At 61.0% G+C, this 57671-nt stretch carries 51 protein-coding genes and 3 pseudogenes (2 of these 54 only partly in view); 26 read left to right on the top strand and 28 right to left on the bottom strand.

Annotated features, from left to right (window positions below; all coding sequences use genetic code 11):
- Window positions 1-104, bottom strand: partial view of a hypothetical protein gene (locus N5E02_RS00255; RefSeq protein ID WP_065178596.1) — the beginning only. It extends 664 nt beyond the left edge of the window; 104 of the gene's 768 nt are visible here — the first part of the coding sequence; the start codon lies at window positions 102-104; its stop codon lies off the left edge, out of view.
- 131 nt (window positions 105-235) lie between these two features.
- Between N5E02_RS00255 and N5E02_RS00260 the strand changes: the two genes are divergently transcribed.
- Genes N5E02_RS00260 through N5E02_RS00270 form a run of 3 tightly spaced genes read left to right on the top strand, consistent with a single transcriptional unit; the run spans window position 236 to window position 2236 of the window.
- Window positions 236-859, top strand: coding sequence for a sigma-70 family RNA polymerase sigma factor (locus N5E02_RS00260; RefSeq protein WP_049414756.1), 624 nt, complete (start codon window positions 236-238; stop codon window positions 857-859).
- A complete protein-coding gene (locus tag N5E02_RS00265; RefSeq protein WP_188238609.1) occupies window positions 856-1530 on the top strand; it encodes a ChrR family anti-sigma-E factor in 675 nt (224 codons plus the stop codon). Before N5E02_RS00260 ends, N5E02_RS00265 begins: the two co-directional genes overlap by 4 nt.
- Before the next feature lie 13 nt (window positions 1531-1543).
- Window positions 1544-2236, top strand: a complete 693-nt coding sequence (locus N5E02_RS00270; protein WP_188238608.1) for an oxidoreductase — start codon at window positions 1544-1546, stop codon at window positions 2234-2236.
- A gap of 2 nt (window positions 2237-2238) precedes the next feature.
- On the opposite strand, the gene N5E02_RS00275 is transcribed toward N5E02_RS00270, so the two are convergent.
- From N5E02_RS00275 to N5E02_RS00290, 4 genes are all read right to left on the bottom strand, one after another.
- A complete protein-coding gene (locus N5E02_RS00275; protein ID WP_139727079.1) occupies window positions 2239-4638 on the bottom strand; it encodes a hybrid sensor histidine kinase/response regulator in 2400 nt (799 codons plus the stop codon).
- Window positions 4631-5098: a response regulator gene (locus N5E02_RS00280; protein WP_005416517.1), complete on the bottom strand. Its 468-nt coding sequence runs from the start codon at window positions 5096-5098 to the stop codon at window positions 4631-4633. The genes N5E02_RS00275 and N5E02_RS00280 overlap by 8 nt, the downstream gene beginning before the upstream one ends.
- Window positions 5095-7335: an ATP-binding protein gene (locus N5E02_RS00285; RefSeq protein ID WP_065184856.1), complete on the bottom strand. Its 2241-nt coding sequence runs from the start codon at window positions 7333-7335 to the stop codon at window positions 5095-5097. The genes N5E02_RS00280 and N5E02_RS00285 overlap by 4 nt, the downstream gene beginning before the upstream one ends.
- Window positions 7336-7450: 115 nt before the next feature.
- The gene (locus N5E02_RS00290; protein WP_176556917.1) at window positions 7451-8038 is read right to left on the bottom strand and encodes a biliverdin-producing heme oxygenase; all 588 of its coding nucleotides are present in this window, start codon (window positions 8036-8038) and stop codon (window positions 7451-7453) included.
- Window positions 8039-8165: 127 nt separating this feature from the next.
- Between N5E02_RS00290 and N5E02_RS00295 the strand changes: the two genes are divergently transcribed.
- Window positions 8166-8459, top strand: coding sequence for a hypothetical protein (locus N5E02_RS00295; RefSeq protein ID WP_065178588.1), 294 nt, complete (start codon window positions 8166-8168; stop codon window positions 8457-8459).
- A 16-nt stretch (window positions 8460-8475) separates the two neighbouring features.
- Here the strand turns inward: N5E02_RS00295 and N5E02_RS00300 are convergent, their stop codons facing one another.
- Together N5E02_RS00300 and N5E02_RS00305 are read right to left on the bottom strand one after the other, a co-directional pair.
- Window positions 8476-8961, bottom strand: coding sequence for a TspO/MBR family protein (locus tag N5E02_RS00300; protein WP_065184851.1), 486 nt, complete (start codon window positions 8959-8961; stop codon window positions 8476-8478).
- 73 nt (window positions 8962-9034) lie between these two features.
- Window positions 9035-11230, bottom strand: coding sequence for a hypothetical protein (locus N5E02_RS00305; protein ID WP_188238607.1), 2196 nt, complete (start codon window positions 11228-11230; stop codon window positions 9035-9037).
- A 133-nt stretch (window positions 11231-11363) separates the two neighbouring features.
- On the opposite strand from N5E02_RS00305, the gene N5E02_RS00310 reads away from it, so the two are divergent.
- Complete coding sequence (locus N5E02_RS00310) at window positions 11364-11843, top strand: GNAT family N-acetyltransferase (RefSeq protein WP_065184847.1); 480 nt, start codon at window positions 11364-11366, stop codon at window positions 11841-11843.
- Between the two features lie 71 nt (window positions 11844-11914).
- The gene (locus N5E02_RS00315; RefSeq protein WP_053496645.1) at window positions 11915-12235 is read left to right on the top strand and encodes a hypothetical protein; all 321 of its coding nucleotides are present in this window, start codon (window positions 11915-11917) and stop codon (window positions 12233-12235) included.
- A 212-nt stretch (window positions 12236-12447) separates the two neighbouring features.
- Here N5E02_RS00315 and N5E02_RS00320 read toward each other — a convergent pair whose 3' ends face one another.
- Entirely contained in the window at window positions 12448-12897 is a 450-nt protein-coding gene (locus N5E02_RS00320) for a DUF3693 domain-containing protein (protein ID WP_279945674.1), read from the bottom strand.
- 137 nt (window positions 12898-13034) lie between these two features.
- Here N5E02_RS00320 and N5E02_RS00325 point away from each other — a divergent pair, with 137 nt between their 5' ends.
- The 10 genes from N5E02_RS00325 (at window position 13035) to N5E02_RS00370 (ending at window position 19377) form a co-directional block, all read left to right on the top strand.
- Complete coding sequence (locus N5E02_RS00325) at window positions 13035-13199, top strand: hypothetical protein (protein WP_176698763.1); 165 nt, start codon at window positions 13035-13037, stop codon at window positions 13197-13199.
- Window positions 13196-13357 carry a hypothetical protein gene (locus N5E02_RS00330; protein WP_176698764.1) on the top strand — a complete coding sequence of 54 codons (162 nt, stop codon included), beginning with the start codon at window positions 13196-13198 and terminating at the stop codon, window positions 13355-13357. The genes N5E02_RS00325 and N5E02_RS00330 overlap by 4 nt, the downstream gene beginning before the upstream one ends.
- Before the next feature lie 262 nt (window positions 13358-13619).
- Window positions 13620-14498, top strand: coding sequence for an inovirus-type Gp2 protein (locus N5E02_RS00335; protein ID WP_279945706.1), 879 nt, complete (start codon window positions 13620-13622; stop codon window positions 14496-14498).
- The gene (locus tag N5E02_RS00340) at window positions 14495-14785 is read left to right on the top strand and encodes a single-stranded DNA-binding protein (RefSeq protein ID WP_279945675.1); all 291 of its coding nucleotides are present in this window, start codon (window positions 14495-14497) and stop codon (window positions 14783-14785) included. The genes N5E02_RS00335 and N5E02_RS00340 overlap by 4 nt, the downstream gene beginning before the upstream one ends.
- Window positions 14786-15026: 241 nt before the next feature.
- Complete coding sequence (locus N5E02_RS00345) at window positions 15027-15266, top strand: hypothetical protein (RefSeq protein WP_279945676.1); 240 nt, start codon at window positions 15027-15029, stop codon at window positions 15264-15266.
- A 529-nt stretch (window positions 15267-15795) separates the two neighbouring features.
- Window positions 15796-16800, top strand: a complete 1005-nt coding sequence (locus N5E02_RS00350; RefSeq protein WP_279945677.1) for a virulence factor TspB C-terminal domain-related protein — start codon at window positions 15796-15798, stop codon at window positions 16798-16800.
- Entirely contained in the window at window positions 16800-17120 is a 321-nt protein-coding gene (locus N5E02_RS00355; protein ID WP_279945678.1) for a DUF2523 family protein, read from the top strand. Before N5E02_RS00350 ends, N5E02_RS00355 begins: the two co-directional genes overlap by 1 nt.
- Complete coding sequence (locus N5E02_RS00360; RefSeq protein ID WP_279945679.1) at window positions 17117-18304, top strand: zonular occludens toxin domain-containing protein; 1188 nt, start codon at window positions 17117-17119, stop codon at window positions 18302-18304. Before N5E02_RS00355 ends, N5E02_RS00360 begins: the two co-directional genes overlap by 4 nt.
- Window positions 18301-18942 (top strand): TraX family protein, encoded by a 642-nt coding sequence (locus tag N5E02_RS00365; protein WP_279945680.1) that lies wholly within the window; start codon window positions 18301-18303, stop codon window positions 18940-18942. Before N5E02_RS00360 ends, N5E02_RS00365 begins: the two co-directional genes overlap by 4 nt.
- 9 nt (window positions 18943-18951) lie before the next feature.
- Window positions 18952-19377 carry a hypothetical protein gene (locus tag N5E02_RS00370; protein ID WP_279945681.1) on the top strand — a complete coding sequence of 142 codons (426 nt, stop codon included), beginning with the start codon at window positions 18952-18954 and terminating at the stop codon, window positions 19375-19377.
- Between the two features lie 36 nt (window positions 19378-19413).
- On the opposite strand, the gene N5E02_RS00375 is transcribed toward N5E02_RS00370, so the two are convergent.
- Window positions 19414-19842: a DUF3653 domain-containing protein gene (locus N5E02_RS00375; protein ID WP_345782197.1), complete on the bottom strand. Its 429-nt coding sequence runs from the start codon at window positions 19840-19842 to the stop codon at window positions 19414-19416.
- A gap of 258 nt (window positions 19843-20100) precedes the next feature.
- Here N5E02_RS00375 and N5E02_RS00380 point away from each other — a divergent pair, with 258 nt between their 5' ends.
- Genes N5E02_RS00380 through N5E02_RS00395 form a run of 4 tightly spaced genes read left to right on the top strand, consistent with a single transcriptional unit; the run spans window position 20101 to window position 25551 of the window.
- Window positions 20101-21213: a site-specific integrase gene (locus N5E02_RS00380; protein WP_279945683.1), complete on the top strand. Its 1113-nt coding sequence runs from the start codon at window positions 20101-20103 to the stop codon at window positions 21211-21213.
- A 27-nt stretch (window positions 21214-21240) separates the two neighbouring features.
- On the top strand, window positions 21241-22749 hold the full coding sequence (locus tag N5E02_RS00385) for a site-specific integrase (RefSeq protein WP_279945707.1): 1509 nt from the start codon (window positions 21241-21243) through the stop codon (window positions 22747-22749).
- Window positions 22746-25082, top strand: a complete 2337-nt coding sequence (locus N5E02_RS00390) for a hypothetical protein (protein WP_279945684.1) — start codon at window positions 22746-22748, stop codon at window positions 25080-25082. The genes N5E02_RS00385 and N5E02_RS00390 overlap by 4 nt, the downstream gene beginning before the upstream one ends.
- Entirely contained in the window at window positions 25072-25551 is a 480-nt protein-coding gene (locus N5E02_RS00395) for a hypothetical protein (RefSeq protein ID WP_279945685.1), read from the top strand. The genes N5E02_RS00390 and N5E02_RS00395 overlap by 11 nt, the downstream gene beginning before the upstream one ends.
- A 47-nt stretch (window positions 25552-25598) precedes the next feature.
- Here the strand turns inward: N5E02_RS00395 and N5E02_RS00400 are convergent, their stop codons facing one another.
- From N5E02_RS00400 to N5E02_RS00425, 6 genes and pseudogenes are all read right to left on the bottom strand, one after another.
- The gene (locus tag N5E02_RS00400; RefSeq protein ID WP_279945686.1) at window positions 25599-28874 is read right to left on the bottom strand and encodes a DEAD/DEAH box helicase family protein; all 3276 of its coding nucleotides are present in this window, start codon (window positions 28872-28874) and stop codon (window positions 25599-25601) included.
- A 58-nt stretch (window positions 28875-28932) separates the two neighbouring features.
- Window positions 28933-29327: pseudogene (locus tag N5E02_RS00405) on the bottom strand (transposase); the annotation flags it as partial.
- Between the two features lie 50 nt (window positions 29328-29377).
- Window positions 29378-29547: pseudogene (locus N5E02_RS00410) on the bottom strand (Tn3 family transposase); the annotation flags it as partial.
- Between the two features lie 40 nt (window positions 29548-29587).
- Window positions 29588-29812 (bottom strand): hypothetical protein, encoded by a 225-nt coding sequence (locus N5E02_RS00415; RefSeq protein ID WP_279945687.1) that lies wholly within the window; start codon window positions 29810-29812, stop codon window positions 29588-29590.
- A gap of 29 nt (window positions 29813-29841) precedes the next feature.
- Window positions 29842-33846, bottom strand: coding sequence for an RHS repeat-associated core domain-containing protein (locus N5E02_RS00420; RefSeq protein WP_279945688.1), 4005 nt, complete (start codon window positions 33844-33846; stop codon window positions 29842-29844).
- 22 nt (window positions 33847-33868) lie between these two features.
- A complete protein-coding gene (locus N5E02_RS00425) occupies window positions 33869-36517 on the bottom strand; it encodes a sugar-binding protein (protein ID WP_279945689.1) in 2649 nt (882 codons plus the stop codon).
- Window positions 36518-36810: 293 nt separating this feature from the next.
- On the opposite strand from N5E02_RS00425, the pseudogene N5E02_RS00430 reads away from it, so the two are divergent.
- A pseudogene (locus tag N5E02_RS00430) lies at window positions 36811-37186 on the top strand (DNA-binding protein); the annotation flags it as partial.
- Between the two features lie 388 nt (window positions 37187-37574).
- On the opposite strand, the gene N5E02_RS00435 reads toward N5E02_RS00430, so the two are convergent.
- The 5 genes from N5E02_RS00435 to N5E02_RS00455 form a co-directional block, all read right to left on the bottom strand.
- Entirely contained in the window at window positions 37575-37799 is a 225-nt protein-coding gene (locus N5E02_RS00435) for a helix-turn-helix transcriptional regulator (protein ID WP_279945690.1), read from the bottom strand.
- A gap of 1510 nt (window positions 37800-39309) precedes the next feature.
- Window positions 39310-41772 carry an AAA family ATPase gene (locus tag N5E02_RS00440; protein WP_279945691.1) on the bottom strand — a complete coding sequence of 821 codons (2463 nt, stop codon included), beginning with the start codon at window positions 41770-41772 and terminating at the stop codon, window positions 39310-39312.
- Complete coding sequence (locus N5E02_RS00445) at window positions 41769-42356, bottom strand: hypothetical protein (protein WP_279945692.1); 588 nt, start codon at window positions 42354-42356, stop codon at window positions 41769-41771. Before N5E02_RS00445 ends, N5E02_RS00440 begins: the two co-directional genes overlap by 4 nt.
- Entirely contained in the window at window positions 42353-44056 is a 1704-nt protein-coding gene (locus N5E02_RS00450; RefSeq protein ID WP_279945693.1) for an SIR2 family protein, read from the bottom strand. Before N5E02_RS00450 ends, N5E02_RS00445 begins: the two co-directional genes overlap by 4 nt.
- Window positions 44057-44302: 246 nt before the next feature.
- The gene (locus N5E02_RS00455) at window positions 44303-44788 is read right to left on the bottom strand and encodes a hypothetical protein (RefSeq protein WP_279945694.1); all 486 of its coding nucleotides are present in this window, start codon (window positions 44786-44788) and stop codon (window positions 44303-44305) included.
- A gap of 417 nt (window positions 44789-45205) precedes the next feature.
- Between N5E02_RS00455 and N5E02_RS00460 the strand changes: the two genes are divergently transcribed.
- Window positions 45206-45763, top strand: a complete 558-nt coding sequence (locus tag N5E02_RS00460) for a hypothetical protein (RefSeq protein ID WP_188238605.1) — start codon at window positions 45206-45208, stop codon at window positions 45761-45763.
- A 346-nt stretch (window positions 45764-46109) separates the two neighbouring features.
- Window positions 46110-46841 carry a hypothetical protein gene (locus tag N5E02_RS00465; RefSeq protein WP_188238604.1) on the top strand — a complete coding sequence of 244 codons (732 nt, stop codon included), beginning with the start codon at window positions 46110-46112 and terminating at the stop codon, window positions 46839-46841.
- A gap of 396 nt (window positions 46842-47237) precedes the next feature.
- Here N5E02_RS00465 and N5E02_RS00470 read toward each other — a convergent pair whose 3' ends face one another.
- Together N5E02_RS00470 and N5E02_RS00475 are read right to left on the bottom strand one after the other, a co-directional pair.
- Complete coding sequence (locus N5E02_RS00470) at window positions 47238-47681, bottom strand: hypothetical protein (protein WP_188238603.1); 444 nt, start codon at window positions 47679-47681, stop codon at window positions 47238-47240.
- 943 nt (window positions 47682-48624) lie between these two features.
- The gene (locus tag N5E02_RS00475; protein WP_188238601.1) at window positions 48625-49467 is read right to left on the bottom strand and encodes a DUF2971 domain-containing protein; all 843 of its coding nucleotides are present in this window, start codon (window positions 49465-49467) and stop codon (window positions 48625-48627) included.
- Between the two features lie 509 nt (window positions 49468-49976).
- Here N5E02_RS00475 and N5E02_RS00480 point away from each other — a divergent pair.
- Entirely contained in the window at window positions 49977-50732 is a 756-nt protein-coding gene (locus tag N5E02_RS00480) for a tetratricopeptide repeat protein (RefSeq protein WP_188238600.1), read from the top strand.
- A gap of 60 nt (window positions 50733-50792) precedes the next feature.
- On the opposite strand, the gene N5E02_RS00485 is transcribed toward N5E02_RS00480, so the two are convergent.
- Complete coding sequence (locus N5E02_RS00485) at window positions 50793-51317, bottom strand: transporter (protein WP_188238599.1); 525 nt, start codon at window positions 51315-51317, stop codon at window positions 50793-50795.
- A gap of 590 nt (window positions 51318-51907) precedes the next feature.
- Between N5E02_RS00485 and N5E02_RS00490 the strand changes: the two genes are divergently transcribed.
- Complete coding sequence (locus tag N5E02_RS00490; protein WP_150826611.1) at window positions 51908-52264, top strand: hypothetical protein; 357 nt, start codon at window positions 51908-51910, stop codon at window positions 52262-52264.
- Window positions 52265-52735 (top strand): hypothetical protein, encoded by a 471-nt coding sequence (locus tag N5E02_RS00495; RefSeq protein WP_171956061.1) that lies wholly within the window; start codon window positions 52265-52267, stop codon window positions 52733-52735. It begins immediately after the preceding gene.
- Between the two features lie 61 nt (window positions 52736-52796).
- Here N5E02_RS00495 and N5E02_RS00500 read toward each other — a convergent pair whose 3' ends face one another.
- The 5 genes in view from N5E02_RS00500 to paoA are tightly spaced (at most 9 nt apart) and all read right to left on the bottom strand, a layout consistent with a single transcriptional unit that may run on beyond the window.
- Window positions 52797-53465 (bottom strand): nucleotidyltransferase family protein, encoded by a 669-nt coding sequence (locus tag N5E02_RS00500; protein WP_188238598.1) that lies wholly within the window; start codon window positions 53463-53465, stop codon window positions 52797-52799.
- Window positions 53441-54502 carry an XdhC/CoxI family protein gene (locus tag N5E02_RS00505; RefSeq protein ID WP_188238597.1) on the bottom strand — a complete coding sequence of 354 codons (1062 nt, stop codon included), beginning with the start codon at window positions 54500-54502 and terminating at the stop codon, window positions 53441-53443. The genes N5E02_RS00500 and N5E02_RS00505 overlap by 25 nt, the downstream gene beginning before the upstream one ends.
- A 9-nt stretch (window positions 54503-54511) precedes the next feature.
- Window positions 54512-56716 (bottom strand): aldehyde oxidoreductase molybdenum-binding subunit PaoC, encoded by a 2205-nt coding sequence (gene paoC / locus N5E02_RS00510; protein WP_188238596.1) that lies wholly within the window; start codon window positions 56714-56716, stop codon window positions 54512-54514.
- Window positions 56716-57666, bottom strand: coding sequence for a xanthine dehydrogenase family protein subunit M (locus tag N5E02_RS00515; RefSeq protein WP_188238595.1), 951 nt, complete (start codon window positions 57664-57666; stop codon window positions 56716-56718). Before N5E02_RS00515 ends, paoC begins: the two co-directional genes overlap by 1 nt.
- Window positions 57663-57671 carry the end of an aldehyde dehydrogenase iron-sulfur subunit PaoA gene (paoA, locus tag N5E02_RS00520; RefSeq protein ID WP_188238594.1) on the bottom strand. It continues 639 nt past the right edge of the window, so 9 of the gene's 648 nt are visible here — the last part of the coding sequence; its start codon lies off the right edge, out of view — the gene reads right to left on this strand; the stop codon is at window positions 57663-57665. Before paoA ends, N5E02_RS00515 begins: the two co-directional genes overlap by 4 nt.

Genomic DNA, 57671 nt, shown 5'->3' on the forward strand with positions numbered 1-57671 from the left:
TAGAGCAGATCGCCCTGCGCCGAGGTGGCCACGCCCTCGTTGCGCAGCCAGGGCGCCGCCAGCGCGGCATGGGGCAGGCACAGCAGCAGCCAGGCAGTGCGCATGGTGTTCATCCGGTCGGGAGGCTCAGGTCATACGGCGGGCGCGGCTGCTTGGATGCACAGTGCCTGCTGCATCCAATGGCCGCCCCTGCGCGTAGAGAGGACAGACCTTCACCTGCCCGCCGCTCACGCAGATGTACCCTGACGCTGCCAGCACCCTCCTCAACTTCGATACCGCACGCACCGTGTCCAGTTCCCAGCAGCCCAGCAGCGAGCCGACGAACTGGGCCGATGACATGGACAGTGTGGCGCGGCTGCGCGACCGCGACTGTTTCATGCGGATCTATGACTACTTCATGCCGCGGCTGTGCGTGTATCTGCGTGGCCTGGGGGCACCCGACGCCGTGGCCGAGGAAATGGCGCAGGAGTGCCTGCTGCGCCTGTGGTTGCGGGCGGCCGAGTATGATGCGGCCCAAGGCGCGCTGAGTACCTGGCTGTACCGGATCGCGCGCAACCTGCATATCGACCGCATCCGTCGAGAGCGCAGCTGGATGCAGGTGCAGGCAGCGGTGGAAGACGCCGCGGCCGTGGACATGATCGAGCGCAGCAGCGCCGAGCAGTTCGCCGACCAGGCGCGCCTTCGCCAGCGCATCAACGAGCTGCCCGCCGTGCAGGCGAGGCTGGTGCGGATGTCCTATTTCGAGGCGAAGAGCCACAGCGAGATTGCCCAGGCGCTGGGCATGCCGCTGGGAACGGTAAAGTCACACCTGCGACGTGCGTTCCTGCAACTGCAGGCCAAAGTGGGAGGTGCGCTGTGAATCCGCATCACCACCTGCACGAATCCACGCTGATGAGCTATGCCGCCGGCGCGCTGCCGGCGCCGTTGAGCATCGTGGCCGGTGCCCACCTCGAGCAGTGCCCCCACTGCCGGCAGCGCCTGCGCGATGCCGAGGCGATCGGCTCGGTGCTGCTGGAGCAGACCCAACCGCCCGCGGCCGACGCGCGTCGCGAGCAGTTGCGCGAGGCCATGCTGGTGCAGCTGGCCTCGGACGCGCCGAGCGCCATCGCCGGAGCCAGGCGCCCGGTGCCGAGGGAGCGGCCCGAGGCCGATCCGGACCATCTGCCAGCCTCGTTGCATCCTTACTTCGGCGCTTCGCTCAGTGCCCTGCGCTGGCGCTGGATGGCGCCCGGCGTGCACTGCATCAGGGCTGAGCAGATGCCCTCGCTGATCATGCTGAAGATTGCCCCGGGCAAGTGCCTGCCTATGCACAGCCATGGCCGCAGCGAACTGACCCACATCCTGCGGGGCTCGTACAACGACGCGCTGGGGCTGTTCGCGCCGGGCGACATGGCGGACCTGGACGAGGAGGTGGAGCATCAACCGGTAACTGCCCCGGGTGTTCCCTGCATCTGCGTTTCAGCGCTGGACGCGCCGTTGGTGTTCAGTGGCTGGCTGGCGCGGAAGATCCAGCGTTTCGTGAAACTCTAGCGTGGGTGCGACCATGGCCGGGAAAGGTGCGTTGAGGATTCTGTTGACCGGTGCCTCGGGCCTGGTCGGGCAGGGCGTGGCGTTGGCCTGCCAGCGCTCGCCGCAGGTCGGCCATCTGGCCGCGCTGGTGCGGCGCCCGGGCAGCCTCAGCGGAGCGGGTAGGGAGCTGGTTGTTCCTGACTTCCTGCATATCCAGGGGCGCTCGGATGAACTGGCCGGGTTCGACGCATGCTTCTACTGTGCCGGTGCGCCACCGGTCGGCACGGCTGAGGCCGAGTATCGACGCGTGACCCGGGACATCACGCTGGCGGTGGCCCGCGCCTGGGCAACTGCGAATCCCGAGGGATGTTTCCTGTATGTATCCGGTGCCGGCGCGGATCCACAGAGCAGATTGATGCCGTTGAGGATCAAGGGCGAGACCGAGGTCGCATTGCAGGGCCTGCCGGTTCGCACCGTGATGCTGCGCCCGGGGGGCGTCAGGCCGGTTCCGGGCACCGGCACCCGTCATGCCCTGTTGAAGCCCCTGTACTGGGGCGGTGCGCCGTTGATGAAGCTGGCCGGCGCCGTTGCGCCGTCGCTGATGACCAGCAATCTGGCCCTGGGTCAGGCGATGGTTGCACTGGCCGGCAGGGAGCATCCGCCGTCCACGGTGGAGTGCGCGGACATCAACCGGATCGCTGCTGGCGCGCGCGATCCGGCGTCCTGATCTCAGAGTGGCACCGTCTCCAGCGCGGTGCGCACCGCAGTCGCCAGGTCACTGCGGGTAAACGGCTTCGGCAGCAGTGCAACGGCCCGTCCCTGGCTGCCCACCTGGTCGTGGTCGCGCGGATAGCCCGACGTGAACAGGACGGCGACTTCCGGCCAGCGTTCACGGACTTCACGCACCAGCTCCCAGCCCGACATGCCGGGCATCACCACGTCAGAGAACAGCAGGTCCACTTTGGTATCAGGGCGTTCCAGCAGCCGCAGTGCGGAGGGGCCGTCGTGGGCTTCCAATACCCGGTAGCCCAGCAGCCGCAGTGCATCCACCGTGTGGGCGCGGACATCGTCGTTGTCCTCGGTCACCAGGATGGTTTCCTCGCGCGGCGAGTAGCCCGCCAGGCCGGTCTGCGGGGGACGCGCTTCGGAGGGCAGGGCCAGCGGTGAGCGCGGGAACATCATGGTGATACTGGTGCCGCCGCCTTCCACCGAATCGATCAGTACGTGGCCGCCTGACTGCTTGACGAACCCGTGCACCATCGACAGGCCCAGGCCGGTGCCACGGCCAACCTGCTTGGTGGTGAAGAAGGGTTCGAAGACCCGGGCAAGCGTCGCCGCATCCATGCCGTGGCCGTTGTCACGCACCCGCAGCATCACGTACTCGCCCGGCGTCGCATCCGGGAACAGCGCAGCGTAGTCGTGGTCGAGGTGGCTGTTGTCGACCTCGATCACCAGCCGGCCGCCGTGCGGCATCGCATCGCGGGCATTCACCGCCAGGTTCAGTACGGAGGCCTCCAGCTGGCTGACGTCGATCTCGACACACCAGATGTCCTCGGCGCTGCGGATCTCCAACTGCACCAGCTCACCCAGCGCACGCTGCAGCATGTCGTGCATGTCCAGCAGGCGCTCGTTGAGGTTGGCGGCCTGGCTGCGCAGCGGCTGGCGGCGGGCAAACGCCAGTAGGCGCTGGGTCAGGCTGGCGGCACGGCCCACCCCCTTCAGCGCATTGTCCAGCGCACGGCCCACCAGCGCACCGGCCTCGCCAGCCCTTTCACTGAGCAGCATGGCGTGCTCGACATTGCCGGAAATGACGGTCAGGATGTTGTTGAAATCATGTGCGATGCCGCCGGTGAGCTGGCCGACCGCCTCGATTTTCTGCGACTGGCGCAGGGCATGCTCAGCCTGCACGCGCGCGGTGGTTTCCACGGCCTCGGAGACCACAGCGGTGACCACCCCTTCCGTATCGAGCAGTGGACGGAACGAGAAATCGAAGCTGCGCCGCCCGGTCGGGAGTTCCAGTTCCAGCGCATGCAGTGAACTGCGGCCCTGTACGGCTGCGGCCACGGCCCGATCGATCAGCGCGCTGATGCCCTCGGTGGTGCCGAACCAGACCGATTCGGCGAAGCGTTGGCCAACGACGTCCTTCTTGTCTGCCAGCACCGCGGCCAGTGACGCGTCATTGGCATCGACCACGCGTCCGGACAGATCCAGCAGCACCTGGTGCTGGAAACTGGATTCGAAGATCGTCTGCAGGCGCCGCTTGCTGGCGCGCAACTCGGCCGTGCGTGCCTGTACCTGCTGCTCGAGCAGCTGGTTGTCTTCGCGCAGGGCCAGCTCGGCCTGTTTCAGCAGCGAGACGTCGCTGCCCAGGCAGATATACCCGGCCACGCTGCCATCGGCGGCATGCTCAGGCACGCAGTCCATCTGCACGAATCGTGATTCGCCACTGCGATGGATCAGTTCGACCTGGAAGCGGGTGCGCTCGCCCTGCAGTACGCGTTCCAGGCTGGGCAGGGCGTGCTCGAAGGCGGAAATGCCGCTGACATCCCGAGCCGGCCGACCCAGCAGTTCTGCAAGGCTGAATCCATGCCAGTCCAGGAACGCCTTGTTGGCAAACCGGTAGCGATGGTCCTTGTCCAACTGGGCGATCAGCGCCGGGACGGCATCGGTCACCATCTGCAGCTGGGCCTGGCTTTCGTTCAGGGCGGCCTGCGCATTGGCCAGCTGGGTGCGCTCGTGCGCCTCCTGGCGGGCGCGTCGGATCGCATCGGGCAAGCGTTGCAGGCGTTGCTTCACCACGTAGTCGCGGGCACCGCGCGTGAGTGCCTGTACCGCCAGTTCCTCGGTCAGGGTGCCGGAAACAAAGATGAAAGGCGTCTGCGGCACGCACTCGCGCGCCAGGGCAAGTGCTGCGTCACCATCGAAGCCTGGCAGGACATGATCGGCGAGGATCACGTCGAACGGGCGGTTTTCGATGGCCTCGATGAACGCGTTGCGGGTCCACAGGCGCTCGGCCTCGAAATCGAGGCCGGCACGCTGCAGCTGGGCGCTGATCAGCTCCGCATCAAGCGCGCTGTCCTCCAGCATGAGGATGCGCAGGCGCTCGCTGCGGCGCGATCCATCACGCATTGCGCTGCCCCGAACCGTTGGGTCGATGCGGTGGCGGCTGGTTGGTGATGCCCCAGAACATGCCCAGGCCCTGGATGGCGTCGAAGAATTCCTTGAAGTCGACCGGCTTGACCACGAATGCGTTGACGCCCAGTTCGTAACTGCGCACCAGATCCTGCTCCTCGCGCGAAGAGGTCAGCATCACAACCGGGGTGCTGCTCAGGTACGGGTCGCCACGGACCTGCTCCAGTACCTCCAAGCCATTGACTTTGGGCAGCTTCAGGTCCAGCAGCACGACCACCGGGCCGCCGTGCATGGCACCGGCGAACTTGCCTTCGCAGCGCAGGTAATCCAGCGCTTCGGCGCCGTCGCGTACATGGATGACATCGTTCAACAGCTGGCAGCGCTCAAGCGCGGCCATCGTCAGCTCTGCATCCTTGGGGCTGTCCTCTACCAGGAGGATCGGCCGCAGGTCCCTCATGGGTGTTCTCCTGTGGAGCGGGGTAGGGTGAAGTGAATGGTCGCGCCCTTGCCGGGCTCGCCCTCGGCCCAGGTACGGCCGCCATGGCGGCCGATGATGCGGCGCACGTTGGCCAGGCCGATGCCGGTGCCTTCGAACTCTTCGATGTGATGCAGGCGCTGGAACACGCCGAACAGCTTGTCGACGTAACGCATGTCGAAGCCGCAGCCGTTGTCGCGCACGAAGAAGTGATCTTCGTCGTCGCTGCGGCCGTGCCCAATCTCGATCATCGCGTGCTCGCGCTCGCGGGTGAACTTGATCGCGTTGCCCAGCAGGTTCTGCCAGACCAGGCGAAGCATCGTCGGGTCGGCTTCCACCTCCGGCAGCGGCGCGAGCGTCCACTGCACGTCGCGGCCGGCGTAATCCAGCGCCAGGCTCCGGCGCACGTCCTCGGCCAGCGCAGCCATGTCCAGACGCACCCGCCCAAGCGTGGAGCGTCCCATCTGCGAGAAGCTGAGCAGGTCGTCCACCAGTGTGCCGGCGGACTTTGCTGAATCGACGATCGTATCCAGGAAGCGGCGCTCGGTCTCGTTGAGGCGGTCGCCCGCCGAGCTGCCAAGCAGCTCCGAATAGCCCACGATGTGGCGGAAGGGGGCGCGCAGGTCGTGGCTGACCGAATAGGAAAAGGCTTCCAGTTCCTTGTTGCTGCGCAGGAGCTGCTCGTTCAGTTCCGCCATCTCCTCGGCCTTGCGCAGCACGATATCGACGATGGCCGTGCGCATCTCGTGTGCCGCATCGCAGTCGGCGTCGGTCCACGGCAGGCTGCGCTGCCGCACGGTCTCTTTCCAGGCGTCGAAGGAGCTCCGCGGGGAGAGTGCGACGCCGGGCGCTGCGGTCTTGCGGGGGTCTCCCCCCCAGCGCACGGTTCGCACCACCTCCGGCCGGAACCACATCAGGTAGCTGTCATGCAGCTGCGAAATGGACACTGCCAGCAGGCCGCTGGCTACATCGGCCAGGTGCGCGGCAGGCGACCAGTCGGCAGCAAGGTGGTCGGTGCAGTAGGTTTCCTGGCCGGGCTGCCGGGTAGCCAGCCAATCGGCCAGCGCCAGCACGTCGCTGGCGGGCGGGCACTCACCCACGCGCATGCAGTCGCCCTTGTGCACGATGGCAGCCCCGGCCGCGCCGGTCAGCGACAGCAGGCTGCCTTCGTCCTGGCGCAGGGCCGCCATGAATTCTTCGTCGCCGGCCATGCGGCCCAGCAGCTTGACCAGTATCGAGCGACGCGCGACGCGTTCTTCAATCGCGAGCGCGCGCTCCTTCAGTGCAATCTGCAGCGACAGGATCTGGCCCATGAACTCGCAGGCGGTACGCACGTGGTAGGGCAGGCGGCGTGGCTGCACGGTGTGGCAGGACACCAGGCCCCATAACCGCCCCTCATGTACCAGTGACACCGACATCGACGCCCCGGTCCCCATGTTGCGCATGTACTGAAGATGCACGGGGGACACGCTGCGCAGCACGGCCAGGCTCAGGTCGGTCGGTGGCGCCTCGCGGTGGTCTTCGGCCCGCATCAGCGGGGTAGGGGTATAGTTGTTGTCTGCGATCAGGCGCACCCGGTTCCGGCGGTACAGTTCGCGGGCCTGTGCGGGAATGTCCGACTCGGGAAAGCGCAGGTCCAGGTAGGACGGCAACAGGCCATTGCCATCTTCGGCCACCACGATGCCATTCCAGCCAGCATCGAATTGATAGACCAGGGTGCGGTCAAAGCCGGTGAGCCGCCGCATGTGCGCGGCCGCAAGCCTGCACAGGTCTTCCACCGTCGCTGCCGATTCAATGCCGGTCATCAGCTCGCGGATGGCTGGATACAGTTCTTCCAGCGAACCGGGCTGGCCGGGAACCGGCGCCTCCAGCTCGACCAGAAGATCCGTGGCGGAGCGGTGCACGAGCAGCTGATGGCGGCCGTGCCCATCCAGGTGCACCGCACCGACATGCGCGCTGCTGCCCACCGTCGCCTGTTGCAACACGCCCTGGAACGGTGCCAGCACGCCGCCCAGCACTTCACTGACGTGCTGCATCAACGGTTCGCCGAACTGTTTCAGCAGCCCGGGGTGGCTGATGGCGCGCTCGCGTACCTGCAGGGACTGCGGTTCAACGACCAGAAGCACACCGTAGGGCTGGATCGCGCCAGGGGTGTGGATCGGTTCGCGCGCGCAACGGGACAGGGCAGTGTCGTGCGCGGATTCGGTAGGAGGCGTCAAGGGCGGGACTCATGATTCGTGGATGGCTGGAACGGCCCAGCACTGCATCCGGTGTGCATGGATGGTGAAGCAAAAGCGTGCCGCCGCATACCACCACGTGAATGTGAAGGGTCTTTCATTCAAACCTGAATTCTTCATCTACGCAGCGACGGATGAACTGGAAGGCGTCTGTCGCGCCCCTGCATGCCTGTGCGCGCTCCTGGCCACTTAAAACGAGGGCATCCAGTTCCTCCCGCTCGCGTCTCCAGTATTCGGCCACACCGAGGTTGGAAGGGCGCAGGTGGCGCGCTCCGTATCCGGCATGAAGCTGCAACGCAGCGGCCATCTTCAACAGCACGGCCGCCCCCAGCGTCGAGCCCTCCGCCACGTAGCGCCAGCCCAGAACAGTCGCTTTCGAGAACACATGCGGCTGCGGTTGCCAGGCATGGGGTGCCGGCATGGAAGCGCCGAGGTCGCGAAGATCCTCCTCGATCAGCGGCAAGCGGGTCGCGCCCGGATCCTGCATCCGGTACAGCGGCGCAACAGCGCTATGGAAGTGCCATTGCACGCGCAGGAAGCAGAGGTAACGCTGGCGCGACGCGAAGATGTGTTGCTGCAACAGGTGCTGGTCGAGGCGATCGTGGGCCGCTCGGGTGTGCGCTTTCAGGGCGGCGCTGAGGGCAATGGGGTGATCGGGTTGTGCTGGCAATGTGGATGTAGGCATCGGCGCGCACCCTAGCAGATTTCGATGCAGAGACCGGTGCAGGTTTCGCGGCCAGCACATCTGCGCTGCACGCCAGCTAGACAGCGGCTGCCCTACGGTGACTGCAATTCCAACAGATGCCACGCCCGTGAACCTGCAGACCGCACCCGCGCCCCAGTACCGTATGCTCCCTGACAGCTGCCAATTTGAATTGCTGGATGTGGATGCACTGCAGGATCCAGCCAGTGGCCGGCTGCTGCACCTGTACTCGCTGGTAGCGCGTTGCCTTTCCTGCGAGACGATCTTCAAGGCAGAAGAAGGGCAGGGCCTGGTCAGCCATACTGCAGCGCGAGTGGTGCGGTGCCCCACCGGTTGCGGGCAGCAGGCGTTCAAGCCGGGCCTGTTGCGGACCTGGTGCCCACAGGCCGTGGCCCAGGCCTGAACGCTGGATCCGCGTGTCACAGCAGCCCTGGATTGGCCCGCCAGACGGCGAAGTTGAGCGCCGAGGCGAACAGGATCCAGGCGAGATAGGGAAGCAGCAGCACTGCCGCGGCCGGGCGGGTACGCGCAAACGCGACGATCGTCGCGCACACCAACACGATCAATACGAGAATGTCGGCGAAGGCAAGCGCGCCCAGCTTCCAGCCGAAGAACAGCCAGCTCCACAGTGCGTTGACGGCCAGCTGCACCAGATAGAGCAGCAGCGCGGGTCGTGCCCCGCGCCAGCCACGTTCGCGCCAGACCAGCCACGCGGCAACCGCCATCATGGCGTAGAGCAGCGTCCACACCGGACCAAAGACGCTGGCCGGTGGCGCCCATGCCGGAAGCGTGAGGGTAGCGTAGAAGCTTGCCGCGGACGTGGACGCCCACGCCCCCAAGGCTGCCGCGACGAAGGTGATCGCCACCCATCCCAGAAATCCGGAAACCTGTGAACTCCGCTTCATAGCGTGCAGCTCCCTGATGCTTGTGCTGCCTGTCTACGCACAGGGGCAGCGAACGGATGCAGGTTGCTGGCCTTCAATCTGAAGAACCGACGGCACCCGCTCCCTGGCTCGCTGGCAGCAGGGAAGGTCGCTGGTCAAACCACTCCCTTGCTTTCGCCAGGTGCCATTGGCGCTGGTCACCGTCCAGCTCGATGCCCGCACCCAGCAGCCCCCAGCGCAGATAGAGATCACCGCGCTTGCGCTGGTCGAGCAGATCCAGCCGCGCGCGTACCGAAAGCCGATCGTTCTCGGCCTGCAGTCCATCGATGATCAGATGGCCCGGGCGCCAGCGCAGCGTCGCCCGTGCCTGCACCTGGCCGGAATCCAACAGCGACAGGGTCCAGCGCGGGTAGTCGGTACGCTCTGCGAACAGTGCAAGCAACGGCCGGGCATCGCTGAGATCCAGATCCGTGGTGGCATCGACCTGGAAGGGCGACTGCGCGTCGATGCGGCCACGCTTGAAGGCCACGCGACCTTTCCATGCGCTTGCCCGCTCTGCGCCCGCCACCTGCACATTGCGAAGTTCGACGGTGGTGCCGGACAGATCGAAATGACGCTGATTGAAGTCACCGCGGCGCAGTGTTGCCTTCACGTCGATGTCGCCGCCCATGTCCAGTCCTGCCACCTTGGCACTGGCATTGCGCCCCAGCAGCCGGGCAGTGCCATGGCCGACGCGTCCATCGGTGTCGAGCGTGGCATCGCCGCTCAGGTTGCCGGTGCCACGGAGCAGCCGCACCTGCGGCGAGCCCAGGTAACGGTTGTAGGCGGCCAGGTCGGGAATGGTTGCCTGGCTGAATCGGAGGTGCGCGCGGACACCCTTGCGCAGCTCCTGCAGGCGACCGTCGCCGCTCAGGTCCAGGGCCAGATCACGGCCGTCGAACAGGCGCACATCCTTGGCATCGGTTGGCCGTGCAGTGAATCGTGGCAGCCGGACAGCCAGCTGTGCCTGGCTGGGGCTGCCGGCCTTCAGTTCGCCATGGGCGCTGGCCGTGCCGGCCAGGCGTACGCCGGCGACTTCGGCCACGGCTTCGGCGGCCGGAATGTTCACGGTGCTGCCTTCGATCAGTTCGCCGTTGCGCACGCGCAGGTCCGCCTTCAGCGTGCCGCCGCCGTCCAGCTGCAGCCACGGCTTGCGGACGAACAGGGCAGGGATCCAGTTGAGCGAAGTGAACGTCCATTCGCCGCGCACGGTACCAGAGCTGCGTTCCAGCAGCTGGGCGGGCTGCTGGAAGGGGACGTCCCGGCCACGGACGCGCAGATCCGCATCCACTTCACTGCCTGAGCCGGGCTTGGGCGGCAGGCGGGCCTGCAGGCGCAGGTCGTTGGACACATTGAGCTGCAGGGCCAGCACGCCGCGATTGGGGGCACCATCACCCAGGTAGAGCGGCACCTGCCAGATGGCGCGGTCCCCGGGCTGCAGCTGGCCGTCAATCAGGTGCAGCGCCAGCTGCAGGCGTCCGGGCACGGGCGCGCTGGAGATCTTCGGCGTTGTGGCATCCGTGTCCATGCGCAGGCCCTGGCTGCGGGCGTCGACATCGAGCTGGGCATGCAGCAACTTCAACTTGGCCAGACCGGGCGCCTGGTCCCGATAGTGGCGCGGATAGCTGAAGCGCGCGGTGAGATCCATGTCGCCCAACAGCTGCACGCCGTCAAAACTGGTGTCCGCATCGCTGAACGCCACCTCGGATTCGAAGAGCTCCGACGGCCCGCCGCGCAGCTGCTTGAGGAAGCCCACCGTACCCCGGCCCTTGCCAATGATCAGCAACTTGCCAAAGCGTGCGCTGCGGATGCTGTCGCTGTGGATGGCGTCGAAACGGAGCGTCCAGCCGCGGTCGCTGCGCGGCGGTGGCGGGATGGCTTCTTCGACGCGGCTGATCTCGGCGGAAACCCCCGTCGCCTGCAAGCGCGGAACCCGCACCTCGCGCTGGAACAGGGGCAGCACCGCCAACCGGGCGCTGGCGCGCTCGGCATGCAGCACGTAGACCGTGTGGTTCACGTGGCCGCGCATGTGCACGTTCCAGGCGATGACATGGCCGGGCAGCAGCGTGATGGCCGGGCCGGTGGTCATCACGAACTTGTGCGGCTTGCGGTTGGTGACCTGATCGAACAGTGGCGTATTGAGGAAGATGTTGCCGGCCAGCAGGTACAGCAGGTAGATGCCCAGCAGGACGTAGGCGGGAACGCGCCACCGTCGAAGCCGGTGCGGGATGTGCACGGAAACAGGAGACATCTACTGCTCTGAGGGCCGGAATTTCCACAACTATTGCGGAGCCGATGGCGGTGGCGCGTGAAGCAGCTACGGGGCAGGCGCTGGATTCTGGTAGTGTCCGGCCTGGTCACGACCACAGATCTGCAGGAGACGCATGGAGATCCGGCCCGCCCGTGCAGGCGATTTCGACGCGATGTGGGGCATGTTCAAGACGGCCATTGCGGCGCAGGATGCGCTGCCCTTTGCCGGCTCTTTTGAAGTCGAAACGTTTCGCGTGCATTGGCTCCTGTCGCAGACACCTTATGTGGCCGTTCTGCAGGGCCGGGTGGTGGGCATGTACAAGATGGGCCCGAACTTCCCTGATCTGGGGGCGCATGTGGCGAGCGCCACGTATGTGGTGGATGTGTTGGCACAGGGGCAGGGCTTTGGCCGGGCCTTGGTGGAACACAGTCTGGAACGGGCGAGGGCGGAAGGATTCCTGGCCATGCAGTTCAATTACGTGGTCAGTACCAATGCCCCGGCCGTGGCGCTGTACCGGAAGCTGGGGTTCGATGTGGTGGGAACGCTACCGAAGGCGTTCCGGCATGGGACGCTGGGCTTGGTGGATGTCTTTGTGATGCACAGGTTCCTGTGATGCGATGCGTCCGCCGCGCGTGGTCGGCGATATCCAGCCGAGGCTGGCTGCACAATTCCTGAGGATGTCCCTTGAATCCATTGGTACAGTTTTTGCTGAGTCTGCTGGCGGGCGCGTTCCTCTTTCTGTTGGCTGTGGGGCACGACTACTGGAAGCGCCTGCGTTGGCTCTTCGGATGGGATCCCAATCTGGGCCATGAATCTGCAGACAAGCTCATTTCCATCGCCAACAGGACGGTGCTGGTGACGGCCGCCTTGCTGTTGGTCTGGGCGGTGACAGGCCCATCCCCGTACCGGAGGAACTGGGAGATGGAGGTTTGGGGTTTGGCGGCCGGCACGTTGATTGCGTATGTGGCGCTCATCCTCAGCGCATCGACGCGGGCCCGCGCCTAGATGGCATGGAGCTCGCCGGCATGGAACGAGCCGAATAGCGTGACGCGTCACGACCAGTGAGTGGCTACGGCTGGGGTGCCAGAACGCGCTCCTGAGGCCTCGGTCGTTGGTGCCGAATCGGCGAAACTGTCAGATCCGCAAGATCCTTTGCCATTCCTGCAGAGGTTGAGGGAAGCCCAAAGGGCGGTTGGCAGTGATCGAATCACTGACAATCAGGCCGGCGCCTGGAGTGGATCAGGAGCGTGACTGGTGAAGCCTGGATCGGGCAATGGCGTAATGAACATAATATACATACCGCCGTTGTCGGCACCGCTAACCGCCTGAATTTGGGCGGTTTTTGCGTTTGCGAGGCCTGGCATCGACAGCGCTACCAGCGCGACGACCGCAGCCGCCGCGCCCATTCGGTCCAGCATCAGCCGCCATAGCGCCCGTTCGGTGGCCGTCGTGGCCCTCTCGGCATGGATCATCGCGATCCACGTGGGGCCATCGAGCTTGGCAAGCGCGCAGATTTGCGCAATTCGCTCATCGGACAGCGGCTTTTCGCCCGCTCGGGCCTTCGACAGAAGCTGGCGCTGAATCCCTAGCCTTGCCGCCAAAGCGTTGTCAGACGGGATTCCCGTGCGTTCGCGGGCGGCGTCGAGCAGTTCACCTACGGCGGTCATGGTGTCCTCTTGGTTGACAACGTGTGGTCCATTTAGATTACATGTTCCGCGTGGTCCGAATGGACCACACCCGCCACCGGCACCCCAAGGCCGCTGGCGGGCTCCCTTGGGGCGGGGCTTGGGGATGGGGTAGGGCAATGGATGCGCTTATCGGGGTCGTTCTTGCTGGCTGCATTGCGGCCGTCTCCTTCGGGCTGGCGCTGATTCCGCGCCGCTTGTCTGTCGCACTGGCTGCGACTCGTTCCAACCCGGCCGCTGAGGCTGCCGTTGTCGCCCAGGCACTGGCCGAGGTGCGCCGATGATCCCGGCCCCGCCTACCTTCATCACAGCCCCGGTGATCCAGATGGCAGGCGATCCGCTCGACCTGTTCCTGCGCATCAACGTGATCGCATTCGGCGTTTTCGTTCTCTGCGCCTGCGTCGTCATGTGGATTGCTGACGACAGCGAGGGCGGGCGATGAACGATTTCAAGTGCTACGCCTCGATTGTGGCTGGCTGGATAGTCGTCGTCGCCTTCATCGCATGGCTGCGGGCCATGGAAGGGCGCAAGAAATGAGCGCCGTCCAGCACCTGCATTGCGCCTTCTGCGGCAACGTCGCCACGTACCTGTTCAAGGGTGGTTGCTGCTTTGAATGCACCGAGTCGGATGGCCGCATTGAAATCCCGCCGACTCCTGTTGATCCGCGCTCGCCAGAGTTGCGGGCATTCGACCTGTCCGTGGCTATGGACAGGGCAGGGCAGCGCAGCGTGGAAATCGCCAATGAGGACATGCGTCGTGCGCAGCGCGCTTCTGGCACGTCCTTGCAGGAGTATTTCCGTGTCGGGGAACTGCTGAAGGGCGACGGCCGCGCAGCGGCCGACGCCCTTGGGCTTGTCTATTACAAAACAAGTGACACGCCGGTCCGTCTTGGCCGGGTCACCATCGAAATTGATCCCCTTCTTGCGAAGGCGCAGCGGCTGCGAAAGTCCGTCATCACCGGAGCACGGCTTCATGACCAAGAGGCGCAAAAAGGTTCGCGCCGTGGCGCGTGGTATTTCCTCACGCTCACCTACCGAGAGGGAAGCGATAGCAGCCCTCGTGACGTTAGCGAGCTACTTAAGCGTATGCGCGGCTTCTTCAATCGAACTCGAGATAGGCGAGAACGGTGGAAAGGTGAAGTGTTCCGTTACGTATGGGTCGGTGAACTCACTCAACGGCTTCGCCCCCATTACCACGTGATGGTGTGGGTGCCGAAGGGGATGTACTTCGGCAAGGTCGATCAGCGTGGCTGGTGGCCACATGGTTCCAGCCAGATCGAAAAGGCGCGCAACTGCGTCGGCTATCTCGCCAAGTACGCGAGCAAATTCACAAGCGTCGTTGCGGGCGCATTTCCCAAAGGATTCCGCACCAGCGGCGTCGGCGGACTCAATGAAGAGTCCAGGCGCGAACTGCGTTGGTGGAAAGCACCGAAAGAGGCCCGCGAGGCGCTCGGCGGTGAGGCAGACATCCGCAAAACCAAAGGCGGATGGTTCGACAAGGCTACCGGGGTGTTCTGGCCGTCCCCGTGGAAAGTCACATTTGCATTCGGCCGGACAATCGCTTGGAAGGTGATCCCACTATGAAAGTTGAAGTCATGACCGATCAGGTCGAAACCCGTTCATTCCCAGCACGGGAAGGCAAGGCTGCAGTCCATTTTCGTGAGCAGAAAGCAGCGATCCTTCGCCCGGGGGATTTCCCGCTTCCGTTCAAGCTGACGCTTGACGATGACCAGCAGCCATACAAGCCGGGCACTTACGAGCTGTGCCCGTCGTCGCTGGAGAGCAACAAGTATGGCGGCCTCGATTTCGGCCGTCGCATTCGTCTGCTGACGCCGTCGCCCGCACCGGGCCCGGTCGCAGCGAAGGCCTAAGCCATGTCCGATCCGGCACCGCTCTATGTCGTCGGTTGTGCTGCCGAGAATGTGCAGCAGGACGGCACTTGTTCTGTGCCGGTTTGGATGCCGTACCACCAGCCAGTTCTTCCACCCCTGGACTTGGCTGATGGAACCCTTGTCGCGTTCGCCATCGTGGGCGCGTGGGCAATCGGGTTGAAAGCGCGTCTCGCGTTCCGCGCGGCTCGCCTAGGGGTCTACTGAAATGACGAGGAAAACCATGGAACTGAAGAACAACCTGCGCCGCATCGGCGCTTCCGTCCCGGCCAAGGTCACTGCCGGTGTTGCCACCCTGATGGCGTCGGGTGCCGCCCTCGCATCCGGCGGTTCGTCCCCGGGTGCGGCCATCGCAACCGCCATCAGCGGCGGTGACGCCGACATGAAGCTGATCATCGGTGCGTGTGCCGTGCTGCTCGGCATCCTGGTGGTGTGGGCCTACACCAAGCGGGCTGCGAAGTAACGCCGCGCAGGGTAGGGCAGGGGGCGCGCGGAAACGTTCGCCCCCTTTTTCTTGGGAGAAAGATTATGGGTTACTTCGTCATCGTGGCTATCTGTGGCGCCGTATGGCTGGCCTTCGAGGGGTTGTGATGAGATTTCTTGCCCGTCTTTTCGCATCGGCCATCGTTCGACGGTTGGCCTATCTTGTAGTGGCTTCCGTTGCAGCATGGCTCAGCACCAATGAAGCCAGCGCGCAGGAGAAGGACTGTCGGCTTGACGGTCAGGAATGCTCTGCTGCAGAGGCGGGATCGCAGTGCAACGCATACACTCCACCCGCCGATGCCACTATCCCGAAGGGGGTGACGAGAAAGCAATGCACGATGGATGGGGGGCCCACAAAAGGGCGTTTCTACATGTTGTATTGGGGCAAGAACGCGAACGGCTCGGAGACTGGTCCTTACTCTGGGGGGTACTGGTACTGGACAAATAAGTGCTCTTCTGAGCCATCCAAGACAACGCCGTTCTTTCCGCCCTCTGGATCAGTGCGATGCGTGAGTAATTGCGAGGTCGTCTACAGGCAGAACGCTGACGACACAACGACCTATACCCCTAATGGCAAGGTTTGCGACAAAAAGCCAGACTGCGCCGCGCAGGGAAAGAACATGGTCTGGAACGCGATGCTCGGTGTTTGCCAGCCGGTTGAGCCGGAGTGTCCTCAGGGAAAAGTCCTTGTTGGCAACGCATGCACCGATGAAAAGCCATGCCCTGATGGGATGGCCTTGGTTGCGGGGTCCTGCAAGAAGAAGGATGAAGAGTGTCCGTCCGGCATGGTTCGCAGCCCGCTGGGCAACTGCATTCCTGGCGACGGGCAGTGCGCTACCGGCGAGGTGCGTGGACCTGACGGCACGTGCAAACGCGACAAGGACAATGACGGTGAGCCGGATCCCACTGGCCCCGATGACAACGATTCGTTCTCCGGCGGCGACACGTGCCAATCCCCGCCGTCCTGTAGCGGGTCGCCGATCATGTGCGGTCAGGCGCGCATTCAATGGCGTATTGACTGCAATACGCGTCGCAACAACAACATCAGCGGCGGTCAGTGCTCGCAGGCGGGCATGCCTACCTGTACCGGCGAAAAGTGCAACGCAATGGAATACGCTGGATTGCTCATGCAATGGCGCTCTGCATGTGCTTTGGAAAAGATGGCCGGTGAGAAGCCCGAGACGCCCGGTGGCAGCAAGTCGGATGCGAACGGCAATGGCGTTGCCGACGTGCTTGAAGGGCAGGGTACGCCAGCCAGTACGGGTGATGTCGCGGCCGACGTCGCCAGCGCAAAGAACTGGGGAATCGGCCTTTCCACTGACAGGCTCGACACGAGCAACATGTTTGGCGGTGGTGGAAGCTGCCCTGAGCCCCCTTCGATCACGATCATGGGCAAGACCGTCTCCGCTGGTGATATGCCGTACTTCTGCAATGTCGCCGCGATCCTGCGTGCGCTGATCCTGATTTTCGGCGCCTACACCGCAATTCGAATTCTCATGGGAGCATCTTTCTAATGGGCATGGTCTGGGACTGGATCACGAATGGCGTCAGCCACTTGCTGGGGAAGACGCGTGATGTTGCAGCGGGCCTTGCTGGCAAGGCGCTTGCTACCTTCGGCCTCACAACGGTCACGTTCAATGCCTTGTTGCCCAAGCTGAAAGAGTTTGTCATGCAGTTCATCGGGGGAATTGATGGACCTGCTTGGCAAATGCTCTCGTACTTGGGCGTTGGCATTGCCTTCTCTATGATCTTTTCAGCGCTTACGGTTCGCATGGCATGGAAGATTTTCATTGTGCCAAAGGCCGTTGCCGATCAGCTGGGAGGTGGCTCATGATCTACTGGTACACCGGCCAGCCTGGACACGGCAAAACGCTTCACGCAATCGAGCGGCTGCTTGAGTTCAAGGATCAGGGGCGCATCGTCTACGCCTGCAATATTCGCGAGTTCGACTACGCGAAGACCGGCGTTCTGGAGATGACGCCCGAGCAGTTTCGTGACTGGCCGAGCTTCTTGCCTGATGGCGCCGTTGCGTTGGTCGATGAGGCATACGAACACGGCATGCTTCCTAAGCGTGCGCCGGGCGCCAAGGTTCCGCATCACGTGGAGCAGTTGGCGAAGCATCGCCATCGTGGCTTGGACTTCATTTTTGTCAGCCAGTCTCCCGACAAGCAGTGCGATCAGTTCGTGCATGACCTGATTGAGCGGCATATCCACGTCCGCCGTAGGTTCGGCACCAAGTTCGTCCACCTTCGTGAGTTCGACCGGTTTGAGTCCAGCGCCGAGAAGGCTACGCCGCTGGTCATACGTCGTAAGAAGCTGCCAAAGCGCCCCATGGGGACGTACAAGTCCACTGAGCTTGATACGACGCAGCGCCGCATCCCCTGGTACGTGATTGCATTGCCCTTATTGATTGCACTCGGCATCTTCATGCTCTATCAGGCCTTCTGGCGCATCGACAAACGCGGGGTCAACGCGGACGGCTCTCATCTGCCTACTCCGAATGGCGCGACTGTGCCGCGCGACGGAGCGTCAGCGACGGCGGGCGGCTCAGGTGGCGCCCGTGCCCATCAACCGTTGAAAGAATATGTCGATGGCTACCTGCCACGCGTGCCGTCGCAGCCGTGGAGCGCCCCTGTCTACGACGACAAGCTAAGCCTTCCAAGTGAGCCGCCCCGGCTCTTTTGCATGTCTTCATTGGGCGGAGAGAACGGTCTCGGTCAGCACGATGAGCCGAGTTGCAACTGCGTAACGGAGCAGGGCACGCGCTACGACCTTGATGACCCTACGTGTCGATACATTGCGAGGCGCGGCCAGTACGAGCCTTATCTACCTCGCAGGGAGGATCGATTCGTTGATGCACAGACGCAGATGAATCGCGCAATGCGGGAGATCAACGAGCGGGAAATTCAGGGTGCCACCATCAGCCGCGGTCAGCGTGCGATGGGGAGCTTTCCTGAGTCGCCGCCTATACCGACCAGCACTTACATGACGACTCCGAAGGGGGAGAATCGGCTATGACCAGCGGAGGGCGCGAACTGTTGAAATGGCTCGCTCTGGTGCTGATGACCGGCGACCATGTGTTGAAGGTCTTCGGGCTTGGTTACGTGCCCGTCGTATCTGAGCTGGGCCGGGTGGCGTTTCCTGTTTTCGCCCTGGTGATGGCCTACAACCTCGCCCAGTCTGGTGCCGATTCGGCGAAGTCTGCGCGACGTTTGCTGCTATGGGGTGTCGTCGCGACTCCCGCCGCCGTGCTGGCGTTCGGCGAATGGCTGCCATTGAACGTACTGCTTACGTTCGCAGCTGCGGCCGGCCTCGTTTGGGCAATTGAACGGCGCCGGTGGGTGTTGGTGATCCTGCTAGCTGTTCTGGCCCCTATGGTGCTGGACTACGCGTGGCCGGGTGTATGGCTCGTTCTGTCGGGCTGGGGGTGGTACAGAGGGCAGGGCAGGCATCCGTGGCCGGTGTGGTGCTGCATGGGCCTCGTCTGCCTATACAACGGCAATGCCTGGGCATTGCTCGCCATTCCAGCGCTCCGCCTTGGCTATCTCAACGTGCCAGTCCCGCGCTCTGGGAAACTGTTCTATGGCTACTACGTGGGACATTTGGCGTTTTTGGGTGCCGTGGTAGGCTGCGCAGGGATTGGCATAGCTACTTAGGGGGGGGGTATGGATATCCGTGTCGTTTTTTGTGTTGTGTTGCTGGCGCTTTCACCAGCCGCTACCGCTCAGCTTCAGTCGGCGGTCGGGCCCAGACCCAAGCCATTGGCTGCTGCACCCAGGGCTGCTCATAACTCAATGTCTAAGACCACCACGCCTTTCAACTGCCAAGAATTGGCGTGGCCGAATCATCCCCACCCAGGCATGAAGGCGTACTGCGAGCGCCTTGAGGCCCGCACGCTTTCAGATGAGGCGCATCGTGCCGGTCGCCCCGGACCTTCCGACAGCGTGATCGGCCTTCCATCTCTTGGCTCCGAAGCTTCCAAGCGTTCCGGATTCGCCTGCATCGGCGGCCAAGCTTTCCGCAAGCTGTCCAACGGCTGGGCGCAGGTATCTTCGCCTGCGGGTGGTTGGCAGCGCTGCCGGGAGCAATGATGTGGGGTGTAGGGGCAGCGCCCCTACGGAAGCGCCTTACACGCGCTGGCGAGGCTTCGGCCCCGGTATCGGCAGGACACCTGCAGGTGGTTCGGCGTCGGGACCAGCCAACACCCTGGACAACCGCTCTTGCCGCCGCGCCATAAGGGTGGCCACCTCGATCACCTCAGCCGGCACTGCAGGAAAGGTGTTTCGGGCGGCCCTAGTGCTGCAACGGTTTCGAGGGTGTCCCGATCGAGCATCACCGCGAAGTTCGCCCATCATCCGGCGCCATTCCTGTGCCTGCGCAGCGGTGAGCGACAGCCAGGCCAGATCCTGCGGTTCCAACTCGCGGCCTTCGGGAGTGACCAGTCTGCCAGCCTTAAACGAAAAACCGGCCCAAGGGCCGGTTAGGTTCCGATCACGCACAATCAGGCTCCATGCCGCAACAGGGACAGGGGGCGAGGCAAAAGCCGTGCCAGCCACCCCCGCAGCATCTTGAACATAATATACATTATGCGAAATTCTGGTACTTTACAGGGTGTTGCGTAGATGGCGCAACCTTCAGTCTTGTGTATGCAACACAACCCTGTTTAATGGTACATATGGCGCTGCTTCCTCAACGGGAAACAGCCCTTGCTCAATGTGCTTGATGACCCTCAGGTTCCAGCCCCATTGCGAGGTGTTCTACTCGTTGACAATGCTCAAAGACTGCCGCGGTACTGGGCTATCGTATGGTCATTGATGTCTAGCCATGACCTCGCCGAATCCAGTCAGGTAAAGAAGCTTCGCTACATCGAAAACTTGTACGTGCACGCGGACCGTCAGCTCGGAGTCAATGCGCTGGATGATGCCCTTGTTCGACTTGATGATGTCGTGCTCGCCGAGATTCTTGAGTCTTGGTTCATCTCAATTCGCAACCAGGCGTTCGTTGGTCCGGCTGACGAATCACGTTGGCGCACCGGCCTAGCATTTGTCGATTCGGTGGTCACGTGGCTGTCTAAGTCAACGTTACCAACAGGCCGGCTCCAGCAGATTGAGGCTCGCCTCCATCGTCTTTCCCACTTGTATGGTCAGCTCCATGTGCGCAAGAGCCGCCAGCAGAGCCAGATTCGTTCATTGCCGGCCAGCGTGATCAAAGCCCTGTACGAGATGCTAGATCCTGCATCGACTACCAATCCCTTTGTACGGCAACACACTCGCTGGCTCGCCTTTGTTGCCTTCTTGGTGATGCTGCATCAAGGCCTTCGGCGCGGCGAGCTCCTGTCGCTTACTGCAGACGTGATCAAGGATGGATTCGATGAGCGGCGGCAAAGGTCGCGATTCTGGATGAACGTGCGATCGAGCCCATACTCCGATAGCGGCGACGACCCGAGGTACTCGAAGCCCAGCATCAAGTCGGCGCACTCTGTGCGTCAATTGCCGGTAAGTGGCGCTATCGCGGAGCTGATACAGACCTATGTTGAGAATCATCGAGGCAGGCCTGGTCACGCTTTTCTGCTGAACACTCAGCAAAACAGCCCTATGTCTACTGAATCATTGACAAAGATGTTTCTCGCAATTTCAGCAAAGTTACCCGCCTCCGCTATCAGGGAACTGAAAGAGCGATGTGGGAGGGAGTCTGTAACCCCCCACGACCTTCGCCACACCTGCGCCGTAGTGCGGCTGAACCAGCTGCTCCACCGAGGAGATTCCATGGATGAAGCGCTCCAAAAGCTTCGGGCATTCTTTGGCTGGTCGCGAGAATCACAGATGCCAGTTCGCTATGCGCGGGCGGTCTTTGAAGACCGTCTGTCGTCGGTATGGAACAATGAGTTCGACGAGCGAGTCGAAGTCCTCAGAGCAATTCCTTCCTGAATTCCACCGCTGGATAGGAAAGTGAACATGCGACGTCTTCATTGCCCTGGCCTTGACTGGTCTAGTTTGCGTCAAGTAGTTGCACAGGTTCCTCCTCTACCTCCCGTGATTAGATACTACGACGATTTTGATGACACGCTTCGCTCGATTCGTGATCCTGCTGCAGCTAGTCGCTTCGAAGTTCATGCGAATGGAAGTGTCATCAACCTCGATTTCAGTTCAGTCCATGAGGTATTTGGAGAGCTGCTAAAGCACGTTTTTCTCCGCATGGTTGGAGATGGGGCCGCGCCCAGGACGGCTGCACAGTACGTCCTAGGCGCGAAGCACCTGGAGCAAGAAGATATCGCCGAACTGCTGGGCGCTAGGCCCACAGGAATTTCAGCTCTTTGGACCATCCTTCTCGCCAAAGAACTGCCTCCCGACGGCTACTCCTGCGCAAAATCGGTCCTAAAGTTGCTTTGTAAGCATCGAATCAATGACTGGTCCGACGCCTACCATGAACTAGTATCTGCCCTACCCCTCCCCTTCAGCGACAAGTACGCCGCCGTAAGATCAGGAGAAGCCTTCATCTCAGCAAACGATGAAGCTGCGGTAGTTCGATTTCTTGATGACGCGACGAACAAATGTAGACGGTCGCTGCTTCCTCTCAAAGAATTGCAGGACGCGGCCATGTTGCTTTGTGCCTACCAATTTGCAATGCGGCCAATTCAGGTTGCAATGCTGACCTTCCGAGACCTGAAAGTTCGCCTGGATGCTGACGAGCTTCTCGCTACCGTTCACGTGACCTTTCGCATGGCTAAACAGCGCAGCTCCGGCGCCTCTAAGCCACTACTCAGGAGAGTAAAGCGGGAGTGGACCCCGCTTTTCGTCGAGACTGATCGGCACTTTCGGGTCAGTGGCGATGATGTGAATGCCAGGGTGTTCGGCGCTGTATCTGCTAATGAAGCAAGTCGCCGCATCAGCTCGTTACTTCGCAATTTGCTCGGGCAGGATGTGACCGCTGTCAATCTACGCCACACAGCTGCTCAGCGCCTCGTTGATGCGGGGGCTAGTCAGGAGGAGCTAGCTGAGTTCCTTGGGCATACGGACATAACTACCGCGCTCGTGTACTACGAAACTTCGGCCAACCAAGCTGAGCGTGTAAACAAAGCACTTGGAATCTCTGACATCTATCAGCGCGTGGCGCGCATCGCGCACGACCGCTTCATTGACGCCGAGGAACTGGCGCAGCTAAAGGAATCCCAGCAGATAGGAGGAGCGCCACATGGAGTGCCAATAGCTGGAATCGGAGGGTGCAGCTCAGATCAAGTTGCGTGCCCCTACAATCCGATCCTGTCATGCTACGGCTGCAGAAAATTCATGCCGATATACGACTCTCAGATCCACGCAAGAGTCTTAGAAGACTTCCGGTCCGTGGTGCGATTCTTTCATGACTCATCTCGTGGTGAGGGGGCGTCTGCGGCCTATCTGCAGCTCGAGAGAACTGTTGTCGCAGTTCAGGCAGTGTTGAGCGAGCTCGAAGGTTCGCCGTCATGAACCCCCATTACGAGGCTTTTATTCATTTCGCCAAGAGGCTGGCTTCAACGCATGAAGTCGCCTGGGATATTCCACTGGACCAAGCTGGCACGGCGATCAAAGGGCATGAGTGGGACCTCACAGCGCTGGCAGGAGGCGTTGCTCCAAAGCATCGCTTGCGACACTTCAGTGCCGAACCGCCTGCACTTGATGCGCTCAATGCCGCCCGCACTTCAAGCGGACTGCCATCTCTCCCTGGTCATACGCTGTCGCAGGCATGGCAGGACCTCATCAAAGCAGCAGTCATTGACCAACTCTATGTTCGTCGCAACTCCTTCGGTCATGTCGCCAACAATGTGGTGCGCCCCTTGCGGGTGATCGCTACGTGTGCGGCAGGCGTAGAGCCATGGAGCGTGACGCGCGATGAGCTAGCTCTAGCAATTAGTGTGGCGAATGGCATGCAGGCATCGGGGAAGCTTGGAGATCTGATCGCGGGGCTGATCAAGGTTTTGTTTGATGCCAATCACTTGGCGGATGTGGGGCCGCTCTACCCTGCCCTGGCCACTTCACGACTGCAGCCTAGAGCCACTAGACGGTCCAAATTCCTGAAGTCTTATGAGGAGATTCGGGACAACCTGGAAGATCGAAAGCGCTCTGAGCGTCTGCCTGAGCGTCGCGCTTTCTGGGAGTTGGTGCGAATCGTAATGACTGAGCAACCCCGAACCTTTGTAGACGAACTTCGCTTTGCAGCGATTCGCATTATGATCTTGACGGGATTCAGAATTGGAGAAGCCTCACTTTTGCCTGCTGCGTGGCGGACGGACCGACACTACTACGACTCAAGGCAGCGACCTGCAGGAGAGTTGGGAGGCTATTCCCAGTCGCTCATGATTCGACACTTTGCCGAGAAGCAGCAGGCGAACGGTGCCGGTGGCAGTTTGCTGATCGACAAGACTCACTATGTTCCGCGAATGTTCGAGGAAATTGTGAGCGAGACACTAGTCCGCGCTGCGGCGATCACTACCCCTCTGCGCAGTACACTTAAAAGGCAAACTGAAACAGCGCGAATTATGCCTGACTTTGCGCTAAGTGAGCTCGTCCCGGTTACGGAGATTTACACCCGCGTCACAGGTAACGCTTTCTGGCTAGACATTAGCGAGGAAGAGAAACGGACTTGGATACAAGCGTGTCGGAAGGACTACTCATCCCAAAGCTTTGATCAACTGCAGAGGATGCAAGAGCAGAGACGGCTCAACGGTACTGGCGAGTTGAATGGGGCCGCTCGCATGTATGTTCGTCGCCTGGCAGAGTTCAATGGAAGGCACGGTGGTGCGGTGGTGCTTAGAAGTACTGATGGAGCAGCCATCTCGCTCCACGGCAAGCATGACATAGGCGACATCTTCGTGAGAGTGGGAGAGCTAGAGGCGTACCTCCGTGCTGAAGCTGTGTCCAAGCTACCGGACACCGAGCCCTTCAATCTGCCCGATCGTAGCTTTGCTTCTTGGGAGTTTCTTTTTCTGCATCCAAAGAGATCCTTGGCGGAAGAGCGAAATGGAGGACTCTGCGACGTCACGCGATATGTCTCCGTTGGAAGGCCTGATACACGCTTGGTTGGTTTGTCTCTTGGCGAGCAGAAGTCTCGCGATACGCTGTTCAAACGTTATGGCGAATCTGAAGGAGACAAGGACTTGGTGCTCACATCCCACATGCTGCGCCACTTGCAGAACACCGAGCTATTTCGTCTCGGTGTAGCCGACACCATCATCTCAAAGCGTTTCAACCGTCGCAGCGTGGCTCAAAGCCACGACTACGATCATCGCAGCCTGGCTGAGGAGCTGGATCAGCTGGAAGTTCCTGAAGATGTCGCGATCGCGCTAGGAGAGAAGGCAGTTACGGTCGCGAAGATGATCCAGTACGGAAAAGCCAGCGGGCCAATCGTGGACGAATTCAAGCGCATCCAGAGTACTGAAGGTGACGCCGCAGCGTTCCAGTTCCTGAGGATCGAAGCCGACGGTTTTCATGCAACCCCCTATGGACATTGCTTGAACAGTTTCACTGTCGATCCATGCCCTAAACACCTTGAATGCTTCTCCGGCTGCCGCCATCTTTCGGCAACGAACCTGCCAGAAAACCGCCGACACTTGGAGACGCTTGAGCTCAAGCTCGTCGGGGCCATCGAGACCGCCGAGGCCAGACCGTCTAAGAGCATCGGCCGTACAAACCAGATCGAGCATGCGAAGGAACGGCTAACAGGCGTGCGCAGGCTACTGGCAACTAAGCCCGGCGAAAGGCCATTTCCGGATGGTCCCGATCTCTCGCTTCCACGTCGCAAGGGGGTCATGGATGAGTACTGATCTGTTGCAACAGGCTGTGTCCGATCCGGATCCGGAAATGCGCCAGGTGCTGGACGATCTTCTTGCTCGCGATGCAGACATTACCGCTCGTGCGGTCGCGCGTTTGCACCCGCGGATCAATGCTGCGTCGTCAGTTACCCGGAGCCCAGAGCGGAGTCGTATGCTTGCGCAGTATCAGGAGCGGCAAGCCGAGTACCGTCGTTGGCGTGGCCGGACCGGCAAGCTCTCTGGTGCCTCTGCGGCAAACGCGTTGGCTGATCGCGATGTTCGAATTCTGGAGCTCGAGTCGCAGGTGGCCATGCTAACTGCATCCCACGTTGCCATGATTCGCGCGGTTGGCGAACTCGGTGGCTTCAGCAAGTGGGCGCAGTTCTACGAGTCGTACAGCAGTGTCAGGGATCGTCTGGAACAGATGGGAGCCGTGCCGGGTGCGAACGTGGAGCTGCTTGCGCCGCGCAGGTCAAAGTAGCGCCCTGCCCAGCTTTCGCTTGTTAGATAGTTGCAGTTTCCAGAGCGCTACATGCTACACACGATATCCAAGTCGCAGCCAATCGTCTCTTTCAAGTACGCAGCAGCGGATGCTAGAACCATGTTCTGATCATCACTTCGTGCCGCCGCAGAAATGCCGGGCTGAACAACCAGAACCTCTACCTCAACTGGCTTGAATCGGCTTGCACGCACAATACGATTCAGGTCAACGGCGCCCCCCTCCAAGAACCGGGTTAGTCGATTCTCAAGCCTCAGCCGATCCTCGCGATGCAGGAGGTGCTTGCCGAGATCAGCGAATCGCCATTTCCACTTTGCGGAACGTATGGCCTGCGAACACACTTCCACGACGTCTTTAATTCGCTCACCCGCCGCAGCATTGCCCGAGAACTTGCAGTGTATCAATGCCAAGCGGATCGAATCGTCCTCCTCCTTCAAGCAAACCAGATCTGCCGCCTCACCGGCAGCGTCATCGTCGAAAACGACTTCGAAGCCGCCATCAATAAAGTGTCGTGCCGCTTTCCATTGGATGGAATCTTGGCGCAGCGCCCCGTTCTTCCACATCGACTCCTTCGTGATATCAACACCAGTCCAATCCCAAGATTCGAACCGCGAGTCGTCGATCACCAGATGGCGTGGATCTTGGGGGCGAATCAAAAGGTTGCCGTCCAGCTCGCACAAGTCTACGAATCGAAGTAGTGGCGGGCACTCGCATAGATACGCATCCAGCGCCAGGGTCCGGCGGCCGACGCTGATCAGGATTTGGTCGCCATCGGTCTGTGCCACGCTATAGCCGGTTCTGCCTCCGACTGAAAGGACTAACTTTGCCAGTGGCTCCTGATCATCCGTCCTGATGGAAAAATAGACATCGTTCCCTTGGGTGCCGTCGTAATCGATGTCCACAAGGTACAGCGGCCAGCTATCAGCCGGCTCCGCATTCGTTGCCAACACCACCCGCTCTTCGGCCATTGCCAAAAGTTCTGCAGGCCACTCCAAGGAGAGGATGACCTTATCTGGCGGCAGGCCGGTCACCTCCTCTGGAATAAGGACGTTAGCAATGATCGTGGCGACGTCAATACTGTCATCCAACAGCTTCGTACCCATGGCTTTGCACCAATTGACCAATGCGGGCACTGTTCCTTGCTCACGCGACCAGACCCTGCCCTTGTAAGAGCAGCCGACCGAAACCTTTGCTCCTGCCTCCCAGCCAATGCCGCTAACGTTGTTCTTGACCGAGCCCTGGCGCTCGGTCATTCCCAAGGCTTGGGCAACATCGCCACCGGTGTACATTGCAAAGCTGAGGTTGCGCCGACCGTGCTTCTTGACTCCCATGCTTTGGAACACCAAGCGATTGATGTGCCCCAGTACCCGAAACATGTTCTCGCCCGAAATAAGCTCTGACTCGCCACTGACTGCTTCGGCCAACTCGCCAAACAAGGAGCTATGGTCGGTAGACGATAGAAAGAGTAGCCCCATGGAAGGATCATAGTGGAGGACGAAAAGAGCCCATTCCCGATCGCGCACACCTTTGGACTGCGTCCAACGCACGCGGGGTTCGGTTCGCGTTACGAAGTACAGTGTTTGGGAGGCGTGATGTAGCCAAACTGCGTGCACGTGACGCGCTTCGGCAAGACCGGAATGGAAGCGCTCCGGGAGGAACCTGGGGACGCGATATACCGCCGTGCTGAATACTGGGCGTAGTAGTTGTTGAGAAATGGCTACATTGAATTCGTCCGTATCGTCAAGCCGCTGGGAGGTCTGCAGGAACTCGACTAGCTCGGCGTGGTCTCGTGCGGCCTGTGAACTCAGCTCGCTGAGTATCTGATTCCAGTCTGCGTCCTCACTATAGAGCCTCTCAAGCGCATGGGCAGCACCGGGATCTGCGAGATTGGCCAATGCAGTCGCCTCACCGATGCGAGCGCCCGCCACTCGGGTAAATCGGCCAACGAACTGCAATAGAATGGCTAAGCTTCGGTGCATGTCGTGGATGGCAGCGACCTTGAGCTGCGGCAGATCAAAGCCTTCGCCGAGCATGTCCACGCACACTACTATTCGGGCCTGCCCCGCTCGCAATGCCGCCAAGCGCACTGCGGCTTCGGGCTCGTCCGAGTGGATCAGCACGGGGCGGAGGTCGGGTGCAAGGTTGTGGTAGATCTGGTAGACCGTCGCGGCGCGACCAATGCTGGCACAGCGCGCCATCATTAAATGATCAAGGCCTTCGCCAAGATCCTGCCGAAGTTGATGAACGGCGGCCGCGGCCAGGGCGTGGTCAGAACGGGTAGTGCCGCCGACCTCATGGATTGGTTCAAACCGTATGCGCTTGAAATAGCCATCACGCTGAGCGGACGCAAGGGAGTAGTTGAATATGACGCGGCCGTCGACAAGTTGGCCATCACGACGGAACGGGGTTGCAGTGAACTGCAAAATGGGTACGGACTGAAACGCGGTTTTCAGCCTGTTCCAGTTGGTGGCTGCGACGTGGTGCGCCTCGTCCAGTATCAGCGCCTTGCATCGTTGCGCAATCGTCGCGAGCAATTGCGTATCAACTCCCACCCCTACTGTATGGATGGTAGCAACAATCACATTGCACTCGTTGAACAGTTCCAGATCGGCCACACTCGTGGGCCGCTTTGTCATGATGCCGACGATTGGATTGGGTACGTCATGGGGCAGCACGCCCAGCGCTCTCAGCAGGCCGAATGCCAGGAATTTATTGGCTGTCTGCTTACGCAGCAGGTCCCACGGAACAACAACCAGAATCGGATTCCGCGCATAGGCCGCCAGCGTTGCGAGCATCGTTTCGGTTTTGCCGGTGCCGGTGGGCATTACCACCGTGGCTGGTCGCAGGTCCAGGCTCCAGTGCGCGCCGATCGCATGGAGCGCGCCTAGCTGCGGAGGGCGCAGTCCTGCCTCGCCTGGATCCTCGCCGTCGTCGCGCTGGCGAACCTCGGCACGGAACGCGAGTCGGCCATTCCATTTAGCCGCAATACGGCGGGATTGTTCATGCCAGCCTACTCGCGTAGCTTCTTGGACAAATTGCTCAATCAAGCGATGCGACACCCACGAAAAGGCTCCGTCGCGTTCGCGCAAGACACCGTCTGCGCCATCTGGAATCACCACGCCGCTCCGGCTGGTGACAACTATTCGTTCTCCGGTGTCCAGCTCCCAGAGCGGTTGCTCGACTCGAGGAGATATCTTCACAGAGGTAACGGCGCGTACGACGACATCTGCAGCCGGACGTAGTTGGTGGCGCACAGTACCTGCCGCGTGCCGACGCTCCACAATCAAGGGTGGTAAATGGATCATCCTTATTCCTCTGACGCGCTCTAATGGTGCCTCCCCGGCGATAGCGTGCCACAGCCTGCCTGGGTTCGTAACGCGGCGCGCTGGCGCTCATGCGTGCAACGAACAGCGCACGCCGCTCGCTCAGTCCTTTCTCGACCATGCTCCGCACCAGCAACCTGCGCGCCGGTGCGGTCACCACTTTTTTCGCAACTCATCCTTGATGATGTCGTTCTCGAAAACCTGCTCGGCCAGCAGCTCCCTCAGCCGTGTGTTCTCCGCCTCCAGGTCCTTGAGCCGCTTGGCGTCGGGCACGCTCATGCCACCGAACTTGCCACGCCACAGGTAGTACGAGGCCTCGCTGAAGCCATGCTGGCGGCACAGGTCCTTGATCGGCATGCCCGCCTCGGCTTCGCGCAATAAGCCGATGATCTGTTCTTCGGAAAAGCGATTCTTCACGTCCAGTCTCCTTGTCATTGAGGATTGGACTCCAAACCGCCGCGCTACTCAATCTCGGGGGGACGTCGCCCGAACAATGCCTGGATGTTCTTATAGGCCATACTTGGTCCGAGCCGGAAGAATGCCAGATGCTTGATATTTCGGAGTCTGGGCATCAACTGGATACCCAGCATGAGGGCCAGCCGAAGACCGGGTAGCTTTGAGCTTGCGTTTCGCCATCGACGATCTCGGGCTGAATAGAGCGGACATCTTCGAAGGCGAAAGTTGAGTACGACGCGCTACTTCAGGTTCGGCCGGTTCACGTAGTCGATCAACCGCTCAAGCTCTTGCCCGTACGCAGAGGGCTCCGAATCAGCGTCGAAGCCCTTTTCGCACAATTCGGCCGCAATCACTTCGATGATCGCTTTGCGGTCGTCCGACGTAACTTGACTACCTGCCAATCGCTCTGCAAGCACAGGTGCAGCATGTCGAGCGGCAAGAACCTTTTCGGCCAAGGACAACATCTGTTGTTCGTTTTTCGTAGTACGCCTAGTCATCGAACCCCCGCTGCGTTTGTTGCCCAGGTGGTAATCACCTTCCCTTGGTGGTTGACGATCACCACGGCATCTTTCCCTGTCATCATGAAGCGCCCGCCACTTTGTCCGGTGATGCTCAGCGGGTTCCTGACTGCATCGAGTATTGCGCCCGGTGCCACACCCACGCCATCGCGAGAGATCGCCCGATTCAGCCCATGCGTAGAGTAACCGGTGATCTTGGAGGGCAGTAGTGCGCCGGCTACTGACTCGGCCTTCAACTGCATCCTTAGGAGGGCTGCATTTGCTAGGCTGCTTGCCGGACCGGCTGCGCCCCTTGCGGCATTGGCTTCGCGTAGTACGACCATGGCAGAGGCGAGCTTGAGACCGCCTGTCGCGGTTGATCCTGCTGGCGAATTCATCAGGGGAACGAAAATTGCTTCCGACACCGCGTCGAGATCGGTCAAGCTTCCTGGTCCGATGAACCAGTTCCGTTCACCGAAGTACTCCGCGAAAGCATCAAACCCGGTCGCCTTGACTGCCTCCGCAGGGGCCGTGGCGTTGGGGTTGTGCTTGGGAACTCCGCCCGGCGTTTGGGGAGCACCACTAAGGTTGGCTCCCGCGAAACCACTGCCATTGCAGATATGAGACCCGGTCATCTGATCGCACGCCCCAGTCGGGTCTGAGAACCGGAACGGGTTGTTGCTGGCGTACCGATAGCGATTGAAATTCGGCCCGCCGGAGCTGCTCGCCGCCAATGGATCGGGAGAGACGAATCTTGCCAACTGTGGATCGTAGTAACGCAACCCCATGTAGACCAACCCGGTATCGGCATCTGCAAGATGACCGGAGTAGCCGGGGATATTTGCAGAAGGTGCCGCATCGACCTCGCCATACGGCGACCAGAAGTGGCGCGTGAGTACTGCTCCATTGGCACCGCTCGTGGCCGCCAAGCTATTGAGCGCGTCATGATGCAGGTAAGTGAGCTTTGTACCGGCGGGAGAATTGGTACGAATCGCCAGCAGCCGCTTGCCGAGGTAGACGTAGTCGGAAGTTTCCCCGTCCTGGGTGGATTCGATCAGTTCCCCGCCCACCAAGTAGTGCCAAGTGCGGTCCAGATCACCTGCCAAGAGAGCCAATTCACTGCCTCCGCGTCCTGGGATGGAGTTATCCCAGCCATGGGTCCCGGTGATGGGGGGGGCGCCCAATCCGGGTGGGCTCTCTGATGGCGACGAAGCTGATGCTGATGCGTAGGCACGGAGTCCTGCTCCGTCATAGTAGTACTTCTGCGCCCCTCCCACAGAACGCAGCTGACCGCCCATGTCGTAGGTGAGCTTCTGGCCGTTGCGCACCGCCAGATTGCCGGCGCTGTCATAGGAGAAGCCAGACACGCCATTGCCACTTGGATCACGCAACAGCTCCAGACGATTGCGGGCGTCGTAGTGGAACGTGCGCTCGCGCTTGCCGGGCAATCGCATCGAGACGATGTTGTCCAGCGTGTCATAGCCGAACGTGTACTGCCCATTGCCGCCATAGGCTGAAGCGCTGGCTTGAACCAGTCGATCAAGGCGATCGTAGCCCAGGCTGATTGTCCCAGGATCACCGCGCACGCCATCGCGGATCTGGGTGATGTTTCCCGCCGCGTCATAGCTGTAGTTCAGATCGACCACACCACCGTCGACGACGCGACCGGTCAGTTGACGCGCGTTCTCAGTCACGCTACGAACGATGCCATTGCCGTAGGTAAGCGCGATGGCTTCGCCGCTGGGAGCGTAGACGATGTTGCTGGCGAGCACCGCACCACTACCGTCCTGCAACCGCACCGGCTGACCCAAGGCGTTCACGGATTGCCGGACTGAGTAGCCATCGGGATAGTCGGTGCGGATGTGCTGTCCCAGCGAGTCGTAGCCGAAGGCCAAGGTTCTCACGCCCGCATTGCCCACGACACGGCTCTGACTGGCCAACGCCCCGAGTGAGTTGTAGGTGCGGGTGGTAACCACCGGCACCCGGTCCTGATTGAAGACCCGTTCGCTCTTCAGCTGACCGGTAGGGGTGTACTCCAGCTGCTGATCACCCAGGCCATCAGGATAGACAACGGCCTGGAGGCGATTGCTGGAATCGTAGTTGCGGGAAATGCGACGAGCAGCAATCTGCGGTGACTCACGATCACATGCCGTCAGGCTGGGCAAATCGAGTCCTGTTGCACTCCAAGCAATGTTTCCGGCCGCATCGTAGCCAAGCACGGTCGCCCCTGTTTCTGGCTCGATGACCTTGCACAGCCGGAGGTTGTCGTCATAGACGTATCGCCGGGCCACGGTTGGGGCCGGATTGTCAGGATTGACGGGCGCCGTAGGCGCGGCCTTTGCGGTGGCCACCGTCTGGGCAATCACATCGCCGGCGACCGAAAGCGTGAATCGATTCGTACCCGCGCCAATCGGTACAACGAGGGAACCGTTCGCACCACTGCCCACCACGGCACCACCATCACGCTTGAGTTCTGCGCGCGCATCCGTGGCCGACCAGGCCAGGGTGACGTTACAGGTCTGCGCGCCCGATGCAATCTGGCACATCGCCGGGGCCACCGATACCGTGCCGCTGGGCGCTGCCGGAACGGTGAAGACTCCCGAGCCGCCAATGACGTTGTTAGGCTGACCCACGGGAGAGATGCCATGGACATGGATCGATTGCCCGGCGCGTTGACGCCGCTGCTCGTTGCTCATCGGGATCGAGAAGCGGTGATTGCCCCCCGCCTTGCACGAGGCAGCCACGGCAGGCTCGCTGGCCTGATCGGCCTTGCCGGTCAGGAAGATCGTGCCGCCATTGCCGAAGGCCCCGCCCGTGTAGACATGAAGATCAATGGAAGCCTCAATGCCCGTCGAGCATGCCCAGCCTCGAATCTGGCCGTCGCTGGTGACGCCATCGACGTTGCCGATGACCTTGGAAGGGGGGCCGTTGACCGTGACCTGAACATTGTCGCTTTCCCGGCCAAACCACTCTTTGCCCTCTTCCAGCAATCGCCATTGGAAGCTGTAGACGCCGGGCAACGGAGGAGCGACCACGTCAAATTCAAAGAACGCTGGCGACTGATAACTTACGTCATTGGGCACCGGCACCCGTGACTTGCCCCAGCGGACATTGTCATTGGGATTCCAGGACCCCAGGGCATAGCCGCCCGCGGCCGACCAGGTGGTATTGCCCGTGTTGACGAATTTGAGCTTGACGCGATAGGTCCGTCCCGCCTCCATGCTGGTCGGGACCTCTTGCTCATACATGACGCCGCGATTGAGCCTTCCTGTTGTCTCAAAGGTCTGCTCGTTACTGGTGCCTCCGAAGCGAACACCGTTGCGGTTCATCTGCCACTGAACCGTGCTCGGTCCGTTGTCAGTGGCCGCCGTTCCCTTGAAGGAGAAGGTCGCTGTGCCACCTGGCGCCACGTCATGGGGAACGGCCATCTCGGCAATTCCCAGCTTCGCAGCGCTGGAAACGTAACGTTCGGCCTGCCCGAGCCGATAGCCATCACTTGCCCGCCACGTCGTATTTCCGGTGTTGCGGAACGTCACCGTGCCACTGAACGGCGTTCCTCGATCGCCCGAACCCGGCCAGCTCGCCGAAACATACTCTGCGCCGTCAAAGGGTGCGGGTGGCGCGGTCACCGTGATCGTAATGACCGGTGAGGTTAGCTCCCGCGTGAACTCATCGCCATTGACATTGCGGATGGCAAAGGCCCTGAAGACATACTGGTAGCTCCCCGGAGAGATGCCATTTTCGGTGTATGTCCCGTTCGGAAGCTGGGAAATCACCTGACCATTGCGTGTGAGCTGGATGCCAGACAGGTACTCTGCCTTCGGTCCTGTGCCTCTGACGCCACTCTTGAACTCCAACTGATAAGTTGCAGGTGCCGTATAGGACCGTTGCGCAGGGCCTGCCAGCTCGATCCAGGCTTGGGCATGTGCTACCTGGCAGAAGAAGGCAAAGAGAAGGCCCAGCACAGCAACCACAGTCATCCGTAGTTTTTCAGCGTTCACGCGTGCCATCCTTGACATATTTTCAGTTGGCGGACTGGGCTACTTCGGTCGTAAGGCCAAATGCGTTGCGTTTGATGCTGACTTTGCTGCCGTCGGCACGAATGATCTGTGCCGGTTTCTCATAGTCCGGCCCCTCAAAGGCATCGAAACGGGTAATGGTCTGATGGCCAAGCGGGTCGACGACAGTGGTCGTGGCATTGTTGCTGTAGCCAATGGTTGTGATCAGCAGGCCCTGCTCGCTGTCTTGGGACGAAGAGGTCTTCCTCCCGAGCGCGTCGTACTCGGTCCAGGTGCCGGTCGCCACAGCGCTATCCCTTGAAGGATAGGAGGTGAACGTCGGACGGCCTTCGGTGTCGTAGCTATTTCTAACCCATCGCTGGGTACCGGTGACGTCGTTGGCATCGTACTCACGGACCAAGCGTGGCTGCCAAAGCGCGTCGAGATAGGTTTCCTGGCGCCGTGCCCCTTGGGCGTTATCGACTCGCCAGTGCCCCGGCGAAAGGCCGTACTCATCGGCCGCGACCTGACGGAACGAGATGGTAGTCTTGGCCCACTGGTTCTCATCGACCGGCGGTTGGACTTCGCGCACGCGGCCCATCGGATCGTGCAGATAGGAAGTAGTCCTTTGTAGCGCGTCCGTGGTGGAAGTGATCCACCCGTTTCCATCTGTCGACATGCGATTGGTGGTGCCATCGGGATTGATGACCAATCGCGGCACGCCGCGATACCAGTCCTGGATCTGCGTCTGGTTCCCCTTTCCGTCACGCACCGTGCTGATCGTGCCATCGGAAGCGTAAACGACGCTCTGCAGCAACGCTCCAGCACGATAGACAGCGTTGGGCTTGGCCATGCTGTCGTACGCGTACTGCGTGGTGACCTTCCCCGATGCGGCTTCCTTGACGCTCAGTACCTGATCTTGGACCCAAGGGCTGGCCGTATCCAAATGCTCTCTGATCTCGGCCTTGGTTCCGGAAGGACCGGTGTAGGTCACCCGCGCCGGACGAGCATTGCGGTTGAAGTCGCTGTAGACCACACGATAGGTATCACCATCCTGAGAGAACTGGCTCTCGCTCAGCGCACTAAGCATACCTGCCAGGAACTGACCCGCTTGGACCCCGATCGAGTGCCCAACCCGCGCCCTGAACGGGCCGGTCTCGGAGCCAAAGGTATAGGTGTAGAACTCGTCCCGCTGTACTTGGCCCGCTGCGTCCAGCGTCTGCTTTTGCAGAAGCTTGCGCTCATTCAGTGCTGGATTTGCGCCATAGCGCTCGCGAATCTGTGTTCCATCCGGTTTGGTCAGGCTGGACCAGCGACCGCTTCCCGGCAACTGCAGGTTGTAGCTTCGCGTGCTGACCATAGAAGGCAGGCCGGGCCCGGTGATGGTGCGCTTCTTCAGGGACCAGGCTTGGTAGTATGGAGGCGTCAGTCCATTGCACGGATCGGAGCGAACAAACAACTCCATTTCAAAGTCGAATACACCTCGAGCACCTGAGGGTGAGACCACCGTCATCTGCGTGGGCGGAGGCTCTTGGCCGGCCCGGATCTCACACCCGCCTTCATCATCGGCTTTGCGGTAGGGAAAGCTGGACTGAAGCCGCCCGCGATGACTGTAGGTCCACGCGGAACCATCGGGAAGTGCCACCTGGGACAAGCCGCCGTCATTGCTGTCGGTGTCGCCTACGTACGTATATCGCCACACGCGCCCATTCGCGGCCACGCTGGTCACCCGGCCGTCGCCGTCGTAGCTCAGGTCAATCCGGCGACCGTCGCTGGACTCGATTTTGGTCAGTTTGTCCCCGTTGTAGCTGTAGGACACCCAGTTTCCATAGCGGTCCTCCACACGCGATGCCAGCAGATAGACCCGCTTACGTCCCACCGAACGATTGGCAGCGCCATCGCTGAACTGAGCCGTCGCATAAGGCCTTTCCACGCCCCAGTCGAAGAAGTACTTCTTTCCATCAGGGGTGTGCCCAACAAACGCCTCGCCCGGATAGCCGTTGCGCGTTGCGGCCAGACAAGTGAACCGCGCCCTGGAGGCCGTCATCCACTTGGGCGCCTCCAAGCCTGGCGCCGAGGCGTAGGATGGATCGTCAGCAATCAAAAGCTCCTCGCCGTTTCCACCCTGCCACTTCACGTCGATTCCAAAGCCGATGTTGGCATAACCCCATGTCTCCAATAGGAAGGGCGCCTTATTGACCGTACAACGCTGCGTGGTCTGCGCCCCTCGATCGCCCGTGATCCACCCGGCGCCCTTGGTCCATACGCCGGACATGTGGGGGACAACGATTTCCCAGTCGTCGAAGAGCGTCAGCCCTTTGGCCTCGCTATAGCGAAAGCCTCGGTTGACCGCCTCCACTCCAAAGCGCCGGGCGACACTGACAGGAAGATCAAAGTTACCGGGAATGGAGACGTCTTCGACAAAGAACTCGGTGCTGCCGTCGAAACCCGAAGTCCGATCCCCGAACACCTGATCGGCAGAAATGGCGGCAAGCGACTGCGCGCTCTTTACCCGCTTCTCATACTCTTGGTAGTTGAAAATCCCGCTCTGGGCTGAGGCCTCGAATCCGGCCCCGAACGTAAGGGCCACGCCCGCGATGAGCGAGCAAAGCCGCAGGCTGCGATAAGTAGTGCGGGGAGCCTTTCCCTCCCGCCTGTCCCTAGCAGAAATCATGTCCGTTACATCCTTGACTGAAGGTTGGCACGCGACTCAGCTTTTGTTCAGGCCAAGAATTACGCCCCATCCCCTTGGCTTGTCAAGCCCTTCTCTGCGAGGCGCTATTTTGGAAGGCTAGGCAATGCCGATGCCGACCAAGGCCGAACAGCCGGATACCGATGAGCGTGACTGTACGTGCGCTTACGGGTCCTCCTTCCTCGGTTGTCACCACAATGTCCAACCCTCAGGTCGCAGAATTCTCCTGCGCGTTGGGATGGCATCAGCTGGGCACAACGTCAGATGGCGGTAATGAGCTGGAAGGGCAGGACGAGCTACGCATAGGCACCCGCGTCGCGGTCAGCGACGCTCTGCAGGACTTGGTTGCTCGCCTGGCCGAACGGCTGCACGGCGAGGCCGAGGCGGTGATTACCTTGGCGCAAGAGCAATTGCAAGGCGAGCCGCATGAACGCAATCAGGCCCTTGAATAGGCCCGACAAGAGTCTGACAACCTCAGTGCGCAGATTCAAAAGCCATGCGGGCTCCTTGGAGCAGAAGCACGAGCATGCCAGAGAGTCCCTTGAGCACTGCCTTATCTCTGTCAGAGACCAGCGTGAACAGGAACAGCGTCGCGAGGAGCACCAGGTGCAGGAGCTGCAGGTGGCCCTGCGACATGCCAATGAGACCCTGTTCACGCAAGGGGCTATTGAGCCATGAGCGTGGTTCGACACATGCAGTGGCTGGTCCTTGGTCCCGGCCCGGCCGGTGGGACTGCCGCCGCTTAGGCCTCCCGCGCCAACCTGAAACCTGCCGTCATCACCGGCCTTCACCAGGCCGGCTAGCCGGTAATCGCCGCCGAGGTGAGCTACCGACCGGGGTGCCTCTGTTGCTTCAGTTCAATGAAATTGAATACTGAGATTGCCGGGGTGCAATGGTCGCCAAATGGTCGATTGAAGCGCGCCCCACCCTGCCCATTGGCCCCTGGGAGAGGTGGCTGAGTCTGCTCATGGGACGCTGTGCGGGGGCGATAAGTGGAGAGCTGGCCCCAAGTCCGCCCTACCCTCAACTTCCGGTCAGATTAGAGGCCCGCAGCGGCTAGCAGCTCGGATGGCCTGAGGCCTAGCCCATTGGCAAGGCGGACCAAAGTGCCTAGGGCGATGTTCTTCTCGCCACGCTCTATCGCGCTGTAGTACGCCCGATGCATCGATATCGCGTCCGCGAATCGCTCTTGGCTCCAGCCGGACGCCAGTCGGCTGGTTCGAATGGCGGAGCCAAGTCGGAGGGCGAAGTTCTCTTCCTCCATGATGCACAGGATTGGCCCTCGGCTACTTCTATAGCTACCACCTCAAAGGTAGACTACTTATAAGTATCAAAGGTTGAAGCCATGGCGCTGCTTCTAATTGATCCCGATTACGACCTCCTGCTAGATCTGGGCGCCTCGCCTGGCCTGCTTGAGGCTATACAGGAGCAATAGGAGCGCCTCGCCCACGACCCCGAGCGACAGGAATTGGCCGTTCGCATCTCGAGGCGTCTCTTGCCAGTTCTATCGGATTGTCTCGATTGGGACCTGAAGCCTCCTACATCTGCCCAAGTGAGCTATGCCGTATCGATTGCAAGGAGGCTGAATATTGAGATTCCTGCGAAGGCGCTTCAGCGACGCAGCGACATGGGGGCCTTTCTTGATGCCAATACAGACCTCATCATCGGGGCAAAGCGCATTCGCCCGCGACTGAAGGCACCGAAGTCCGCGTGATGTTCAGATAGGCTAACTCAAGCGGCGCCGCTACGGCCCCGATCAAGAGGTGTGGGAGATGCTAACGCTGATTAGGCACGCAGAAAGTTTGGCAAATGCCGGCCTGGCAACGCACGATCCCGCGTCGATTCCCTTGACATCCGCGGGGAAGGTGCAAGCCAGAGAGCTGGCGCAATCTGCGTTCCCGTCCCCACCGATAGCTCTTTGGAGCTCCCCGTACCTGCGGTCACTTCAGACAGCATCACCCACCGCAGAGCGGTTTGGTCTCGATGTCCACCAGCTACCCTTACAGGAGTTCACCTATCTATGCCCTGTCAGGTGTGCGGGAACAACCCCTGCTGAGCGAAAGCAATGGGTGGATGAGTACTGGCGGCGCGGAGACCCAGACTATGTGGATGGGCCGGGTGCCGAATCATTCTCCACGCTGATTAAGAGAGCTTCTGACGGGCTCGAGTCGCTTGATGTGGGGGGTGGTGAAGCCCATGCTATTGCTTTCAGTCATGGGCAGTTTCTGCAGATGATCTACTGGTTAAGCCGGTACAACGGCACGCCGGCATCAACAGCCGGGATGCAAGCCTATCGTGCTCTGGATACGCAAAGACCAATCCGCCACTGCGAAGGTCTTCGGATCAGTCGCCCCAGCAGACTGTCGGTGGCAAACATCGCGCGATGGCTTTCGTAAAAGCGTTGAGCTGCAGTGTCCCTTTGGCATCCGGAAGCCCTTCGAGGAGAAGAAGTAATTCTTCTTGTTCAGATCGCGTCCTCAGGAGTACATCCTAGCTATGAATGATCACCGTGATCCAGGCTCAGTGAAGGCAGGAGACGAAAAAGTCCAATTGCCTTACGACACATGGCTGAAGGAGAAGGTCGCTACTAGTCTGGCGAATACTCGCCCTAATCTTACGCATTCCGAAGTTGAATGCCGGATGGCAAAGCGCCTCCATCAACTTCGGGCTGGAGTAAAACGTCATCCCAAAAGGACCGATGCGGAACCGTAGCCTAGCCAGCGATCCTCTCTCACTGATCTTCTAGCTGATGATTACATCGCTCGCACCCGTCGTCACGCCGCAATGGCGCCATCCCTCACAAACCCGTGGACAGTGGGGCTGGCTACAGCATCTCCTTCAAATGTGCGTGAGACCTCCACTGTAATGAGGCTGTCGCCTGGGAACGCAGGGCTAAGTTCGAGAGTGAGGTAATCGAACAAGGCGCGTTCGTGAATTGCGATGATGACTTGGCGGCCCAACCCCTTTGCTAGTGTTCGCAGAAGAGCAGCAAACTGGGCGATATGTACATCGTCCATCGACTGAACGGGGTCGTCTAGCACCAGCCAAGGCATGCGTGCTTCTACTGACAAATGCAGAGCAAGAAACAGCGTAAGTGCCGCCGTATTGAGGTTACCTTGGCTTAGCATCGCTCCTGGCGAGCCCGATGGCTTGCCTGACCGATGTATGGTTTCCAAGACGGCTTCGAGCTGACCAGACCGATCCTGTGGAAGGCGGAAAGCCGGCACAAACTGCTCTGAAGGCGCGAGCCGCACGAACAGATCACGCCATGTTCGATTGAGCGAGGTGCTGAACACCTGATGGATGATCCCGGATCGAACCGCACTGGCAGCCTCGGATACCTGCTTTGCTCGAATACGGTCATTCTCAACTTCTTTCAACGCCTGTTTGGTGTCCTCAAGCCTTTTCACGTTATCGCCCAGGCTGGATTTCAGATCACGAATTCTCTCTAATTCATGAGTATGGCGGCTGATCTCTGAAATGCACTTCATGCGCAGGTCTGCTAAGCGCGATGCGCTATCAATTGCCGAGCTCATTTCGACGAACGAATTGGCAATGGCTTCATCAAGGCCAGAATAGGTAGATACTTCCCGCCCAGTGATCTGAACAACAAGCTCGCGCAAGTCCGGCAGCACCGAGCTCGTTTGCTCGCTATGGCGGCGTGCCATACTGACCTCATTTCGTGCGGAAGAGGCTCTGGCCATAAGTGAGGTGCCACGTTCCGCAACCTCAGCGAGTTCGCGCAGTTGTCGGCAAGAATCCGCCATTCGCGCGCGTCGCAGCGTGTGCTCCGCGAGATCCTCTGCCGAGAGCACAGTGCCATTCAGACCAAGCAACTCCCGCTGAGCCTCCGTAATGCGTCGAGCCTCCTCTGCGCGCTCGCTGGCCAAGGCCTGAAGACGCCCGGCCTCGCTTGTAAGCGTCGCAATTCGTGCGGCGACTTGCGCCGAAAGCGGACCGGAATGAAGATCAGAAAAGTCGCGATCACAAACCGGACAGATCTCGTCTTCGATGTGAGGAACAATGCCAGCAAGTGCACTTGCAAGAGCTTTCGCGTCTCGCATTGCTCCAGAGAGGCTTTCGTTGATTTCGTCCACCCTGCTTCGTGCCCGTTGCTCTACGGCACGCAATTGATTGCTACGATCCAAGGCTTCACTGTGCAGCTTTAACAGTTTGGAGCACCGCGTCTCCTCAACCTCGGCCCGGCGCAAGGCTTCGACTCTGCTCTTCTCGGGTCCATCTTCCAGCGAGGGGATATCTGCAAAAAGAGCACGCACTTCAGAAATCGCACTTTCCAGGGCGGCACCATCTTGGTCACGCCAAGCCTCCACAGCGTGCGCGGCAGCGTGAGCGGCACGCTCCCTGTCGGCCTGATCTCTACTGGCGTCTCCGGGCGGCAAAGCCTTCCATCGTGCTTCCAGGCCTTGTAGTTCAGTCAACCGCCGCCCTAATTCACCCAGCCTACGATCCTGTTCGTGTGAGGTCATGAGCGCAGCGGAAATTAGAGGCAGCGCGGACGCGGTAGTTACTTCTGCGGCAGTCTCTTCACCGTCCAACGCGGCAATCTCAATAAGCAATGCGTTCAGATTGTCGCGACGACGTTCCGCGTCCTGCGTCACCGCAGCAATTTCCTTCTCTAGCGCTCCCGCCTGATTCGAGATGGATTGCTTCAGTGCTTCAAGGTGTCGATAGTCTGGGGCGATTCTGCGAACCCGTGCAACGTGAAATGCTGGATCGAGCCCGTCGACAAGCGCATCAAGAGGATCGAGGCCCAGTAGTTCCTTTACGAACAGCGTAAGTGGTGAGGCTGATCCAGTCTTTTGCTCGTCGTAGATTTCCAACAATCGACCAAGGGTTGCCTGTGGCAGATAGCAGCGCTCGCTGAAGAATCGGCAGTCATCTGTACCAAGCAGTGCCTGAGCGCTGAAGGTCCGATCGCTGAACTTCACCGATCCGGCGGCATTGCCACCGCTACCGAGAGGCGAAGTCGTGGCGATAGAAATTGATCCCTCATTGCATCCAAGATTCGTCAAATATGACTTGTAAAGTTCACCTTGGGTCGAGAGGTGTGCAACACGACCAGTCAAGCCCAATTCAATGGCAGACAAGATGCTCGTCTTGCCCATGCCATTTGTTCCGTGAATCAGCACAACTTGAGCATCGAGTGGCACTACAACCTTGCCATGCAGGCTGCGAAAATTCTCAATTACGATACTTTTGAGCCGAGGGGCGTTCATTCCGGCGCTCCTGCGCGATCCAGTGAAGGCTGAACCGTCCGATTAAAGCTGTCTGCAAGTACTGACTCCACACACTCTCTCCCTTGTGGAGCAGCAGCGATGAGTGCTTCCGCGAGAGGGCCACTCGCACTGTCTGGCATGAATCGTCGTAGATCGGCTTCCCAGTCAAGCTTGATATCGGTAGCGGCCGGCTGCACGAATGGGAGCAACGCCGCAAGCCAGTCGCGGAGAGTGTCAGTCGCCTCGGGACCGGTTGGATTGCCGACGGACAGAATCCGACACACCCTGCCAATAGAGTTCAATATCTCGCGGCCCGGCTGTCCTGTTGTGAAAACCACCGTGACCGGACGCTTAGAGTGCAGAACATCGAGCGCGCGGGTGAGTGCGAGCATCCGACGTGCAACTAGATGGTCGGCGGTGCTTCCTTTAAGTTCCATCACAATGACCAAGTCATTCGCCCGTCTTTCGGCGACTAGCGCATGAGTAAACTCAAATGGCTGTGATCCGATTTTGAGCGGCTGCGGGAGCAAGCGATAGCCGCCTTGCTCCACGAGGATGTCGACTACTTGATCGCTCGTACTCACAGGCCGATCTCTCCTCTGAATCGCTCCTGCAATTCATCTATATTGTTGATTTCATACAACATGGGCCCCAGTGGTAGGTAGCGCGGGCCGACGTTGCCGTCACGCCAACCTCCCCTTGGACTACGTTGCTGTCGCGTCGAGATTCGGCCGGAACAGATAATTACTACGTCTCCCTCTTCCTCGTCGAATGCGCCGCTTTCCAGGAGGCTGGTGATCTTGTCGTCATCCGCTGCAAAGAAGACCCTCGCGCTCGATTGTTGCGATACAAGGCGCAATGCGCCAGATCGCGAGTCAAACGGGTCGTCAAGCGAAACGGCCCAAGCCTCTGACGCTTCACCAAGCCCGATCAATCCCAGTCCCGCCGCCGCCTCTCGCTGTCCCGTGCTCTTCAGCGCAAGCTTGCCTTTCATGAGATGGGCGGGCTGTACGTCTAGCGGGTAGTAGATCTGTCCGCCCGCAGGGCTGTTACCGTCCCTTAGTTGATGAAGCGCCCGAGCTGATGTGGCTGCAATGGCGCGTGCAAACTTCGCTCGATCATCGTTGCCGGCCTCAGCGGCTCGATCTCTGAGGCGGCGGATGCCTACGCTAAAGGCCTCACGTGCAGTCGGATCGAGATTGGGGGCGTTAACGTCACTGGCGAGCACTTCAAGCTTGCGGGTCATCACCTGGAGTAGTAGCGCCAACAGTAGAGGTTTGGCAAAGGCCTGCAGTCTCGCAGACTCGCAAATGTCTTGACGATGCGCTTCATACACATCTTCCTGATAAACAAGGCTAAGCAACTCACGCTGATCGTTCTCGAGATCCTGTGCGGATATCACAATAGGTGCGGGTTGCGCATTCCATTGCCAGCCCTGCTGTTGATTTGCGGCAGCAAAGAGATGCTTGATGTTCGCGTCTTGCGCAGACAAGCCAATCATGAGTGTTCGTTGCCTTTGGACCACTGCTGACAGCTGATCGCGGACAATCTTGAACTTCTGATTGGTGTTCCAGCCACTAATCTGTGCGGATCGCGCAACAATAAGCGGACGATAAGTATCCTCGTGCTCAATAGCCCGAAGTGCGCAGCCGTGAAACTTGTAGAGCGTAGCGTTGGCGGCTCCTTGGCGAAGGTCCTCGCCCGTAACGGTAATTCGATAAAAATTGCTGCCATGACCGAGTTCTTCGATGGCGGCTTCGAGCAGTCCATCCCAGTTGGCGGAAGCCAACTCTGTGACAGCCCCTTCCAGTGCAAGCATGCCTATGGCGAGATGCTCAGCATCTGCCTCTTGGCCTGCAAAAGTATGGACGAAATCAAGGCCTTCCCAGACCAGGTAGTCACTTCGCTCGTTGCCGAACGGAACTGACAACACTGCGGCGTACTGCTTCCATAACCGCTTGAGCAGATCCGGTAAGCACCCCCAGCTATTTACAGGGGTCGCATAGTTGATCAAAGCGCGTTCACCCGCATTGGGCGCCGCCATATTTATGATCGTAGTCAGTGCGTCATGGTAAGGACAGCCCGGCGCGCCTGTTTCATGACTCCGAAGGAATTCAAGAAGCTTCGCTAAGACGCCATCAAGTCCAACAATCCGGTCGCGGGAGATGCCGGAGCCCAGCCAAAATCCGTATGCGCCTTCACTAACGCCCACGCTAACGCCTGCGTACGGACCATCGAGTAGCTCTAAGGTCTCCCTAATCGTGATGGTTGCAGCATTCGGCATAAGGGCTCCCTCCCAAATTTCGCCGCCCACTATGCCATCTTCCTAACGATTGGGCGATAGAGCAGTTTTCAGCATAGATGACGCGCAACACTGCGCAACACTAACGACGAACTTATCGCGTATGTGTTGCTGCTGAGGCTCTCGCCTACGCAACACTGGCGTCAGTTAGATCTACGCAACGGCTTTGGGTGCAATAGTCTTATAAAGTAATGATTGTTTGACTTTTATTCATGGCAACAGGACTGTTTAGTACCAAGATTGCGAAATGATGTATCGGGCTGTGGCCGCGTTCGTTCCCAGTGCTGTACGAACCGCGCAGGTACGCACCCGAGTGCAACCGATGCCGGTGAGACTCAGGCATACGGTGCTTTTCTTTCCACCGATGCCGACACGACCAACCGCCTCGTTTTCCCGGTCGATCAACACCGCCGACTCCTCGTAGAAGTTCCAGTCCTTCTCACGAATCGCACCGGCAACGACTTCGCCACGGAAGCCGAAGATGCGGAGCAGCAAGAGGTCCAGCTTCTTGCAGTTCACCTCTTCAAGGGCGGAGAGCGGGACCACAATGGTCAGGTAGTCGATGATCGCGTCCTGCTGACCATTTTGGCCCGTGTTACTCCCGGGGCCAATTGCCGCCGCTACCAGCTGCCTCTTTTCACCGGGCGAAAGCAGGGAAAAGCTCCCTGCCCCGCCAACGACAGCCATGCGGAAGCGAGTGATTTCAACGGCCATGGCTCGCCCCCCCCCGCATGTGCTTCAAGGAAACGCCCCTGTTTGCCGCGGATGGCTTGGAACGAGGCTTCGTCTTCAGCGCTCCAGTCGGACGTAGCCAGCTCGGCGCGTGCTTTGGCGACGATGACCGTTTGCTTGGCGCGCTGGGCGGGGGCGCGATCAAGCCAGTCCCGCAGCCACGACAAGATGTGAGCGGCACCGATGGGACGACCATGATGGCTGCTAGCAGCACGAAAACAGGAAGGGGTTGGATCATGCCAAAATCCCCATATTGACAAGGACGCCGCAGGGGGTGGAATGAAGAGCATTGACAAGCACGCGATTAGCACGACGGGGATTGTTCTTTGGACAATCGGGGTATTCGCTGTTGGGGCTGTCACTAGTTGGTGGGCATTCGGAGCCCCGAGAGGAGTTGACTTGGCAGCCGATTCCGGCAGTACAGCGGATTGGGTGGCAGCGATTTGCACCGGGGTGGTTGGCGTCGGCGCGTGCTGGTTTGCCTTTGAAGCCAATCGGCATCGGCATGATGAGGTTGCGCGACAAGAGCGCAAGGAAAAGATGGCTAAGAACGCCCGGCTTGCAGTGATTCTGGCAGCTGCTAACACAGCGGGTGTGATTCACGCCAGGCTCGAAGACTTCGTCATGCCGGACAGCGAAGATGATGAGCCGACCTTTGAACTCATGAAGGTAATGCTCCATGTGATCCAGAAATCGCTGAGTCGACACAACTGGGCTGGCTTCGAAAGAAGCTTGTTGGATGACGCCTCTCTCAATGCCCTCACTGCACTCGAGCTTCGGCTCTTGCAATTTGAGGATATTGCGCAGGCCAGCATCGCCCACTACGAGTCGGAACCGGAGAGCTTTGATCCTGCCGACTTGGCCCCGCTTCAGGCGCTGGTTGAGGCTGGCCGATTTGTCACTGAGGCCGCCTATAGGCTGCGGGAACTGGTGAGCGCGCTTCGTGAGGAAGTTTGACAACACAGTTGTTGTTGCAGGCGTCTTCGCCCCCTCCCCTGAGCCGGGCCTCGATCCGCTAAATGGACGCCTGGGGGGGGCGTACGGCCCCTTCTGTGCTTCGTCCAGCTCAGCGGCAGCGAGCAGATAGTCGCGCTTGGTGGCGGCAATCTCAGCCTTTGCAAGCGCAATGACCTGGTCTTCCCTGGTGCGCTTGGTAGCGATAGCGGCAAGCAGCACATGGATAATGGGGGAAGGACGGCGACCCCGAATGCGGCCGTGATGCAGGCGCCAATCAGGGAATGGGCGAAAATGGGGTCGGTCATGCCAGAATCCCCATGACTGCGGTGTCGCCAAGAGGAATGGCATGGAACGAAAATTTGGGGCGGTACACCTTGTGGTCATTTCCGTACTTGCGTCGGCTATTGGTGCGGTGGCCAGCTGGTTTGCATTTGGAGCGCCACGCGGCGTTGATCTTGTTGCCAACAATGGAAATTCTGCTGATTGGGTGGCTGCTATAGGAACTTGGGTAATCGGATTCTCTGCGGCGTACTACGCCCATCAAGCTCATATGCAAAGAAATGACGAGATAAGAGAGAGGCGATTGGCCGAACTTGAAAGAAAGGACGTTTACCTTTCGGGCGCCATGTTGAAGGGGGTGGGCATGGGCGCGATGAGCGAAAGCATCAAGGGCTTCCTCGACATACCTGCAAACGAACGCTGTGTAGCCAATCTTCGGAGTGTGATGAGGGGCCTTGAGACGGACGCCTGTGAGATGGCGTTCAGCGATGAGGTTTTGTCTGCCTTCCCCAGCACTACCGTGCTGAAGATCTCGAGTCTTAACTCTCGCATTCTTGGATTGCGGAGGCTGATGGCCTCCGCAAATGGCTATCTCACTGGATCGCTCATGGGGCGAACTCCCCCTGCTGGGGACGTGAAGCTGACGGACGCCGAAGACAAGCTTGTTCGGGAGATGCTCGTTCTTGCTGAAGAGATAGGAGGGCTCTATCAGGAGTACACGAACGCTCTCATTGATACAAAGATATCTATGGCCATGGCTGTTAGTGCACTCAAAGGTACAGTGGCCGAGGAAGGATAGTTTGTGCATCACTGCCCCCTGCCCCCTGCCCCCTGCTCCCTGCCCCCTGCCCCACAAGGCGCAAGCTGCGGTCTCAGGATTTGTCCGCGTGGCAATGGCTGGGCCCCTGGCTCGGCTCTTGCCTGCGCCCTCAGTCCCCAGCCAAGGATGAGGTCGCGGCATGATTGAGTTCGACCCGCACTACCGTATCGCCTTGACCGGCCCTTGGGCCGGATTTTCTTTTTCCTCGGTGATCGCTTGATCACGCCCGAAGATGGCACGTTGCCAACGGCGGTTGTCCAGGGTGATGGCTGGTCCCGACGCTGACCTATCGATAGGTGTCCCGCCAGCGCCAGAGTCGATGCCTCGCCAGCGCGTGTGAGGCGCTTCCGTAGGGGTGCTGCCCCTACACCCCAGTCATATCCTCTGGCAGTTGTCCGCGATGCGTGCGAGAGAGCCGCAAATGAGGGCTACTGAGATCTTCATTCGTTCCAGTCTCGTTTGAGCATTGAGTAGTTGCTCGACGCGTCTAAGCGGCATAGCTGCGATGAGGGAATCGATCTTACGCTCCAGGTGGGCAGCGTCTCTGCCGTGGGCCAGCTCATTACGAGCAGACCACAACTGAGGGTCTCCCCCGACTACCGCCATCGCGAGCTTCGTCTTAGTCCAAAAATTCAATTTTGCGTCGATCACGCAATCTGGATGATCGAAAACTGAAAGAACGATGGTTTCAAGTTGCTCCTCGGCGTAAAGTTGACCTTGGAGCAGCGGGATCGCGTACTCATTCTTCCGATTGAATCGGGCAAAGAATTCTTTGGCGCGCTCGTCAGCGTGTTCAAGACGTTCGTCTATGTCTTTCATTTCTCACTCGCCAATACGAAGAGCTCTTCAGGGGGTGGCTATTTGCAGGCCGACCAGACCATATCATCCATGCGGCGACCCACCATGTAGGGCCGGTTGGAGCCGTACATGCGGAAAGCACGCTCTCGCTCAGCCTTGGCGGCCTCGCATGCGTCCGGATCCTTGTACTGGGAAATGCTATGGAGACGAGCGCCGCCACCGCTATTCCGATAGACAGTCCGCGTTGGTGCAGGTCGAGGCGCGATAGACGCTGAATTCTGCTGCCGAATGGCGTCCAGGCGGCTCTCATTCTCAATAACGCCCTCAGATCGAGGCGCGACCTCCGCGGCCCACGTCTTGGCCGCCTCGCCGTTCGCGCACGGCGTTGACTGGTATTCGATCCCGGCCTTGGTGACGCACTTGTAAATCTGCTGAGCGACCGCAGGCGCGGCGAGTGCACACAGCAGCAATCCGGCCGCAATCCTTGTGAGCATGGCATCCCCCTGAGGCTTGAGCGCCAAAGGAATGGCTGACGCTCATGGCGGCAGTATAAGCGCCCCCAACCCAAGACAGGCCAGATGGCCCATGTAGTAACCGTAGAAGGCCCACCGGCCACGCGGCACCAGCCACGCCACCCGGGATCGCCGCCGGCGCCCACTGGTTCCCGTTGAACCAGCAGATCGCGGCGAACGCGAGAACCAACAGCCAGTGCTGGCGCCAATGGAACGCCAGCCACGCCAGCAACACGAACCCTACCCCGGCCCATTGGTAGTCCACGAATGCCCGCAGTACCGCTGCGGCGAATGCCAGGACAAGCCGCCTACGTTGGCCCGCCGCAGATGGATTCAACAATGCGAAGGCGGGCGCCGGCTGAGCAACCAGCCCCCAAATGCCGGGCCTGCGAACAGAGTTGACGGCATCGTGTCGCGGGCATGGATGAATTACTGGGTAGCGTTAGCAGCGCCTAGAAATGTGAAGTCATAGGCCACACGTCTTTCACTACCGCCATTTTTTCTAAAGAGTACGACGACAGACTCTCCACCATCTGGAAGTAATTAACATGTGATGAGTCAATCTTGGTTCGGACGTACTGTTTCATTTTCGCCGATGCGCGGCAACCAAGGATGACTTCCTTAACGGCCTCCATGGGGATGCTCTTTATTCCTGGCGTGTTAAATACAATCCTAAATTCTTCCTCATACTCCCATTCTGAGGACTTATGGAATACTGCCTTGCGAGCGAAGTCGTCAGGATTTTCAGTAAAAAAATTAAATACGGGAGAGCTTTCTTTGTACTCAACAGCGCCATGTCCCACCACATCGGCGTGATCCTGCATAAGTGACTTGTCAAAGCCAACACAAAATCCCGTATGGCTGGCGGCGTAGTGCGACCAGAGTAAATGGTTTTTGCAAGTTGACGAAAAACAACTTACACCAAGGCTCTGTAAGAGGCCGCTTCGGGTTCTCTGCTCAAAATGCCAGTCATGCGGACGACGCAGCTGACCCCACCAGTTAGTGAAATCCATCTCGGACTTGCCCGGGTTATCTAGAATAAATCTCTTCCTGGCAATCTCTTCGTCAGCTTCAAGGTTGACGCGAACCTTGAACTCAAATGGGTCGTTGAAGCTTGTGGGAGCGCTCGCGCGGATAGTGAATTCTTCAGATATTTTTATAAGTAGTTCTTTGGTCGAGTCGGAAGAATTGCTGGAATAGTATTTGTAAATCAAGACCTTTCCTTGCTTTGCAGCCCAATCAAGTGATTGACGATCCCTGCGGCGGGGCCTGAGGGGCTTCTTCCAGCTCGCCATGTGGCGGGCCACCCCTTTGACGCAATTTTATTTTAGATCTATCCCGTTATGCTAACAAGCCGGCGCATAACCCGCGTCCAACGATAAAGCCGTTGCCAGTCTCATTCACCAGATGCGCTGACACCCGCTGTAGGTCTAATGGCGCCTGACGCGCCTGCCACACGCACTCGCACTTATGCACCGAGTCATGCAGCAGTTGTTCAAATTCTGCATCGACTGCAGAGCATCCGCGCGGATGAATCCGCCATCGAAAGCAGATACTCCCCTTACCCTGGATAACGATGGCTGTCACACCCGTCCAATTGCCCAAAAGCACGGATGAGCCATCATGAAGTGCCCGCTTGACGCCGTTTAGTCGAGAACTTCTTGCCCGCTGCAACACGGGGCAAGTCCTCCAGCCGGAAAAGACCGCCCATGTTCGGGCGCGTCACGCCCGATTGCCCCGACCCATTGGCGCCCCACCCCTCCCCTAATATAGTTCCACCCCTCACAAGGACGAGGCGGCACACATGCCCTATATCGGAATCGGACTCCACGTACTGGCGGCCATCTACTTCGCGGTGCACGCCATCCGCTCGGGCCAGAGTCTCTACTGGCTCATCCTGCTGTTCTCGTTCCCGCTACTCGGCAGCGTCGTCTACTTCCTGGCGATCTACTTCCCTGAAGTCCGCCACTCGCGCGGCGCGCGACAGGTCGTCCGTTCCGCCAAGCAGCTCATGGACCCGGGCCAGCACCTTCGCAACGCCCGTGCCGAACTGGCGCGCACGCCCACCGTGCAGAATCGGGTTCGCCTGGGCATGACGCTGCTGGATGCCGGCCAGGCCGAGGAAGCCAGAGCGCTGCTCGAGCAGGCGGCCAGCTCGCCATTGGGCGACGATCCCTACATCCTGACCGGCCTGGCGCGTGCCCGCCTCGATTCCGGGCAGCCCGCGCTTGCGGTCGAGACGCTGGACGGCCTGTTCGCCCGCCATCCGGATGTGCGTCGCAAGCCGGAACAGACCCTGCTTTACGCGCAGGCACTGGCGGCTACCCAAGCGCCCGGCACCCGCGCCGCATTCGAGCGCGCCGTGGAATGCGGAAACGATGCGGCCGCTCGCTGCCTCTACGCCGAATGGCTGATGGCACAGCCGCAACCCGACGATCGCGAGCAAGCCCGCAGCCTGTTCGCCAGCATCATCGACGATGCCCAGCACTGGTCGCGCCACGCGCGCAGCCACAATGCCGCCTGGTTGGAACGGACCAAGGCGGCGTTGAAGGGCTACTGACGACCTGGAAGCAGGTGACAGGCTCGAACATCGGGACTTCCAGGAAGCTATGGCAGGGGCCTAGCGCGAGCCCAGCTTGGGGAAGAGCAGCTTGGGGGTTCCGACAAACAGCAGCCATGCACCCAGGGCCGCTCCGTAGGCGAGCACCGTTCCCACAAGGAATGTGCCGAAGAGGCTGCCGGTGAACAGCTGATACAGCCCTTTGCCGCGACCTGCAGCAATGCCTCCAACAGTCAGCACGATGACCGGCAGCATGATCATTCCGCTGCAGAGGATCAGGGAGAACGCGCCCAGCAACCAGCGCTTGAGTGGCGGGTTCCATGGCATGGGGTAGCCTGCGAGCAGTCGCCTCATCCAAAGAAACAGTACTGGAAAGGCGATCAGGTACATCAATGCCACATACAACCAGGTTCGAGCATCAGCGCTGCCCGCCTCGAAGATGGCTCGCGGGTATACCCCTGTGCGATAGAGCGTTTCTGCGCTTGCCGCCAGCGCCGCGCTAATGATCAACGCAGGCTTGAACAGGCGCGACACCTTGCCCCATTGCGCGTTGCGTAGTTGCTGTCCGTCAGTCATGCCAGACATGAAAACCTTCTTGGGCGGATGTGTCCATGAGGTACCAAGGGGCATTGTGCTGATGATCCGCCCCGCCACATGGTGACATGCAGCGCCTTACTTCGCAGATTTCACGCATTAACGTGACGCGTCACACGCAATCGGAAGCGCATTGCTGGACAGGCATGTCGCATCTGTCTTGCTCACAGCCCCACCGGGCGGATGGCGACAGCGCGCAGAGCTGCACCACCGACATGGTCGATAGCGTTGCAGCGCAACGCTCCAGCTTCATTGCGCCATATGCAACGATTCTGAAAATGTTGAAAGTGGTGACGGCATCGGCCCTACTGCATTGGCATCACGCATAGGTCCGCGTATTCCTTGCCCTGCCACCGTGCATCGGTGGTCGGGATTCGAAACCCCGGTTGTGTGGATGTTGCTCGCACTTGCCAGCCGGCACTGCTTCGCGCGGTGCCGGCTGGCAATCCGTCAGTCGGCTATGGCGGGCGGTGCGTGGAGGCCTTGCGCCTGCCCGGTCATCCACACACGGGGTTTCGAACCACGCACCGTCCGCCACCTTTATCGGTGGCGGCTTCTGCATGCGCGCAAGGAGCCCTGCCATGAACCAGCCCCACTCCCCTACCCCGCACCCGATCCACGACGCGCCTGCGAATGGCCCTGCGCTGGACCCGAACACCCTCATCGCCCTGCTGCACAGCATCGGCGCCGGCGCCGCCTCCGATGGTCAGCCCTGGCCGGAGCGCCACCAGATGCCCGGCCGACGCATCGCCTTGGCGGATACCGATTGCTCGCTGGCCGGGCTTCGCGTGGTCCTGGAGATTCTGCTGGCCGCGCAGCGCGCCCGCGAAAATGGCGAGCTGGAGCAGTACGTTGGCCCGCGCGTGATGGAGGGGCTGATCATGGCCGGAATCGGCCTTACCGCACACGCCAGTACCCGACTGCATCCGGAGGGCTGAGTGGCCTGGTGGCGCTGGGCGGCCACCGCGCTCTGTCTTGTGGTGGTGGTTGCGGCACAGACGCAGTGGCTGGCACCGCCCAAGCCCTCGCCTATCGGTTTCCACAGCATCCCCGGCGATCGCTTTCTGCAGTTGCGCCGCCAAGCCATGCAGTTCGTGGAGGCTCGGCCACGACAGGGCTTCCAGTTCGTTGAGCGGCATCGAGATGCCGAGTTCCAGGTTCATTGCCGAGGCATACCCGTGCTGTGGCTGGAGAGGCGCCCGCAACATCTGCTGTTGCAGGTCTCACTGGACGCGAGGCAGCGGGCGCCTGCCGTTATGCGGTTGCGGGCGTTCCTCGAATGGCAGTTGGAGCCGTTGGATTACCTGGAGCAGGTACTGGCTGGCGTGCCGGAGCCTGTTCTGTTGGATCGGGTGCTGCAGATTCTTGCCAGTGATGTGCCTGATGGGGCGCGATGTGGCGTGCCGTAGTCGAGCATGGCCCGACTCTACAGGGCTGCGGGCAGCGAGGGTTCGGGCTCCGGCTCTGCCGCTAGTCATCTGCTTGACGGGCGTTGGCACCGTGATCGTGCGACTCGACCTCGGCATCGATCCAGCCCGCATCGCGCACACGCGCAAGATCTTCTGGCGTATCGATATCCAGGCCCAGTTCCGGTGCCTGTAGGACATGCACCGTATCGACAGGAAGTTGCCGCAGGCGCGCTCCAAAGCCGCGGTCACCGGTTGCACCCACTTGATTGAACCATGCGCGCGGCACTACTGCAGGAATGCCAAGCACATTTCCGTGGCGGGTGCCCGCGCACCCTGACGCCGAGGCTCGGGCACCGGAAAGCAGCGCCTGCAGATGGGAGCGCTCGATTGCGGGCTGGTCGCATGCCACGACCATCACCGCAGTCACCGTGGGCAGCAGGTGTGCGCCGGCAACCTGCAGGCTGCTCGCCAGGCCGCGTTCCCAGTGGGGGTTGGTTACCGGTGTGGCATCCAGCCCGGCAATGCTGGATGTCACGGCCTGTGCGTTCGCGCCCACCACAACCAGGACCTGCGATGGCGCGACCTCGCGCGCCAACCGCACCACGCGATGTACCAGGGTCTCGCCCTGCCGGGTCAGAAGCTGCTTGGGCTGGCCGAGCCGGGTGCTCCCGCCGGCAGCCAGCACGACAACCGCATGCGCGTCAGTCACCTGCCGTGCGCGCTTCGCCATTGCTGCAGCTGCGCGGCGACGCTGAGCGAAATCGCCTCTGGCCCCCGGCCGCCGATGCTCAGGCCGACCGGTGACCGAAGTCTCGGGGACAGGCGGTGGCGCTGTTCCGGTGTCAGCAGCTTGAACAGGTCCTCGCGCCTTCGCCGTGGCCCCAGCAGTCCAATGAACGCGACGTTGGTATCAGCCAGGGCCACCAGCGCCTCCCGGTCCAGTTCGAAATCGTGATGCATCACCAGTACCGCGTCGCACGGGTCGCCATGAAGGGCCTCGGCCGGGCTGGTCTGAAGATGCGCATCTGCGCACTGCCCGGCTGAGGCCCAGCGCGCTCGCCGTTCGGCCACGCTGACCCGCCACCCCAGGCCCCGCAGCAACGGAACCAGGAAGGGCGTTTCCGGACCGCCCCCCAACACCAGGGCCCGCGGAAGCCGGGGCAACGGCAAATGCCATTCGCCCTCGCCAAAGGGCTGCGTACCCTCCATCGGATGCAGCTGCCACGCCTGCTCGTGATGGCCGCCACGGAAAATGACCTGCCCCGACGTGCGAAGGTCGCGCTGGAGTGACACACCCTCGCGCAACCAAGCCTCGATGACGTCGTCGATGCCGGCCATGGCACGCAATGGCAGGAGCGCAATCCGCAGCCGGCCGCGGCACCCGAGCGCGGACCCGCTCAACAGGTCGTCGTCACTGCGGGTGTCGATCTCGATCCAGTCGACCCGCCCTGCCGCGCTCACCTGCTCCGCGCGTCGCGCGAGCTCGGGCTCCAGGCATCCGCCGCTCAGCCAGCCGACCTGGCTGCCGTTGCAGAACAGCACCATGTCGCCGGCACCGGCGTAGGTGGAGCCATCGGTTTCCAGCACCAGCGCGAGCACGGCGTGCTCCCCCGCGCGCACGCGCGTCAAGGCCGTCTCGAGTACGCCGCGCGGGCTGCCTTCGGCGAGGAAGCCCGGCGCTGCCGACAGGTGCTCGGCAAGATCGCCGGGCTCCCCTCCGCCTGCGGCGGAGGCCTCCAGAGTGGGCGAGGCTGCGGGTCGGTCCATGCGCAAGGGTCAACCCACGTCGGGCAAGCCGGGCAGCAGCTTGTCCAGGGTAATGGGATAGTTGCGCACGCGCACGCCGGTTGCGTTGTAGACCGCATTGGCGATCGCGGCGCCGACCCCGCAGATGCCCAGTTCGCCCACACCCTTGGCCTTCATCGGCGAGATCACCGGATCCAGCGTGTCGAGGAAGACCACTTCCTGGTACGGGATGTCGGCGTGCACGGGAACCTCGTAGCCGGCCAGGTCATGGTTGATGAACAAGCCCAGCCGTTTGTCGACCACCAGCTCCTCCATCAGGGTCGCGCCCGCCCCCATCACCATCCCGCCGATGACCTGGCTGCGTGCGGAGAGCGGATTGAGGATCCGGCCGCCATCGCATACGGCAAGCATGCGGCGGATGCGCGTCTCTCCCGTGTAGGCATGCACGGCAACCTCGCAGAAATGCCCTGCATAGGTGCCGACGTCGTAGCCTTGCTTGAAGTCGCCGAAGGCAATGCCGTCCTCCGCCGACAGTGTCCCCGCCTCCGCCAGCTTGATCGTCCGCCCACCCGCCTGGATGCGGCCATTGGCGAAGTCTGCGGTGTCGCCGTCGAAGCCCAGTTTCTCGCCCACCTTGCGGCGCAGGCTGACGCACGCCGCGTACACGCCTGCGGTGGAGCTTGCCGCGCCCCACTGGCCGCCGGAACCAGCGGAGGCGGGATGACGGGAGTCTCCGAGGGTCACCTGGACCCGCTCCAGCGGCACGCCCATGGTCTCGGCTGCCGTCTGCGCGATGATCGTGTAGGAGCCGGTGCCGATGTCGGTCATGTCGGTCTCGACAATCACCCCGCCCTGGCCGTCAAGCCGGACCCGCGCCGCCGACTTCATCGTCGGTGCGCCGCGATAGCCCGCAGACACGCCCATGCCGACCAGCCAGTCCCCTTCCCTGACCTGCGCCGGCCTGGGGTTGCGCTTGTTCCAGTTGAAGCGCTCCGCGCCTTCGCGCAGGCAGCGCACCAGGTTGCGGTCGGAGAACTTCTTGGACGGATCGCCGGGTACCACCTCGGGCTCGTTGAGGATGCGGAACGCGATCGGGTCGAGGCCCAGCTTCTCGGCCATTTCGTCCATCGCCACTTCCAGCGCCATGTGGCCGGGTGCTTCGCCCGGTGCGCGCATCGCATTGCCTTCGGGCATGTCGAGCGTGGCGATGTAGTTGGCGACCAGGCGGTTGGCGCCTGCATAGAGCTTGGGCGTCTGCAGGGTGCCGTTTTCGCCATCCTCGCCGTTGATGTTGCCCGACCAGTTCTCATGGGCGATGGCGGAGATCCGGCCGTCCTTTGCGCAGCCGATCCGGATGCGTTGAATTGTCGCGTGCCGGTGGGTGGTGTTGTTGGGCATCAACGGGCGTTGCAGCGCGATCTTCACCGGCCGCCCGATCTGCTTGGCCGCCAACGCGGCCAGCACCGCGTCGGCACGGATGAACAGCTTGCCGCCGAAGCCGCCGCCGATGTAGGGCGAGTCCACACGCACCTTGGCAGGATCAATGCCGAGGATCGCCGCCATGCCCTGCCTGGCCCAGTCGATCATCTGGTTCGCCGTCCACAGCGTGAGCGTGTCACCCTCCCAGGCGGCGATGGTGGCGTGCGGCTCCATCATCGAATGACTTTCGTCGGAGGTGTGGTAAGTCTCGTCGAGCTTGACCGCGGCGCTCGCGTAGGCGGTGTCGAAATCGCCGAGCGTCTGCCGGTCGGGCTTGCCACCGCGCCCCTTTGCCAGCGGCGCGGAAGGCGCCAGGGCGGGGAAATCGAAGCGCCCCTTGCCGCGCTCGTAGCGGGTGCGGATCAGCGCCGCGGCGGCGCGGGCCTGCTCGAAGGTCTCTGCCACCACGCAGGCGATGGCCTGGTGGTAGTGGGCCACCTCGGGTCCGCCGAACAGCGGCGCATTGTTCCAGTTCGATTTGCCGACCGGCTTGGTCTCCGGTGCGGTGATGACCGCCAGTACGCCGGGCGCGGCACGTGCGCGGGAGGCATCCATCGAAATGATGCGCCCCTTGCCGATGCCCGCACCGACGATGTAGCCGTAGGCCTGGTTCGGCGCCACGTCATGGCGCTCGTAGGCATAGGGGGCGGTACCGGTGGTCTTGCGTGGACCGTCGATGCGCGGCGTCGACTTGCCGACGACCTTGGCCTTGTCGAACAGGTTGTCGCCGGCGGGGGCGTTGAATTCAAGGGGCATCAGCGCTCTCCTTCCACCAGCACCGCCGCGAGGGTGCGCTCGGCGAGCGCGATCTTGAACGCGTTCTCCCGCGTCGGACGGGCACCGGCGAACACCTGCCGGGCCGCGGCCTTTACGCCGTCGCGCAGCAGCGGTTCGGCTGCCTCGACGCGCCACGGCTTCGGCGCAACTCCACCGAAGGCGAACCGCGCCGAGCCGTCACGCTGCACGACCGCGGCGACCGACACCAGTGCGAACGCATAGGACGCGCGGTCACGCACCTTGTGGTACACGTGCCGACCGCCCAGGGGCTTCGGCAGCGTGACGTGGGTGATCAGCTCACCGCGCTGCAGCACGTTGTCCTGCTGCGGCTTGTCGCCGGGGGAACGATGGAAATCGGCAATCGGGATGCTGCGCGTACTGCCGTCACCCCTGACGGTCTGGATCGAGGCGTCCAGCACCCGCAGGGCCACCGCCATGTCGCCCGGATAGGTCGCGATGCAGCTGTCCGAGGTGCCGATCACGCCCATCTGCCGGGAGAACCCCTCGAGTGCGCCGCAGCCGGATCCGGGCAGGCGCTTGTTGCAGGGCAGATTGGGGTCGTAGAAATACGGGCAGCGCGTGCGCTGCAGCAGGTTGCCGCCGGTTGTGGCCTTGTTGCGCAACTGCCCGGACGCACCTGCCACGATCGCGCGGGTCAGCACCGCGTAGTCGCGCCGCACGCGCTCATGCGAGGCCAGTGCGGTATTGGTGACCAGCGTACCGATGCGCAGGCCGCCCTCGTCGGTGGGTTCGATCCTGTCCAGGCCGATGTCCTGCACGTCGACCAGGTGCGCTGGCGTCTCGACCTCCAGCTTCATCAGGTCGAGCAGATTGGTCCCTCCAGCCAGGAATTTCGCGCCCTCGGTACCGGCGACGGCCCTGGCGGCCTCGGCCGGGGATTTCGCGCGTTCGTAACTGAAGGCCCTCATGAGCG

The organism is Stenotrophomonas sp. GD03777 (genome assembly GCF_029842485.1).
Taxonomy (GTDB): Bacteria; Pseudomonadota; Gammaproteobacteria; order Xanthomonadales; family Xanthomonadaceae; genus Stenotrophomonas; species Stenotrophomonas sepilia.

Coding starts and splice junctions, on each gene's coding strand:
- N5E02_RS00260 (WP_049414756.1), top strand. CDS start 236: ATGTACCCTGACGCTGCCAGCACCCTCCTCAACTTCGATACCGCACGC.
- N5E02_RS00270 (WP_188238608.1), top strand. CDS start 1,544: ATGGCCGGGAAAGGTGCGTTGAGGATTCTGTTGACCGGTGCCTCGGGC.
- N5E02_RS00275 (WP_139727079.1), bottom strand. CDS start 4,638: ATGCGTGATGGATCGCGCCGCAGCGAGCGCCTGCGCATCCTCATGCTG.
- N5E02_RS00280 (WP_005416517.1), bottom strand. CDS start 5,098: ATGAGGGACCTGCGGCCGATCCTCCTGGTAGAGGACAGCCCCAAGGAT.
- N5E02_RS00290 (WP_176556917.1), bottom strand. CDS start 8,038: ATGCCTACATCCACATTGCCAGCACAACCCGATCACCCCATTGCCCTC.
- N5E02_RS00300 (WP_065184851.1), bottom strand. CDS start 8,961: ATGAAGCGGAGTTCACAGGTTTCCGGATTTCTGGGATGGGTGGCGATC.
- N5E02_RS00305 (WP_188238607.1), bottom strand. CDS start 11,230: ATGTCTCCTGTTTCCGTGCACATCCCGCACCGGCTTCGACGGTGGCGC.
- N5E02_RS00310 (WP_065184847.1), top strand. CDS start 11,364: ATGGAGATCCGGCCCGCCCGTGCAGGCGATTTCGACGCGATGTGGGGC.
- N5E02_RS00320 (WP_279945674.1), bottom strand. CDS start 12,897: ATGACCGCCGTAGGTGAACTGCTCGACGCCGCCCGCGAACGCACGGGA.
- N5E02_RS00325 (WP_176698763.1), top strand. CDS start 13,035: ATGGATGCGCTTATCGGGGTCGTTCTTGCTGGCTGCATTGCGGCCGTC.
- N5E02_RS00330 (WP_176698764.1), top strand. CDS start 13,196: ATGATCCCGGCCCCGCCTACCTTCATCACAGCCCCGGTGATCCAGATG.
- N5E02_RS00335 (WP_279945706.1), top strand. CDS start 13,620: ATGGACAGGGCAGGGCAGCGCAGCGTGGAAATCGCCAATGAGGACATG.
- N5E02_RS00340 (WP_279945675.1), top strand. CDS start 14,495: ATGAAAGTTGAAGTCATGACCGATCAGGTCGAAACCCGTTCATTCCCA.
- N5E02_RS00345 (WP_279945676.1), top strand. CDS start 15,027: ATGGAACTGAAGAACAACCTGCGCCGCATCGGCGCTTCCGTCCCGGCC.
- N5E02_RS00355 (WP_279945678.1), top strand. CDS start 16,800: ATGGGCATGGTCTGGGACTGGATCACGAATGGCGTCAGCCACTTGCTG.
- N5E02_RS00360 (WP_279945679.1), top strand. CDS start 17,117: ATGATCTACTGGTACACCGGCCAGCCTGGACACGGCAAAACGCTTCAC.
- N5E02_RS00365 (WP_279945680.1), top strand. CDS start 18,301: ATGACCAGCGGAGGGCGCGAACTGTTGAAATGGCTCGCTCTGGTGCTG.
- N5E02_RS00370 (WP_279945681.1), top strand. CDS start 18,952: ATGGATATCCGTGTCGTTTTTTGTGTTGTGTTGCTGGCGCTTTCACCA.
- N5E02_RS00380 (WP_279945683.1), top strand. CDS start 20,101: ATGTCTAGCCATGACCTCGCCGAATCCAGTCAGGTAAAGAAGCTTCGC.
- N5E02_RS00385 (WP_279945707.1), top strand. CDS start 21,241: ATGCGACGTCTTCATTGCCCTGGCCTTGACTGGTCTAGTTTGCGTCAA.
- N5E02_RS00390 (WP_279945684.1), top strand. CDS start 22,746: ATGAACCCCCATTACGAGGCTTTTATTCATTTCGCCAAGAGGCTGGCT.
- N5E02_RS00395 (WP_279945685.1), top strand. CDS start 25,072: ATGAGTACTGATCTGTTGCAACAGGCTGTGTCCGATCCGGATCCGGAA.
- N5E02_RS00400 (WP_279945686.1), bottom strand. CDS start 28,874: ATGATCCATTTACCACCCTTGATTGTGGAGCGTCGGCACGCGGCAGGT.
- N5E02_RS00415 (WP_279945687.1), bottom strand. CDS start 29,812: ATGTTGTCCTTGGCCGAAAAGGTTCTTGCCGCTCGACATGCTGCACCT.
- N5E02_RS00425 (WP_279945689.1), bottom strand. CDS start 36,517: ATGATTTCTGCTAGGGACAGGCGGGAGGGAAAGGCTCCCCGCACTACT.
- N5E02_RS00435 (WP_279945690.1), bottom strand. CDS start 37,799: ATGGAGGAAGAGAACTTCGCCCTCCGACTTGGCTCCGCCATTCGAACC.
- N5E02_RS00440 (WP_279945691.1), bottom strand. CDS start 41,772: ATGAACGCCCCTCGGCTCAAAAGTATCGTAATTGAGAATTTTCGCAGC.
- N5E02_RS00450 (WP_279945693.1), bottom strand. CDS start 44,056: ATGCCGAATGCTGCAACCATCACGATTAGGGAGACCTTAGAGCTACTC.
- N5E02_RS00455 (WP_279945694.1), bottom strand. CDS start 44,788: ATGGCCGTTGAAATCACTCGCTTCCGCATGGCTGTCGTTGGCGGGGCA.
- N5E02_RS00465 (WP_188238604.1), top strand. CDS start 46,110: ATGGAACGAAAATTTGGGGCGGTACACCTTGTGGTCATTTCCGTACTT.
- N5E02_RS00470 (WP_188238603.1), bottom strand. CDS start 47,681: ATGAAAGACATAGACGAACGTCTTGAACACGCTGACGAGCGCGCCAAA.
- N5E02_RS00475 (WP_188238601.1), bottom strand. CDS start 49,467: ATGGCGAGCTGGAAGAAGCCCCTCAGGCCCCGCCGCAGGGATCGTCAA.
- N5E02_RS00480 (WP_188238600.1), top strand. CDS start 49,977: ATGCCCTATATCGGAATCGGACTCCACGTACTGGCGGCCATCTACTTC.
- N5E02_RS00485 (WP_188238599.1), bottom strand. CDS start 51,317: ATGTCTGGCATGACTGACGGACAGCAACTACGCAACGCGCAATGGGGC.
- N5E02_RS00490 (WP_150826611.1), top strand. CDS start 51,908: ATGAACCAGCCCCACTCCCCTACCCCGCACCCGATCCACGACGCGCCT.
- N5E02_RS00500 (WP_188238598.1), bottom strand. CDS start 53,465: ATGGCGAAGCGCGCACGGCAGGTGACTGACGCGCATGCGGTTGTCGTG.
- N5E02_RS00505 (WP_188238597.1), bottom strand. CDS start 54,502: ATGGACCGACCCGCAGCCTCGCCCACTCTGGAGGCCTCCGCCGCAGGC.
- paoC (WP_188238596.1), bottom strand. CDS start 56,716: ATGCCCCTTGAATTCAACGCCCCCGCCGGCGACAACCTGTTCGACAAG.
- N5E02_RS00515 (WP_188238595.1), bottom strand. CDS start 57,666: ATGAGGGCCTTCAGTTACGAACGCGCGAAATCCCCGGCCGAGGCCGCC.